The following is a 57,671-nucleotide window of genomic DNA, read 5'->3' as shown; positions in this document are numbered from 1 at the left end:
GCGGTAGGCGCTCAGCGCGACACTTGGAATGCCAAGCGCGCCAGGGGCATTCACGATCATCGGCGGGGGTGGCGCCGCCAACGCGGGCTCGGCGACGTGGAACGCGGTGGGTGAGTGCTCGATGGAGACGACGACCGGCCCGGAAACGTCGGGGAAAGTTGGGGATACGGCGGCCACCGGGCTCACCACCGCACGCACCGCCGGCACGTTGCCGGAAAGTGGGGGAGCGGCCCCGCCCACCGCGCCGGCAAATATCAGAAGAGTGATGATGGCTACGCCGAACGCCGGCGCTTTCTTTACGCGGAGTGCCCGTTGCCGCACCAGTGCGACCGCGCGTGGACCCCAGTGTCCCCCTATGCGCACTCGACCGTCCTTAATAGTGAGGTAGTCGAAAAGTTACGTATCCGTAGCCTCGTGAACTAGATCACCATACATAACTCTTGTGACGGGAGTGGCGCAATGGTCTGGTTTGCTTTCACTCCTATTTCTTAGCCGTGCGCTCCATGCCGTCACCGGCTCGAACCGCCTCGTCGTCAGGGTTTTCGGGCCGCAGGTTGGCCAGCAATTCGCGCAGGTCTTCCAGCTCGTGGCGCAGGTATTCGCGCGTCACCACCTCGCCGATGGCCAGCCGCAGCGCGGCCAGTTCCCGGGCCAGATACTCGGTGTCGGCCTTGGTCTGGGCGGCCCGGCGGCGGTCCTCCTCGAGGGCCACCCGGTCCCGGTTCTCCTGACGGTTCTGGGCCAGCAGGATCAGCGGGGCCGCGTAGGCGGCCTGGGTGGAGAAGGCCAGATTGAGGAGGATAAACGGGTAGGGGTCCCAGCGCAGCGTCGCCGCGAACACGTTTGCCAGGATCCATACCAGCACCACGATCGTCTGGATCAGCAGGTATCGGCCCGTGCCGAAGAACCGCGCGATCGACTCGGTGATCTGACCGACCGCGTCGGGATCGACGTGCAGCCCGAAGCCGCGCGATGTCCGCGGCGTGTACAGCCGCCGCGGGGCCGTGGACTTGCTCACGCCGACCCCCCCAATCCCTCGAGCCGGCCGGCGGCGTCGAACTCCTGTGCGTCGACGCGCCAGTCGTGCGGCAACAAGTGGTCGAGCAGGTCGTCGACGGTCACCGCCCCCAGCAGGTGTTTCTGGTCGTCGATGACCGGTCCGCACATCAGGTTGTACGCGGCGAGGTAGCGCGTCACCGCGGCCAGCGGAGTCTCCGGCGTCAGGGTGAGCAGGTCGCTGTCGACGATGCCGCCGACCAGTTCGGCCGGCGCTTCGCGCAGCAGTCGCTGCAGCGGCACGCAGCCGAGGTACCGCCCGGTGGGTGTGGCCGTCGGAGGGCGCACCACGAACACCATCGACGACAGGGCGGCGGTCAGGTCGGCATCGCGGACACGGGCCAACGCCTCGGCGACCGACGTATCGGGCGTCAGCACCACCGGGTTGGAGGTCATCAGGCCGCCCGCGGTGTCGGGGGAATGCGTGAGCAGCCGCCGCACGGGTTCGGAGTCGTCGGGATCCATCCGCGTCAGCAGCATCTCGGCGTCCGTGGGGTTCAGCACGCCGAGCAGGTCGGCGGCGTCGTCCGGATCCATCTCCTCGAGCACGTCGGCCGACCGTTCGGTGCCCAACTGCGAAAGCACGTCGGCCTGATCCAGCTCCGGCAGCTCCTGCAGAATGTCGGCCAGCCGGTCGTCGTTGAGGGCCTTGAGCACCTCGTACCGCCGTTTGGTCGGCAGGCCGCGGATGGCGTCCGCCACGTCGACAGCCTTGCGTCCCTCGAACTGGCCCAGCAACTGGGCGACCCCCTGATCGGGCATCGCCAGCGCCGACGGGGTCAGGCCCTGCACGTTGTGCCAGTCCACGACGTGCACCGGGCCGCGCCGTCCCAGTCGCCGGGGAACGCGGACGGCAACCCGGCTCACCAACCAGTCCCGGGTGCGGGTTTGTTCGATTCCGAGGTCGGTGACGACCACGTCGAGGCCGGCCAGTTCGGGCAGCGCGGGGTCGTTGACCTTGACCTGGGTGTCGAGTACCTGGCCTATCGCCAGCACCTCGCCCGGGCGCTGCTCGAAGTGGCGCAGGGACACGCTGCCCGTGTTCAACGTCACCGCGTCGGGCTCGATCGCCGCGACCCGCAGGATCGGAATGAAGATGCTGCGTCGGGTCGCCAGGTCGACGACCAGCCCCAGGACGCGCGGCTGCTGGCGCACGATGCTGATGCTGATGACGACATCGCGGACACGCCCGAACGATTCGCCGAACGGCCCCAACACCAACATTCGCGCGAGGCGCGCGACGTACACCCTATTGACCGATGCCATGCCAGAGAGCCTATTCAGCCGCCGACCGGATGGGGGATGCGCCGCGGTCGCGTCGCTAATGGGACCTCATCGCGAACATCACGACGACGAACATCACCGCCAGTGTCGCGATGCCGATGACGATGCCGGCGACCGCCAGGCCGTAGCCGTCCTGCCGGTTCCGCTTGACCTGGTCGAGCGCGATGGTGCCCAGGACGATGCCGGCGATCGAGCCGATACAGCAAAACACCCCCGCCACCGACGAGATCAGCGAGGCGATGGCGAGCCCGTTCGTCCCGGTCGGCACGTCGGGCTGCGGCCCGCCCGGGAACCCGTAGCCACCCGAGTACGGCGGCGGGCCGTAGCCGGCCGGCGGCCCGCCGTAACCCGGCGGTTGGCCGTAGCCGCCGGGAGGGGGCATTGGCGGCGGATAGCCGGGGTACGGGGGCGCGTAGCCAGGTGCCGGGTAGGCCGGGGGCGGATAGTCCGCGACCGGCGGCGGATAGTCGGCGACCGGCGGCCCCCAGGGCGCTTCCCACTGGGGCTGGTTGGGGGTGGGGCCGCTGGTGGCGGGCGGGTGGGCCTGGTCGTTGGGGTCGCCGCCCGGAGCCGTCATGGTGTTCAACCTAGCCTAAGGACGGGCGGCGGGCGTCGCGGTGACGACCGCCCGGCCCGTTTGCTCACGGTCCCGGAAGGTTGCCTAGATAGGGTGAAACCCCCGGGGATGAAACCCGAGATGAGTTCCGGGCCGAGGCGGAGGAGAATGAGTACACATGACTAGCCCCTTTCAGCCTGGCCAGGTTCCCGGCGCGACCCCTTCCGGCGCGGCCCGTCGGGGTGCGCCGGGATTGCCGACGCCGCCCAAGGGCTGGCCGGTCGGGTCCTACCCCACCTACGCCGAGGCTCAGCGCGCCGTCGACTATCTATCCGACCAAGACTTTCCGGTTCAGCAGGTCACCATCGTCGGCGTCGACCTGATGCAGGTGGAACGGGTCACCGGCCGGCTGTCGTGGGCGAAGGTGATCGGCGGGGGAATCCTCAGCGGGGCGTGGCTGGGCCTCTTCATCGGCCTGGTGCTCGGCTTCTTCAGCCCCAGCCCGTGGGCGGCGCTGGTCACCGGTCTGGTCGCCGGGGTGTTCTTCGGCTTGATCACCTCCGCGGTTCCGTACGCAATGGCCCGCGGCACAAGGGATTTCAGCTCGACCATGCAGCTGGTGGCCGGCCGCTACGATGTGCTCTGCGATCCGCAAAACGCGGAGAAGGCGCGGGATCTGTTGGCGCGCCTGGCGATCTGAGGCTTCAACGAGACGCGAGAGGCTGCATAGGTGGTGAGTCGTGGCCGGCGCGTAGCCGGCATCGCGCTTGCCGCCGTCATCATCGGCTGGGCGGTCGCGGGTTGCGGCCCCGCGGGCAACGCGTTGGTGATCAGTTTCTATACCCCGTCCACCGACGAGGCGACGTTCGCGGCCATCGCCCGGGACTGCACCAAACAACTGGGCGGCCGGTTCGCCGTCGAACACATCAGCCTGGGCCGGGCCCCCGGCGAGCAGCGACTGCAGCTGGCGCGGCGCCTGACCAGCCACGACCACACGCTGGACGTGATGGCGCTCGACGTCGTGTGGACCGCCGAGTTCGCCGAGGCGAGCTGGGCGCTGCCGCTGTCCGACGACCCGGCGGGACAGGCCGAATCCGACGCCACCGTCGATACCCTGCCCGGCCCCCTGGCGACGGCGCGCTGGCGGCACCGGCTGTACGGTGCGCCGATCACCACCAATACCGAATTGCTCTGGTATCGAGCCGATTTGGTGGACCAGCCGCCGCGGACGTGGGACGGCATGGTGGCCGAGGCCGCCAGGCTGGGCGCCGCCGGCGGTCCCGGTTGGATCGCCGTGCAGGCCAACGAGGGTGAGGGCCTGGTGGTGTGGTTCAACACGCTGCTGGCCAGTGGCGGCGGCCAGGTGCTCTCCGACGACGGCCGTCATGTCACGCTCACCGACACGCCCGCGCACCGGGCCGCCACCGTCGGCGCGCTGCGGATCCTCAAGGCGGTGGGCACCGCGCCCGGGGCCGATCCCTCGATCACCCGGACCGACGAGGGCACCGCGCGGTTAGCGCTCGAGCAGGGCAAAGCAGCGCTGGAAGTGAATTGGCCCTTCGTGCTGGCGTCCATGCTCGAGAACGCGGTGAAGGGCGGCGTGCCGTTCCTGCCGCTCAACCGGGACCCGCAGCTGGCCGGCAGCATCAACGACGTCGGCACCTTCGTGCCCAGCGCCGAGCAGCGGCGCATCGCGTACGAGGCCAGCCGGAAGGTCTTCGGGTTCGCGCCCTACCCCGGTGTGGCGCCCGGGCGGCCGGCGAGGGTGACGATCGGCGGGTTGAACCTCGCCGTCGCCAGCACCACCCGGCACCGCGCGGAGGCGTTCGAGGCCGTCCGCTGCCTGCGTAGCCTGCAGCATCAGAAGTACGTGTCGATCGAGGGCGGCCTGCCCGCCGTCCGCGCCTCGCTGTATTCCGATCCCCAATTCCAGGCCACCTATCCGATGTACACGGTCATTCGCCGGCAGCTGACCGATGCCGCGGTGCGCCCGGCGACGCCGGCGTACCAGTCGGTGGCCATCCGAATCGCATCGACCCTGAGCCCGATCACCGAAATCGACCCGGAGCGAACGGCAGACGATCTCACCAGGCAGGTACAGAAGGCGATCGACGGGAAGGGGCTGTTGCCGTGACCGCCTCGGTGCTCGACCCGGCCACCGCGCCCGTCGAAACCCGCGCCCGAAAGCGAACCCGGCGACCGGAGCGGCGACTGGCCTTCCTCCTCGTCGCCCCGGCGACGATCGTGATGCTGGGCGTGGCGGCCTATCCGGTCGGCTATGCGGTGTGGCTGAGCCTGCAACGCAACAACCTTGCGACGCCCGACGACACCGCGTTCATCGGGCTGGGCAATTACCTGACGATTCTCGGCGACCGGTACTGGTGGACGGCGCTGGCCGTCACCCTGGTGATCACCGTGGTCTCGGTGTCGATCGAGTTCGTGTTGGGGCTGTCGTTGGCGCTGGTGATGCACCGCGCCACCGTCGGCAAGGGCCTGGTGCGCACCGCCGTCCTCGTCCCGTACGGCATCGTGACGGTGGTCGCCTCCTACAGCTGGTACTACGCCTGGACGCCGGGGACCGGCTATCTGGCCAACCTGCTGCCGCAGGGTAGTGCCCCGCTGACGCAACAGATTCCGTCGCTCGGCATCGTCGTGCTCGCCGAGGTCTGGAAGACCACGCCGTTCATGTCGCTGCTGCTGCTGGCGGGCCTGGCGGTGGTGCCCGAGGACCTGCTGAAGGCCGCGGAGGTCGACGGCGCCGGCGCCTGGCGGCGGCTGACCCGGGTCACATTGCCCATCATCAAACCGGCAGTCGTGGTAGCACTGCTGTTCCGGACCCTGGACGCCTTTCGCATCTTCGACAACATCTACGTGCTGACCAATGGCGCCAACAACACCGGCTCGGTATCGATGCTGGGCTACGACAACCTGTTCAAGGGCTTCAACGTGGGCCTCGGCTCGGCGATCAGCGTGCTGATCTTCCTGTGCGTGGGCATCATCGCGCTGGTCTTCATCAAGGTGTTCGGTGCTTCCCAAAGCGCCACAACGCCGGGAGGTGGCGATGTCCGGTGACCGGGTGGGCGCGCGCCGCGCCACGGTCTGGGCCGTCGTCGACACGCTGGTGGTGGTGTACGCGCTGCTTCCTGTGTTGTGGATCCTCAGCCTCTCGCTGAAGCCGACCTCAGCGGTCAAGGACGGCAAGCTGATTCCGTCGCGGGTGACGTTCGACAACTACCGCGGCATCTTCCGCGGCGACTTCTTCAGCTCCGCGTTGATCAACTCCGTCGGAATCGGGCTGCTTACCACCGTCATCGCCGTCGTGCTGGGGGCCATGGCCGCTTATGCGATCGCGCGGCTCGACTTTCCCGGCAAGCGACTGCTCGTCGGCGCCACCCTGATGATCAGCATGTTCCCCGGGATCTCGCTCGTGACACCGCTGTTCGACATCGAACGCTTCGTCGGACTGTTCGACACCTGGCCGGGGTTGATCCTGCCCTACATCGCCTTCGCGCTGCCGCTCGCCATCTACACGCTGTCGGCGTTCTTCCGGGACATCCCATGGGATTTAGAGAAGGCGGCCAAGATGGACGGGGCGACGGCCGGGCAGGCCTTCCGCAAGGTGATCGTCCCCCTGGCGGCGCCCGGACTGGTGACCGCGGCGATCCTGGTGTTCATCTTCGCCTGGAACGACCTGCTGTTGGCGCTGTCGCTAACCGCGACCAAGGCGGCGATGACCGCCCCAGTCGCGATCGTGAACTTCAGCGGCACGTCGCAATTCGAGGAGCCGACGGGATCGATCGCGGCGGGCGCGATCGTGATCACCGTGCCCATCATCGTCTTCGTTCTCATCTTTCAACGGCGGATCGTCGCCGGCCTGACCTCCGGTGCTGTGAAGGGATAGCCGATGGCCGAGATCGAGTTGGCGCACGTGTGCAAGAGTTACCCCGACGGTGCGACGGCGGTGAAGGACCTCAACATCACCATCGCCGACGGCGAGTTCGTCATCCTGGTGGGGCCGTCGGGCTGCGGAAAGACCACCACGCTGAACATGATCGCCGGACTCGAGGACATCTCGTCGGGCGAGCTGCGCATCGGCGGCGAACGCGTGAACGAGAAGGCGCCGAAGGACCGTGACATCGCGATGGTGTTCCAGTCCTACGCGCTGTACCCCCACATGACCGTGCGGCAGAACATCGCGTTCCCGCTGACCCTGGCGAAGATGAAAAAAGCGGAGATCGCGCGGAAGGTCGAGGAAACGGCGAAAACCCTTGACCTGACCGAACTTCTGGACCGCAAGCCGTCACAGCTGTCGGGTGGCCAGCGGCAGCGGGTGGCGATGGGACGGGCGATCGTGCGTCACCCCAAGGCCTTCCTCATGGACGAGCCGCTGTCCAATCTCGATGCCAAGCTGCGGGTGCAGATGCGTGGCGAGATCGCCCGGCTGCAGAAGCGGCTGGGCACCACCACCGTCTATGTCACCCACGACCAGACCGAGGCCATGACGCTGGGCGACCGGGTGGTGGTGATGCATGCCGGTGTGGTGCAGCAGATCGGTACGCCCGACGAGCTGTACGAGCGTCCGGCGAACCTGTTCGTCGCGGGGTTCATCGGCTCGCCGGCAATGAATTTCTTTCCCGCCACGCTGACGTCCGTCGGGCTGCAGCTGCCCTTCGGCGAGGTGACGCTGGCGCCCGAGGTGCAACACGTCATCGCGCGCCACCCGAAGCCGGAGAGCGTCATCGTCGGGGTGCGGCCCGAACACCTGGCCGATGCCGCACTGATCGATGGGTATCAGCGGATCAGGGCCCTGACCTTCGAGGCGAAGGTCGACCTCGTGGAGTCGCTGGGGGCCGACAAATACGTGTACTTCTCCATGTCCGGCCCGGCCGTGCATTCGGCTCAGCTGGACGAACTGGAGGAGATACACGAAAACCAGTTTGTGGCAAGGGTTCCCGCCGAATCGGCGGCGACCGTCGGGCAGTCGATGGAGTTAGCCTTCGACACCGCCAAGGTCGTGGTCTTCGACGCCGAGACCGGCGCGAACCTCACTATCCCCGAGCCGTCGCCGTAATGGCACCGATCCTGGACGGTGTGCGCGCGCACCTGCGCGCCCATTTCGCGGACCGCGATCCGGCGTCGGCCAGCGTGACCTTCCTGGGCACCGAACCCATCGAGGTGTTGCGGTTCCGTGAGACGGACGGGTTGGTGCACTACGCGTCGCTGGGGTGCTCGCGCCACCCGATGACCGACCCGACGCAGGTGGCCGCCGACCCCGAGCGCGGCCCGCGCGCGGAAGTCGTCCTGCGCCTGCGCGATCCGGGGGCGGCCACCGGCATGGCCCGCAGCCTGGCCGTGCTGGCGGCGACGCCGGCGGTCGAGGGCGTGGTGCTCGTTGCCGACGCGCTGATCGACCTGGGCTCGCCGCTGTGGGCGTGGCCGTCGCGGCGGGTACCGTTCACCGCGGTGCTCCTGGGTCCCAGCGACATCCCGGACCTGCCGCTCCCTGCGCCCCGCGACCCGGTGACCTTCCTGTGGGCGACGCCCATCACCGCGACCGAAGCGGCATGGGTGCGGCTCAAGGGCGCCGAGGCGATGCGCCAGGCGTGGCAGAACGACGGCGTCGACGTGCTGGACCCGAATCGCCCTGCGGCCCAGCCGGGTTGATAGCGCGAGCAGACGCGAAAGCGCCCGACACGCCGGAGTTCTGCGGTCTTTTGTCTCTTTTCGCGAGGAGAAGCGCGCGTGCTCAAAGGCGGCCGCGCGCGGCTTCATCGGGTGGCCGCTGATGCGGGCTATGAGGCCGAGCGGATCACGCCGGATGTCGTCGACGGTCATCGGAATGATTGTCCATCCGCATTCCCGCAACCGGGCAGTCTTAAGGCGGTCATGCAACAGGGCATCGCGACCCAGATGCCATTCCACGCTGTCGTATTCGGCGACCACCATTGCGTCCGTCCATGCGAAGTCGAGGCGCCACAGTCGACCATGTCGATCGAGGATGCTGAACTGGAGCTCCGGGCATCGGCAGTCCGCTGTCGATGAAAAGCAGCCGCGCCTCACTCTCCATTGGCGATTCGGGCTAGCCGGTTACCGCTGCGATGCGGACAACTCCACACCGGTGCATGCTCATCAGACGCAAAAGTCCGCGACACGCCGGACGGAAGGGTGCTTTCGCGTCTGCTCGCGCAGGAAAACGCTAGAGCCAGTCGACCTTTCGGAAGCTGAAGTACAGCACCAGACACGAGGTGGCCATTATGCCGACCACCACCGGGTAGCTCCAATGCCACTTCAGCTCGGGCATGAACTCGAAGTTCATGCCATAGATGCCCGCGATCATGGTCGGCACCGCGACGATGCCGGCCCAGGCCGATATCTTGCGCATGTCGCTGTTCTGCTGCATCCCGACGCGAGCCAGCGCCGCCTGTATCAGCGAGTTGAGCATGTCGTCGTAGCTGTTGATATGGTCCGCGGCCTCGGATTGGTGGTCGGCGACGTCGCGCAGGTAGCGCCGGACTTCCTTGGAAATCAGGTCCTTGTTTTCAATCTGCATTCGATGAAACGCGCCCGACAGTGGGTTGACGCACCGGCGGAGTTCGACGACCTCTCGTTTGAGCAGATAAATCGGTTCGACGTCGAGCTTGCGGCCCGGGGCGAACGCCACCTCCTCGATGCTGTCGATGTCGGCTTCCACCAGAGCGCTCACCTCGAGGTAGTGGTCAACGACGTCATCGGCGATCGCGTGCATCACGGCATACGGGCCCAGGCGCATCTGTTGGGAGTCGGCTTCCATGCGCTTGCGCACCGCGGACAAGCCGCCGTGCTCGCCGTGGCGCACGGTGACCACGAAGTCGGCCCCGACGAAGATCATGATTTCGCCGGTTTCGACGATCTGGCGGGCCGCTACCACCGATTCATGCGGGACATAGTTGACGGTCTTCAGGACCAAGAACAACGTGTCGTCGTAGCGTTCCAGCTTCGGTCGCTGATGCGCGCAAACGGCGTCTTCGACGGCCAATGGGTGCAGACCGAAAATGTCGGCCACTTCCTGCATCTGGTGCGTGTCCGGCTCGCGCAAGCCGACCCAGACGAATGACTCGTGGCCCAGCATTTCGATCTCGCGAACCTTGTTGAGCGCGGCGGCGTAACTTAACTGTCCCGGCAGCCGGAGACCCTCGGCGTAGACCGCGCAGTCGACCAGCGCGTCGTGCCGCACCTCCTGGACGGGAAGCGAATTCGACTTCTGCGTGTCGTTAGGTTCGCGCACGAGCGGTCGCAGCACTTCGGGTAACGCGTCGGGCCCGGGAAACACGTTCACCTCCGATGGCAGCACAGGTCCGCAAAGCGGTGCTCAATGCTACGCGTCCGGGCGAAACGGGACGTGAAATCGCCGGTTGGTGCGCGGCTCCCAGGGAACTCCCAGGTGTTGGACCGGAGGTTTCGGCCCAGTGCCGGTGCGATAGTTTCGTCCCGACGGAACGTCTTAGATCCCGAGTCTCCTTAAGGAGTAAACCGACGTGAGCGCAAGTCCTGTCAAGGTCGCCGTCACCGGCGCCGCCGGCCAGATCGGCTACAGCCTGTTGTTCCGCCTGGCGAGCGGCGCGCTGCTGGGCGCCGACCGCCCGATCGAGCTGCGTCTGCTCGAGATCGAGCCGGCGCTCAAGGCGCTCGAGGGTGTCGTGATGGAGCTCGATGACTGCGCATTCCCCCTGCTGGCGGGCGTCGAGATCGGCGCCGACCCGAACAAGATCTTCGACGGTGTGAACCTCGCCCTGCTGGTCGGTGCCCGCCCGCGCACCAAGGGTATGGAGCGCGGTGACCTGCTGGAGGCCAACGGCGCGATCTTCACCGCGCAGGGCAAGGCCCTCAACTCGGTCGCGGCGCAGGACGTCCGGATCGGCGTGACCGGCAACCCGGCCAACACCAACGCGCTGATCGCGATGAGCAACGCACCCGACATCCCGCGGGAGCGGTTCACCGCGCTGACGCGCCTCGACCACAACCGGGCGATCTCCCAGCTGGCCAAGAAGACGGGCGCCGCGGTCACCGACATCAAGAAGATGACGATCTGGGGCAACCACTCGGCGACCCAGTACCCCGACGTGTTCCACGCCGAGGTGGGCGGGAAGAACGCCGCCGAGGTCATCGGCGACCAGGCGTGGATCGAGAACGACTTCATCCCGACCGTCGCCAAGCGCGGCGCGGCGATCATCGATGCGCGCGGCGCCTCGTCGGCCGCGTCGGCCGCGTCGGCGACCATCGACGCCGCGCGTGACTGGCTGCTGGGCAGCCCGGAGGGCAACTGGGTGTCCATGGCCGTCGTCTCCGACGGCTCGTATGGCGTGCCGGAGGGCCTGATCTCCTCGTTCCCGGTGACCACCAAGGCCGGCGACTGGACGATCGTGCAGGGGCTCGAGATCGACGACTTCTCCCGCGGCAAGATCGACGCGTCGACCGCGGAACTGGCCGATGAGCGCAGCGCGGTGACGGAGCTCGGACTCATCTAGCGGGTTGGGCCTACCGATCGGTAGTCAGTACCCTGATGCGGTGCCAGACATCGCGCAGCCACAGGTCCACATCGGTGACGACGAGATCTTCGAGGCGCACGTAGGTGGCAAGCTCTCGGTGGCGCTGACGGCGCCGCTGGACACCCAGCGCGCCCTTTCGGTTGCCTACACCCCGGGCGTGGCGCAGGTCAGCCGCGCGATCGCCGCCGATCCCACCCTGGCCGCGCGCTACACGTGGGCCAACCGGCTGGTGGCGGTCGTCAGCGATGGCAGCGCCGTGCTCGGTCTCGGCGACATCGGCCCGTCGGCGTCGCTGCCTGTGATGGAAGGCAAATGCGGCCTGTTCAAGCAGTTCGGGGGCCTGGACGCGATCCCGATCGTGCTCGACACCAAGGACCCCGACGAGATCGTCGAGACGCTGGTGCGGCTGCGGCCCACGTTCGGCGCCGTGAACCTCGAGGACATCTCCGCGCCGCGCTGCTTCGAGATCGAGCGGCGGGTCATCGAGGCGCTGGACTGCCCGGTGATGCACGACGACCAGCACGGCACCGCCATCGTCGTGCTGGCCGCCCTGATGGGGGCGAGCAAGCTACTCGGCCGGGACATGACGTCGTTGCGGGTCGCGGTGTCCGGCGCCGGAGCTGCCGGCGTAGCCTGCACGAAACTCCTTCTGGCGATGGGTGTCTCGGAGATCACCGTGCTGGACTCGCGGGGCATTCTGCACACCGGCCGCGACCACATGAACGAGGTCAAGCGCGACCTCGCCCGACGCACCAATCCGGCGGGTCTCACCGGCGGGCTGGCGGAGGCGCTGCGCGGGGCGGACGTCTTCCTCGGGGTGTCGGCGGGTGCGGTGCCGGAGGAACTGGTCGCCACGATGGCGCCCGGGGGGATCGTGTTCGCGCTCTCCAACCCCGACCCGGAGATTGACCCCGAGGTGGCGGCCCGTTACGCGGCGGTGGTGGCCACCGGCCGCAGCGACTACCCGAACCAGATCAACAACGTGCTGGCGTTTCCCGGCGTGTTTCGCGGGGCGCTGGACGTCGGGGCGCGCCGGATCACCGAGAAGATGATGGTCGTCGCGGCCGAGGCGATCTTTTCCGTGGTCAGCGACGACCTTGCGCCCGACCGGATCGTCCCGAGCCCGCTGGACATGCGCGTCGGGGAAGCGGTGGCCAGAGCGGTGGCCCTGGCCGCCGAAGGGTGAGAGCCGGCAGGCCGGCCGCGCTGCTCGTCGCGACCCTGCTCGTCGCGGCCGGCTGCGCGACCCACGCCGGCGGCCGTCCGGAAGTGGTCGTCGGGTCTCGCCCCGATCCCCAGTCAACGTTGCTGGCCGGCATCTACGTGGCGGCGCTGCGGTCGTACGGTTTCGCGGCGCGCCCCGGTACCGCCACCGACCCGATGGCGAAGCTCGACTCGGGTGAGTTCACCGTCGTTCCCGCCTTCACCGGGCGGACGCTCCAGCGCATGCAGCCCGGGGCGTCCGCGCTGTCGGACACCCAGGTCTACCGCGCGATGATCGCGGCGCTGCCCGAGGGCGTCCTGGCAGGCGACTACGCGACCGCCGCCGAAGACAAACCGGTGCTGCTGGTCACGCAGTCCACCGCGACGGCGTGGGGCGGTCAAGAGCTCAGCGAATTGCCCGCGCACTGCGACGGGCTGCTGACCGGGGCCGTTACGGGGTTCGACAGCCCGTCGGCGGTGGGGACGTGCCGGCTCGTTCAGCCGCGCGAGTTCCCTTCTGGCTCATTACTTTTCGAGGCACTGCGGGCCGGTCAGCTGACCGCGGCCTGGTCGACCACCGCGGACCCCGGCATCCCCGCCGACGTGATCGCACTGGCGGACGGCAAACCGGCGCTGATCCGCGCCGAGAACGTGGTGCCGCTGTACCGCCGCAACGCGCTGGCGGACCGGCAGCTGCTGGCCATCAACGAGGTGGCCGGCGTGCTCGACACCGCGGCGCTGGCCGACATGCGCCGCCAGCTGGCCGGCGGCGCCGACCCGCAGGCGGTGGCCGGCGGATGGTTGGCCGAGCACCCGCTGGGGCGCTGAGTGCATTCCTGCGCGAGCAGACGCAAACGCACCCTTTCGCTCGGCGTGTCGCGGACTTTTGCGTCTGGGCATGCAGCGGCGTGAGCCTCGGGACGTTGAGCGCGCAGTCCCGGGCGGGAAAAAGCCCGGTCAGTGCTTCGGGGCCAGCATCCGGCGCAGCACCGGGCTGAAGAGGCGCTGATAGCCCGAGCCGGTCACTCGCACCAGGGCGTCCAAGACCTTGGCGTCCGGGCCGACCAGCACGCGGGCCTTGTTCTTGCGCACCGCGTCAAGGATCACCAGGGCCGCGCGGTGCGGACTGGTCTTGGCCAGCCGCTTGTCGAACACCTGGGCCAGCTCGTCGCGGTCAAGCCCCTCCGCGGCGCCGGCGTTGCGGGCGATCGCCGTCTTGATGCCGCCGGGGTGCACCGTGGTCACCCCGACCGGGTGGCCGGACAAGATCATCTCCTGGCGCAGCGCCTCGGTGAAGCCGCGGACGGCGAACTTCGCCGAGTTGTACGCCGCCTGCCCCGGCACCGAGAACAACCCGAACACGCTCGAGATGTTGATGACGTGGCCGTCGCCGGAGGCGATCAGGTGTGGGAGGAAGGCCTTCGTGCCGTTCACGACGCCCCAGAAGTCGACGTCCATCACCCGTTCGATGTCCTTGAACTGGCTGACCTCGATATCCCCGCTGAAGGCGATGCCGGCGTTGTTGTAGATCTGGTTGACCTTGCCGAAGTGCTCGGCGACGGCGTCGGCGTAGGCGAGGAACGCCTCGCGCTCGGTGACGTCGAGCCGGTCTGCTTTGACGGGCGCGCCGATCGCCTTGAGCTCCCGCTCGGTCGCCGCCAGGCCCTCGACGTCGACGTCGCTGATCGCCACCTTCGCGCCCGAACGCCCCAGCTCGATGGCCAGCGCCTGACCGATGCCCGAACCCGCGCCCGTGACGACGGCAACCTTCCCGGCGAACCCCTCCATGAGCACCCTTCCTGTCCGCGTAACCGAGTCGAGGCTAGCCGGTACCGGTGGTCCCCGGTATCGGTGGGTGGGTCGGCGATCAGCCGAACGCGGTGTCGAGGATCTCCTGCTGCTCGACCGCGTGCACCTTCGACGATCCCGACGACGGCGCGGACATCGCCCGCCGCGAGATGCGCTTGATCCCCGCCAGCTTTCCGGGCAGCAGCTCCGGGAGCTCGAGGCCGAACCGCGGCCAGGCGCCCTGGTTGGCGGGCTCCTCCTGGACCCAGAAGAACTCGCCGGCGTTCGGGTAGCGGTCGAGCGTCTCGCTGAGCCGGCGCTTGGGCACCGGGGCCAGCTGCTCGATGCGCACGATCGCGACGTCTTCCCGGCCTTCCTTGGCCTTGCGGGCGGCGAGCTCGTAATAGATCTTTCCGCTGGTCAGCAGGATCCGCCGGACCTTGCCGCGGTCGCCGACGCCGTCCTCGTAGGTGGGTTCCTCGAGCACCGAGCGGAACTTGAGCTCGGTGAAGTCCCTGACGTCGCTGACCGCGGCCTTGTTGCGCAGCATCGACTTGGGCGTGAACACGATCAGCGGCCGCTGCACACCGTCGAGGGCGTGCCGGCGCAGCAGGTGGAAGTAGTTCGACGGTGTCGAGGGCATGGCGATCGTCATCGACCCCTCCGCCCACAGCTGCAGGAAGCGCTCGATGCGCCCGGAGGTGTGGTCGGGGCCCTGGCCCTCGTGGCCGTGCGGCAGCAGCAGCACCACGTTGGACAGCTGGCCCCACTTGGCCTCACCGGAGCTGATGAACTCGTCGATGATCGACTGCGCGCCGTTGACGAAGTCGCCGAACTGCGCCTCCCACAGGACCAGGGCGTCGGGGTTGCCGACGGTGTAGCCGTACTCGAAGCCGACCGCCGCGTACTCCGACAGCGGCGAGTCGTAGACCAGGAACTTGCCGCCCGTGGGGGTGCCGTCGGGATTGGTCGCGAGCAACTGCAGCGGGGTGAACTCTTCCCCGGTGATGCGGTCGATGATCACCGAGTGCCGCTGCGAGAAGGTGCCGCGCCGGGTGTCCTGCCCCGACAGCCGCACCAGCTTGCCCTCGGCCACCAGCGTGCCCAGCGCCAGCAACTCGCCGAAGGCCCAATCGATCTTGCCCTCGTAGGCCATCTCGCGGCGCCTCTCCAGGACCGGCCGCACGCGGGGGTGCGCGGTGAACCCGTCCGGCAGCGCGAGGAACGCGTCACCGATGCGAGCCAGCAGCGCCTTGTCCACCGCGGTGGACAGGCCGGCGGGGATCATCTGGTCGGCTTCGACCGATTCGCTGGGCGAGACGCCGTGTTTCTCCACCTCGCGGACCTCGTTGAACACGCGCTCGAGCTGACCCTGGTAGTCGCGCAGGGCGTCCTCGGCCTCCTTGAGCGAGATGTCGCCGCGGCCGATCAGGGATTCGGTGTAGCTCTTGCGGACCCCGCGCTTGACGTCGACCACGTCGTACATCGAGGGGTTGGTCATCGACGGGTCGTCGCCCTCGTTGTGTCCGCGCCGCCGGTAACACAGCATGTCGATGATGACGTCCTTGTGGAACCGCTGCCGGAAGTCCACGGCCAGCTTCGCCACCCACACGCAGGCTTCCGGGTCGTCGCCGTTGACGTGGAAGATCGGCGCCCCGACCATCTTCGCGACATCGGTGCAGTATTCGCTGGACCGCGAGTACTCCGGCGCGGTGGTGAAGCCGATCTGGTTGTTGACGATGATGTGGATGGTGCCGCCAACGCGGTAGCCGGGCAGGTGCGCCAGGTTCAGCGTCTCGGCGACGATGCCCTGGCCGGCGAACGCGGCGTCACCGTGCAGCATCATCGGCACCACGGGGAACCGATCGCTGCCGTCCTCCTCCAGCAGGTCCTGCTTGGCGCGGACCAGGCCCTCCAGCACCGGGTCGACGGCCTCGAGGTGCGACGGGTTGGCGGTCAGCGACACCTTGATGTCGTTGTCGCCGAACATCTGGAGGTAGACCCCCGTGGCACCCAGGTGGTACTTGACGTCGCCGGACCCGTGGGCCTGCGAGGGGTTGAGGTTGCCCTCGAACTCGCTGAAGATCTGCTTGTACGGCTTGCCGACGATGTTGGCCAACACGTTGAGCCGGCCGCGGTGCGGCATCCCGATGACCACCTCGTCGAGGGCGTGCTCGGCGCACTGGTCGATGGCTGCGTCCATCATGGGGATCACGCTCTCGGCGCCCTCAAGTGAGAACCGTTTCTGGCCAACGTATTTGGTTTGCAGGAAAGTCTCGAACGCCTCGGCCGCGTTGAGCCGGCTCAAGATGTACTTCTGCTCGGCCACGCTCGGTTTGACGTGCTTGGTCTCGATCCGCTCCTGCAGCCACTGCTGCTGCTCGGGCTCGAGGATGTGGGTGTACTCCACCCCGATGTGCCGGCAGTAGGCGTCGCGCAGCAGACCCAGCACGTCGCGCAGCTTCTTGTACTCGCAGCCGGCGAAGCCGTTGACCTTGAACACCCGGTCGAGGTCCCAGAGGGTGAGGCCGTGGGTCAGCACCTCGAGGTCGGGGTGGCTGCGGAACCGGGTCCCGTCCAGCCGCAGCGGGTCGATGTCGGCCATCAGGTGGCCGCGGTTGCGGTAGGCCGCGATCAGCTCCATGACCCGGGCGTTCTTGTCGACGATCGAGTCGGGGTTATCCGTGCTCCAGCGCACCGGCAGGTACGGGATGCTCAGCTCGCGGAAGATCTCGTCCCAGAAGTCGTCCGAGAGCAGCATCTCGTGGATGGCGCGCAGGAAGTCGCCGGACTCCGCGCCCTGGATGATGCGGTGGTCGTAGGTCGACGTGAGGGTGATCAGTTTGCCGATGCCCAGCTCGGCGATGCGCTCCTCACTCGCGCCCTGGAACTCCGCCGGGTACTCCATCGCGCCGACACCGATGATCGCGCCCTGGCCCGCCATCAGGCGGGGGACGGAGTGGACGGTGCCGATGGTGCCCGGGTTGGTCAGCGAAATCGTCACGCCGCCAAAGTCTTCCGCCGTCAGTTTGCCGTCGCGGGCCCGACGGACGATGTCTTCGTAGGCGGTGACGAACTGGGCGAAGCGCATGGTCTCGCACCGCTTGATCCCGGCCACCACCAGGGCGCGCTTGCCGTCCTTGCCCTGTAAGTCGATCGCCAGGCCCAGGTTGGTGTGTGCCGGTGTGACGGCATTCGGCTTGCCGTCGACCTCGGCGTAGTGCCGGTTCATGTTGGGGAACGCCTTGATGGCCTGCACCAGCGCGTACCCGAGGATGTGGGTGAAGGAGATCTTGCCGCCGCGCGTGCGCTTGAGCTGGTTGTTGATGACGATCCGGTTGTCGATCAGCAGCTTGGCCGGGATGGCGCGCACGCTGGTCGCCGTGGGCACTTCCAGCGACGCGGACATGTTCTTGACGACGGCCGCCGCGGCCCCGCGCAGCACCTGCACCTCGTCGCCTTCGGCCGGCGGGGGAGCGGGGGCCTTTGATGCGGCAGGCGAAGGTGCGGGAGCCGCGGCCTTCGGCGCCGCCGCGCCGTTACCCGAGGGGGCGGCCGGCTTCTTCGGCTCGGCGGTGCCGACAACCGCGCGCTCAGCCGGCGCCGCGGCTTGCGCCTGGGGGCGGGCGGGCCCGTCGGCGTTGCGCGGCGCCGGTTCGGCACTCGGCTCGGGGTTGTAGTCGACCAGGAACTCGTGCCAGCTCGGATCGACCGACGAAGGGTCGTCGCGGAACTTGCGGTACATCTCCTCGACGAGCCATTCGTTTTGCCCGAATGGCGAACTGATATTGCTCACGGCCGCTGTTCGCCTCAATTCCTCTGCTCTGCAAGCCCGTTAACTGCTGAAGTGCGGCGCCTGCGACTTCCTACGGCTCGGCTGATGGGTACCTCACGCGCGCGGCGGCAATCACCGTTCACCGCCCTATAAAGGCTAACCTCTCGCCAGCCTTTCGCCAGGCAGAGGTTCCGTCGGCCGCCACCCGGCTGCTCACCCGCCTGCTAACCCGCCTCCGAGACCGGCGGCACCAGGTGCAAGTTGCGCGGCCACCGCGCGGGCGGGGGGCCGAAGGCATCCCGGGCGTTGCGGGCGATCTTCTTGCCCGCGAGGTAGTTGCCGACCGCGCCGACGATGACGCCGATGCCGACCGGCAGCATCTTGCCGAACATGAGCGCGCTGCGTCGCACGGTGTACCGCTTCACCCACGTCTTGAGCAGGCGCGAGTTCAACAGCGACATCGACGACAGGGGCAGCGCAGACACGCCCTCCGAAATCCACGCGCCGCTGGTGCGGCCCGGACCGATCAGGTCGGCCACGGCGGTCTTGCTGTTGTCACCCACCAACACCGTGAGCACCAGCGCACGGCGCCGCTCCCGGTGATCGGCCGGAATGCCGTACACCACGGCCAACGCCAGCACGAAGAACGCCGTGGCCTCGAGGAACGCGACCGTCTCCGCGGCTGCGGCGGACAGGGCACTGATCGTGCCGATGCCGGGGATCGTCGCCGCCGCACCCACCGCCATGCCGCTGAGCGTCACCATGGTCACGTAGCGCTTCTCCAGCTTGGCGACGATCTCGGCGGGGCTGGTGCCCTGGTGCGCGTCGCGCAGCCGGGTGACGTACGCCTCTGCCGCCGGTCCCTGAATCCGGTAGCTGCGCTCGATGACCTGCGCCAATGCCCGTGCAGAGGCTTTGGGCCGGCCGCCGCCAGCAGGCGCCTGTTCCAGCCCGGTGGTGTTCGATTTTCGGTTGCGTCGGGTCCGCATATGCCTCTCCTGCGAATGGCGTCCTTCCAGGTTAACCCGCATTACATCCTTGGCTGCGCGTCCGTTTGTGGTACCCGGAATAATGCAGCCTGAACGTCGGTGACCGGTTCGGTCGCACGCGTGCGTCCGGCGACCGGACGGCATCACGGGGAGCGAAACGAGGTGGGTGGATGACCACGGCGACGCCCCGGCCGCGGGGAGCCCGGCGCGCGGGTCATGCCGGGTTCGCGACGCGCTGGACCTCCGCGCTGGCGCGCGGGACCGGGAATCCGTGGTACGCGCTGTGGGCGATGATGATCGGTTTCTTCATGATCATGGTCGACTCGACGGTCGTCGCCATCGCCAATCCGACCATCATGGCCGAGCTGCGCATCGGCTACGACGCCGTGGTGTGGGTGACCAGCGCCTACCTGCTCGGATACGCGGTGGTGTTGCTGGTCGCCGGGCGGCTCGGTGACCGCTACGGCCCCAAGAACCTCTACCTCGTCGGCCTGGCCGTGTTCACCGCGGCCTCGGTGTGGTGCGGCCTGTCCGGCAGCGCCGTGATGCTGATCACCGCGCGGGTCGTGCAGGGGGTCGGCGCCGGGCTGCTGACCCCGCAGACCCTCTCGACAATCACGCGGGTCTTCCCGCCGGAGCGCCGCGGCGTCGCCGTCAGCCTGTGGGGCGCGACCGCGGGCGTCGCCAGCCTGGTAGGGCCGCTGGTGGGTGGGGCGCTGGTCGACGGGCTGGGCTGGCAGTGGATCTTCTTCGTCAACGTGCCGGTGGGCATCGTCGGGCTGGGCCTGGCGGTGTGGCTGGTCCCGGTGCTGCCCACCCAGTCGCACCGGTTCGACCTGATCGGGGTCGCGCTGTCCGGGGCCGGGGTGTTCCTCATCGTGTTCGGACTGCAGCAGGGCCAGGAGGAGCACTGGCAGCCGTGGATCTGGGCCATGATCGTGGCCGGCGTCGGCTTCATGACCGCCTTCGTCTACTGGCAGTCCGTCAACGCCCACGAGCCGTTGATTCCGCTCGCGATCTTCCGCGACCGCGATTTCGGGCTGTGCAACGCCGGAGTGGCCATCGTCTCGTTCGCGGCGACGGGAATGATGCTGCCGCTCACCTTCTATGCGCAGGAGGTGTGTGGGTTGTCGCCCACGCGATCGGCGCTGTTGATCGCGCCGATGGCGATCTGTAACGGGGTGCTCGCGCCCTTCGTCGGCCGGATCGTCGACCGCTACCACCCGTTGCCGGTTCTCGGGTTCGGCTTCTCGGCACTGGCGGTCGGGCTGACGTGGTTGTCCTTCGAGATGTCGCCGGACACGCCGATCTGGCGGCTGGTGCTGCCATTTGCCGCGGTGGGCGCCGGGATGGCCTTTGTGTGGCCCCCGCTGACGGCGACCGCGACCCGCAACCTGCCGCCTCAGCTCGCCGGCGCCGGTTCCGCGGTGTACAACTCGGTGCGCCAGCTGGGCGCGGTGCTCGGCAGCGCGGGCATGGCGGCGTTCATGACCTACCGAATCGGCGCCGAGATGCCGCCGAGCCCGCCCGCCGCGGAAGACTCCACCGGCCTGCAACTGCCCGAGTTCCTCCGCGATCCCTTCGCGGCCGCGATGTCCCAGTCGTTGCGGCTGCCCGCCCTCGTCGCGTTGCTCGGGATCATCATCGCGCTCTTCCTGCTGGGCTTCGGCCCGTCGGCGAACGACCGCCACCCGGCGCAGGATGACGATTTCGAGGACTATGACGACGACGAGTACGTCGAGTTCATCTTGCTGCGCGAGCCGGGCATCGAGACGCCGCCGCGTCGGCCGGCCCGGCCGGCGCAGGAGCCGGTCCGCCGCCCCAAGCCGGCGCCGCCCGGAGCACGGCGCCGCGACCCCGTGCCGGCGGGGCGCACCCCGCTTGCGGCGCCGTCGGTCGGTTCCACCCACAACGGCTCGCACGCCGACGCCGGCGTGCGCGTCCGCCCGATCGCCGAACTGTCGGCGCGCGCCTTCGGAGTCGGGTCACCGGGGGATGGGCGGTCGACGAGGCGGCTCAACGGTTCCGCGGGCCGGCACCTCCCCGCCGAGGAGGGCGGGGCGCGAGGCCAGCACTCTCGTCCCGACGACGAACCGACCGGCTACGGGCGGCATTCGTCGGGCCGATAGCTCCGCTCGGTCAGGGCCAGGAAGGCGCCGAGGTCGATCAGACCCCCGGGCGTGGCGGGCAGGTACTCGGTCAGCAGCTGCGAGCGCACGATCACCGCCGCATATTGCGCTCGGCTCACGGCGACGTTGAGTCGGTTCCTGTTGAGCAGGAACGACATTCCCCGCGGCACCAGGTCAGCGGACGAGACGGTCATCGAGACGAAGGCGAGCGGTGCCTGCGCGCCCTGGAACTTGTCGACGGTCCCCACCCGGATGCCGTCGAGCCCGGCCGCGGTCAGCCGTTGACGCACCAGCGCAACTTGGGCGTTGTACGGCGCGAGCACCAGCACGTCGGAGGCGGCGAGCGGCCGAGTGCCCTTTTCGTCGGTCCACTCGCTACCGAGGAGTTTTTTGATCCCGTCGACGATCGCGTCGGCCTCCTCCCCGCTCTCGATCGAATTACCTTGGTGCGCAACGGATAATACGTGCACGCCCGGCCGGAATCCGCCGAGCCGCCGCGCCGCGGTGCACTCGTCGGACCGCAGCCTCCCCCCGTAGGACAGCACGGACACCGCGGCGCAAACCGCCGGATGCATCCGGTACGAGCGGTCCAGAAAGTAGCCACGCTCGGCCGGCAACGTCTGGTGGCCGTCGACCAGCCAGTCCAGCGCAGACGTGTCGACCCGCTCGGGGTGGGTCCCCTGGCTCACCTGTGGCAGTTGTTGCGGGTCGCCGAGCAGCATGAGATTGACGGCCGCCGGCGCCACGGCGATGGTGTTGGCCAGGCAGAACTGACCCGCCTCGTCGATCACCAGCAGGTCCAGACTGCCCGGAGTGATCCGGTTCGCGTTGGCGAAATCCCATGCGGTGCCGCCGATCACACACCCCGGCGTGCCGGCGAGGAAAGCGGCGTAGCCGTTTCCGTCGATCTGCTGCCAGGGCTTGGGGGCGTTGTCGTACGGTTTCTTCGCTACCCGCGCCGGGTCCAGCCCGGACTCGATCACGCAGCTCAGCAGGTTTTCGACCGTGGCGTGCGATTGGGCGACGACGCCGACGCGCCAGCCATGTGCTGTCACCAGTCGATCGATCACCCGGGCGGCGGTGTGCGTCTTGCCGGTGCCCGGTGGCCCGTGCACCGCCAGGTACGACGAATCCAAATCCAATGCCGCGGAGGTGATGTCGGTGACAGCGTCGGTGCGGCGCGGGAGCGGATCGCCGCTGCGCGTGCGCGGGGCGCGGCGCAGCAGAACGTCGAGCACGGCGGTGCTGGGCAGCCGGGGCAACCCGGCGGCCACCGCGGCGGCGGTCGTCTCGATGGACTCGCGCAGCGCCGTGGTCGAAATGGGCGGGCCCGGGGTTAGCGCGAAGGGCAACTGATCAAACCTGTTGTCGTCGTTATCGATTCGCTCGACGATAACGACCTCGGTGGGCACGGCCGGGTCGTCGACCTCGACGACCTGCGCGCGGGCGGCCGCCCGCCGGTCGGGACTGTCGGTCATGGCGGTCGGGGCTGGCGGGTCGTACAGCGCGAACACGTTCGCCATCAGGTCGCCGCGCGCCAGTTGGCCGCGTAACCGAACCCGGCGCTGTGGTTTGCGCGCGCGGGGCGGCAGGTGCCAGTCGACGTCGACCGATGCTTCGGTCACGATGAAGACGTCGGTGTCGTCGTCCCACTCGTCGACGGGGAAGTTGAGCCGGTCGAAGTGCGACCACCAGAACGGTTTGTCCTCGCGCCGGTGATAGCCGCGTGCCGCGGCCAGCAATGCCACCGCCGTCTGCTCGGGCGCGCGGGCGCCGAGGGCGGCGTCGCCGGTGAATTTCGACAGCGTGACCGCCAGTTCGTCGCGGTCTTCGACGGTGTTGCCCTGCGGAACCGGCTGGGCGCCAACGGGAACGACGCCGGACTCATAGGCCCGCAGCATCAGCCAGTTTCGCAGTTCGCGGGTGGACCGGCAGTCGTAGTGGTTGTAGTCCTCGATCTCCTTGAGCACGGACGCGGCCTCGTCGTCACGACCGGCGGCCCGCAGCTCGCAGTACTCGGCGTAGGAGTTGATCGATCCGGTGGCCGTGGTGACGTCACCGCCCCGCAGCTGCGCGCCCATGTACAGCGGCTCGAGCGCCTTGAGGCTGAACGACTCGGCCCCGACGCGAATGCTCTTGCGCACCAGAGGGTAAAGGTCGACCAGCGTTCCGCTGCGCAACAACTCGTCGACCTGGTCCTCGCCGACGCCGTAGCGTCCCGCCAGGCGCAGCAACGCGGTCTTCTCGTACGGCGCGTAGTGGTAGATGTGCATGTGGGGCCGGCGCTTGCGGCGTTTGGCCACCATCGCCAGGAAATCGGTGAGCGCCTTGCGTTCGTCCACCCGGTCGTGCGACCAAAACGGACGGAAGCCGCCGGTGGCGTCCATGACGCCGAACAGGTATTCCAGGCCCCACTCCTGACCGTCCGCGGTCCACAGTGGGTCGCCCTCGAAGTCGAAGAACAGGTCGCCGGGGTCGGGCTCGGGCAGCAGCGCGAGTGGTCGGGGGTCGACGACCTCGAATTGGGGTATTCCCGTAATACGCTGGCGTACTTGCAGTTTCGCTTGCTCGCTCAACTTTCGGAGCGCACCGGGCGTCAACTCGGGCACCGGGGCGGTGTGTTCTGCGAGATCGGCGACGGTGGTGATGCCGGCGTCGACGAGCCGTTCCCGCTGGGTCACCCGCATGCCGGCGACGAGCAGCAGGTCGTCGGCCGCGCGCAGCTGTTCGGTGCACAACTCGCACCGGAAGCATGCCGCTACGTCCTGGTCGTCCCAGCGCACGGCGGCGCCTGTGCCGTAGTGCCGGTCGAGGAGGTTCTGCAACAGTGCGCGCTGAGAGCGGTATACGGGCACTAGGTCGCAGACCCGATACCGCACGGCCGTCCCGTCTCCGAGGCGCAGCTCCGCTTCCGGGGCGATGGGCACGCCGGACGCGGCCAGCGCGTCGGCGTACGCCGCCAGCTGCAGCAAGGCGGTGACCTTGGGAGAGCGGGCCAGCTTGGTGTCCGTCACCCGGTAGCGATCCCCCTCGAGGACCAGAAAGTCGGCGAAGCCGACGAAACGGCCGTCGAACATCGCCGGCTGATACACGACCGGCGCGCGCCGGCCGACGGCGCGCTGGGTCGCCTCGGCCGCCGCCGTCAGCCCGGCGAGCGTGTAGGCGGGGCGGCCGATGACCGTGACACCGTCCCCGTACCTGTCGCGCAGTCCGTCGAGCTCGCGCCGCTCATGCTCATTACCGAGGGCGGCGGTGCGGGCGAACAGCTCGTCTTCGACATGTACGGCCGGGCCCCGGCCCAGCTTGCCGTCGAAATCACGCAACAGCGCGTATTCGCAGCGGGCGGCGGCGGCCAGATCCGACGCGCTGTAGACGGTTTTGTCCCCCGCGACGAACACAGCCCCACTGTAGGGGAGCGGTCGGACAAGGCAGGGATCTCGCCTCGTCGCGGGGTTCTCGAGGACTCGAGGAATTGCCGCCATCGGTCCGTGTCGGCCCGTTTCCTCGATCGTTGTTAACTGTCGCTGTTAGCGGTAATTAACTCACTGTAGTAAATATTGTTCAATTCTGTAGTAACTCGCGGAAACAGCCGGTTCGGCTCCCGCAATTCGCGAGTGATCAAGCAGTTCGCGGAGGGCGGGCCATTGTGACCGCTGGTCATATTTGTCGGAGCATCTGCACAAACACACATGACGTGCTTATACACCGCTTATCGCTTACCGATAATGCGTGTCGGGAAGGAAAGGTCAAGCGCAACTGATGGGGACGATCCCGGGGTTGTCCACGGTGCTCGCGGCTACGGGCCTCAGGGAATAGAAACGAACTTGATAGTTTGCTGTTAACTTTCGGTCTGGTCTATATTTCATGAGCGTGGTTGCGGCGAATCCGCGGCTAAATCTGAATCATCAGCTACTACAAGGGCGCGGATGTGCCACCTGTGCCGCGCAAAATACCGCGCCCTCCAGTGGCTTTGTGTAGGGGTCGCGGGGTCGGCCGGTCGGCATTAGCTCATCTAGCCGATCGTTACGGTTATCCGTAACGTATGGTTACTCATTTACTGCAACGTCAAATTGGACTTACCCAAGTTTGCTGAACGGACACGAAAAGCTTGGCGGCCGGGTGTATGTTCCGATCTGTCATGGAGGCGGGCATCCTCGACGCCAAACTTTTTTCTCGCGCGAGTGATAAGGACTGAAAATGTCGACCTTCGTTTTCGCATCGCCTGACCTTCTCACCTCGGCGGCTGAGAATCTGACCGGTATCGGGTCGGCGCTCAAATCGGCGACGTCGGCGGCCGCGCCGGCGACGACGCAGATTATGGCCGCGGCGCAGGACGAGGTGTCGGGAGCGATTTCGGCGTTGTTCGGCGGCTACGCGCAAGAATTTCAGGCGTTGAGCGCGCAGGCGGCGGCGTTCCACACCCAGTTTCTGCAGGCGCTCACCTCGGGCGCGGGCATGTATGCGGCCACCGAGGCCGCCAACGCCTCGCCGCTGCAGACGCTGGAGGACGACTTCTTTGGTCTGATCAACGCGCCGACGACTAGTTTGTTCGGGCGCCCGCTGATCGCCAACGGCACCAATGGGGCGGCCGGGACCGGTCAGAACGGCGGGGCCGCCGGCATCTTGATCGGCAACGGCGGTGACGGTGGATCCGGGGCCGCGGGGCAGAACGGCGGCAACGGCGGAGCGGCCGCCATCTTGGGCAACGGTGGTGCCGGTGGCGCGGGTGGTGCCGGGGCGAACGGCGGTAACGGCGGCGCGGCCGGCTTGTTCGGTAACGGCGGCGTCGGCGGTGCCGGTGGGGTGGGCACGTGGGCCGGCACCGGCACCGGCATCGGCCTCGGCGGTAACGGCGGTGCCGGTGGTGCTGGCGGCACCGTGGCCGGATTCGGTGGTGCCGGTGGTGCCGGTGGTGCGGGAGCCGAGGGCGTGGCCGGGCATGTGGTCGGAGGCACCGGTGGAAACGGTGGTGTCGGCGGGGCCGATCGGGCGGCCATCGGTTGGGCCGCCGGGTCCGGTGGCGCCGGTGGGACCGGCGGTGCCGGTCTGGACAGCACGACGGTCGGTGCCGCAACGGGTACCACCGCGGGGACCGGTGGGACCGGATCCATGGGTGGACTTGGCGGTAGTGGTGGTGCCGGCGGTACTGCCAACGGGCTCTTGAGTTTTGGGGGCACCGGTGGCGCCGGTGGCCACGGCGGCATGGGTGGTGATGGCGCGACCGGTGGTTCCGGTGCGAACCTGATCGGCGGTACCGGTGGTGACGGCGGTACCGGGGGTGGCGCGGGTCAGGCAGGGGCCGGAGGGGTTTCGCTGCTCGGCTTCAACGGCTCCTCCGGAGCGGTCGGCGTCGGCGGCACCGGTGGTACTGGCGGTGCCGGGGGTGCCGGCAGCGGCACCAACTCCACCACTGGTTTCGCGCAGGCCGGTGGTACCGGTGGCACGGGCGGCTCGGGTGGTGACAACTCCGGTGACGGCGCATTCGGCGCCGGCGGCACCGGCGGCGCGGGTGGTAGCGGCGAACACATCGGTACCGGTGCGACCGCCGGCGCAGGCGGCGCCGGTGGCGCCGGCGGCGCGGCCTCGAGCACCGCGGCCGGCCACGGTGGTGGTGGTGGCGGCGGCGGCGGCGGGGCCCTTGTTGCGGGCACCACCGGTGGCAGCGCCACCGGCACCGCCACCGGTGGTAGCGGTGGGACCGGTGGCGCCGGGAGCTCTACCGCCGCCGGCGGGGCCGGTGGCGTCGGAGGTGCGGCCAACCTCACCGCCGATGGGGCGGGCAGCGCGGTCATTGGCGCGAGTTCCGCAACGGGCGGGACCGGCGGGGCCGGTGGCACCAACCTCGGTAGCGGTGGTGCTGGAGGCTACGCCACCGTTGCTGCGACCGACGGCGGTCATGTGACCGGCGGCACGGCGACTGGTGGGACCGGCGGCGCGGGTACGACCGGCGGCACCGGTGGGGCCGGCGGTTATGGCTCGGTAACTGCCGCTGGTGCGACCAATACGGCGTCGGGTACGGCGACCGGCGGGGTCGGTGGCGCCGGCAGTAGCGGCGGGACCGGTGGGCTTGGTGGGAATGCGGAGATCCTTGGCGGGTACTTCCCCGGCAATACCGGGCAGACGGCCAGCGGCACCGCGATTGGTGGGGCCGGCGGGGCCGGTTCGTGGGTGGCACCGGTGGTGACGGCGGCCACGGGGTTGTGGAAGCCCTTGGTAACAACAGCACCGCGAACGGCAGTGCCACGGGTGGTGCTGGTGGGGCGGGCAACAGTAGCGGTCACGGTGGTGACGGTGGCTGGGCCGAGATCGACGGCGGGTTCGGCAACCTTGGTCCCACGACCGGACATGCGTCGGGCACGGCGACCGGTGGTGCCGGTGGTGCGGGCTTTGACACGCACACCGGTGGTGACGGCGGTGAGGCGGCGATCATCGCCCAGAACCCGACCGCACCCGGTGACGTTCCGACTGCGAGCGGCACGGCCATCGGTGGGGCCGGCGGTAACAGCGGCACCGGTGCTCTTGGCGGTGACGGTGGTAGCAACGCCTCGCAGACCAGCACCCCGGCCGGCAACGCGGGCATGGCCTGGGTGCAGGCTCAGGGCAACGCGACTGTGTCGGGCAACGCGGTCGGCGGTGCGGCCGGAGCCGGCGGCAACGGCGGCGCTGGCGGTGCCGGCGGTGCGGGTGCGGCCGGTGGCTTCGGCCATGTGTCGGGGCAGGACACCAGTTCGGTGGTGAACGGTAGCGCCACCGGTGGTGCCGGTGGGGCCGGTGGCGCCGGGACGGGCACCAGCGCCGGCGGGGCCGGTGGCGTCGGTGCTGACGGCACCGTTTCTGCCGCCGGTGCGGGCAGCACGGCTTCCGGTAGTGCTACCGGTGGTAGCGGCGGCAGTGGCGGTACCAACGGCGCTACTGGTGGGGCCGGTGGCACCGGTTCGATCGCCGCCACCGGCGGCGCTGCCGCCGCAGGCACTCAGACCGGTGCGACTGGTGGTGCCGGCGGGGCGGGCTCCGATGGCGGGCATGCCGGTGCCGGCGGTGTGGGCAGCATCACCGCCGACGGTGCGGGCAGCGCCGCGACCGGAACGGCCACTGGTGGGGCAGGCGGGACCGCCACCGGCACCGGCAGTACCGGTGGCGCTGGGAATTACGGCACCGTTGAGGCGACTGCGGGTGGTCACGTGACCGGTGGTACGGCGACTGGTGGGGCTGGTGGTGCGGGTACCTCCGGCGGCCACGGCACGCTCGGCGGTTACGGCTATGTGGGTGCTCATGGTGCGACCAATACGGCGTCGGGTACGGCGACCGGCGGGGTCGGTGGCGCCGGCAGTAGCGGCGGACCGGTGGGCTTGGTGGGAATGCGGAGATCCTTGGCGGGTACTTCCCCGGCAATACCGGGCAGACGGCCAGCGGCACCGCGATTGGTGGGGCCGGCGGGGCCGGTTCGGGTGTGGGTGGCACCGGTGGTGACGGCGGCCACGGGTTGTGGAAGCCCTGGTAACAACAGCACCGCGAACGGCAGTGCCACGGGTGGTGCTGGTGGGGCGGGCAACAGTAGCGGTCACGGTGGTGACGGTGGCTGGGCCGAGATCGACGGCGGGTTCGGCAACCTTGGTCCCACGACCGGACATGCGTCGGGCACGGCGACCGGTGGTGCCGGTGGTGCGGGCTTTGACACGCACACCGGTGGTGACGGCGGTGAGGCGGCGATCATCGCCCAGAACCCGACCGCACCCGGTGACGTTCCGACTGCGAGCGGCACGGCCATCGGTGGGGCCGGCGGTAACAGCGGCACCGGTGCTCTTGGCGGTGACGGTGGTAGCAACGCCTCGCAGACCAGCACCCCGGCCGGCAACGCGGGCATGGCCTGGGTGCAGGCCCTCGGCGACGCGACTGTGTCGGGCAACGCGGTCGGCGGTGCGGCCGGAGCCGGCGGCAACGGCGGCGCTGGCGGTGCCGGCGGTGCGGGTGCGGCCGGTGGCTTCGGCCATGTGTCGGGGCAGGACACCAGTTCGGTGGTGAACGGTAGCGCCACCGGTGGTGCCGGTGGGGCCGGTGGCGCCGGGACGGGCACCAGCGCCGGCGGGGCCGGTGGCGTCGGTGCTGACGGCACCGTTTCTGCCGCCGGTGCGGGCAGCACGGCTTCCGGTAGTGCTACCGGTGGTAGCGGCGGCAGTGGCGGTACCAACGGCGCTACTGGTGGGGCCGGTGGCACCGGTTCGATCGCCGCCACCGGCGGCGCTACCGCCGCAGGCACTCAGACCGGTGCGACTGGTGGTGCCGGCGGGGCGGGCTCCGATGGCGGGCATGCCGGTGCCGGCGGTGTGGGCAGCATCACCGCCGACGGTGCGGGCAGCGCCGCGACCGGAACGGCCACTGGTGGGGCAGGCGGGACCGCCACCGGCACCGGCAGTACCGGTGGCGCTGGGAATTACGGCACCGTTGAGGCGACTGCGGGTGGTCACGTGACCGGTGGTACGGCGACTGGTGGGGCTGGTGGTGCGGGTACCTCCGGCGGCCACGGCACGCTCGGCGGTTACGGCTATGTGGGTGCTCATGGTGCGACCAATACGGCGTCGGGTACGGCGACCGGCGGGGTCGGTGGCGCCGGCAGTAGCGGCGGGACCGGTGGGCTTGGTGGGAATGCGGAGATCCTTGGCGGGTACTTCCCCGGCAATACCGGGCAGACGGCCAGCGGCACCGCGATTGGTGGGGCCGGCGGGGCCGGTTCGGGTGTGGGTGGCACCGGTGGTGACGGCGGCCACGGGGTTGTGGAAGCCCTTGGTAACAACAGCACCGCGAACGGCAGTGCCACGGGTGGTGCTGGTGGGGCGGGCAACAGTAGCGGTCACGGTGGTGACGGTGGCTGGGCCGAGATCGACGGCGGGTTCGGCAACCTTGGTCCCACGACCGGACATGCGTCGGGCACGGCGACCGGTGGTGCCGGTGGTGCGGGCTTTGACACGCACACCGGTGGTGACGGCGGTGAGGCGGCGATCATCGCCCAGAACCCGACCGCACCCGGTGACGTTCCGACTGCGAGCGGCACGGCCATCGGTGGGGCCGGCGGTAACAGCGGCACCGGTGCTTTCGGCGGTGACGGTGGTAGCAACGCCTCGCAGACCAGCACCCCGGCCGGCAACGCGGGCATGGCCTGGGTGCAGGCCCTCGGCGACGCGACTGTGTCGGGCAACGCGGTCGGCGGTGCGGCCGGAGCCGGCGGCAACGGCACCGTCGCCGGTGCGGCCGGCGGCGCGGGTGCGGCCGGTGGCTTCGGCCACGTCGACGCGTTGTCTGGCACCGCCACCGCTAACGGTACGGGCGGTTACGGCGGCGCCGGCGGCAACGGTGGCGGCGCGTCGGGCGCCTTCGGCGGCGCCGGCGGTCATGGTGGCGACGGCACCAACGCCGGCAACGTCTCCGGCACCGGTGGCCACGGCGGTTCTGGCGGTGCCGGCAGCACCACCGGCACCGGCCACGGCGGCCACGGTGGCACCGGCGGCAACGGCACCGGCGGCACCGGCGGCAACGGCATCAACGGCAACCCCGGTACTGGCAACACGAACGGAAGCGACGGAGGCAACGGGGCCAACGTCCCGTGATAGTCCGCCAATGATTGAAATGACAACCGCGGCCCGGTCGAAAGAGCAGGCCGCGGTTGTCATTTGCAGCACCCACCGACCAAGGCTGCGCCACCGACGCCGGATACCGTGCCCGAGTCCGACCGTGCGAGACGTGCCAAACGACCTAACCAGCCTCCACATCAGCGTGGGCCGGAGCCGCCGTCGAGCTGGCGAACCTTAGACGACGTGCAGCCCGACGGGGATCCTCTCCGGATCCCGCCAAAAGGCGTCGCGGACAAAACGATTGAACAGATCTGGCGGCAGCAACGTCTCGCGCGGTTGGGCCTCGACGGTAGCGCGCACGGTGTGCAGCCCGGGCGTACCGGCCCGTTCGTCGAACTCCGTGACGTCGTAATCGACATGGACGAAATCGTGCTCGAATACCGGCTGGCCGATAAACCGGTAGATGGCCTGCATCGACTTGGCCGGGTCGGTGGTCAAGGTTTCGTATTGCAGCACCAGCAGCCGATCCCGTTGCGCGCCATAGCATGCCTGTTTCAGAGCGTCGTAGGGACCGCCCACCATGCCGTCGGACGCCACCACTTGTTGGGCGCGGCTGTAGACCGTGCCACCGGCGCTGTAATTGAAAATCGACGACGGGCTGAAGACGTTGCGCTGGATCAACCGCTCGATGCTGTCCACCACCCATGGCAGTTCACGTACGCACGCAATGACTTTCGCATTGGGAAACAGACGTGCAATAGCGGGCATCCACCCACACCAGCCGCGGTTGGTGTCGAAGACCACCTCGGCGGTGCAGTCGGCATAGAAGTCGTTGAACAATCCGCGCAGGATGCGCTCCCGCTTGTTGTCGTCGATGAACACGGAGAACTCGTTGCGCCCGCTCATTTCGCCCAGCAGGGCGCCGAACAGGCCAGCCAGTGGACCCGACATCCCCGCCTCGAACCGAGGGTTTTGTCGCAGCAACGCGGCGAGCAATGTCGAGCCGGAACGCGGCAGACCCGAGATGAAGTGGATGGCTACCATGGCACCCTCGACCTACCGTCCGCGCCGTGAAAATCCTGCCGAAATTAGCCCTTTGATGTCGTCATGTTAACCGATCGCAAAAGGGCATATCGGATGAACGCGGCTTCCCGAGCCTAATCGCCGGAGCGACTGCGTTGTCGGTGCGCCGGAACCGACTGGTGCAGGACTGCGATCAGCCACACATCGGCCTTCTTTGAAGGTGCGCCGGGGGATTAGGCCGCGGGAGCCGGCGCCGCCGACTCGGCACCAACGAACACAGCCAATGCCGAGGTGGCTGCGACCCGATAGCCGGGACGCTCTGCTCAGTCTGTACTCTCCATGGAATTGGCCGCGTACGCCGCCGACGACCCAACCCACCCGCAAAGCGGTACCTTCGGCTGGATGATCGTGACGGGAGCCCTCCTCGCGGAGGCGGCCTCGGTAGTCGACAACAAACTGAACGTGACGGGCGGCGTGGTGTCCCGGTTCGTCATCGGCCCCGACCGCGTGGCCCGTTTGTGCTCGTCGTACTGACCTAGGCCGAAACGGGTGATTCCGACCGGCGGATCGAGATCGAGATTCGGCCTCCAACGGACGACGAACCGTCTCACGAGGTGCACGAGGTGCCCGAAGCGGCCGTCGCGGCGGAGATCGGGTTCGCGTTCTTCGACGTCAACGTCCGTCTGCCCGCCAGCGGCGGCTGGGTGATTGTCGTGGCCGGTGACTCAGGCGCGATCTCGCTCCCGCTCATGGTGAGCGGCTGAGCGGTCAGGGCCTCACCGACCGGGCGTGTTGCCGATCAGCTCGACCGCGTTGCCGTTCCAGTGGAAACGCACATCGGTGTTCAGGCCGTTGATGCCGCTGGGGTATGTCAGCGCCACGGTGTCGCCGGTAGTCTGCGACGCGTCAATCCCGTTGAAGCCATAAGTATCCGGCGCTCCCTGCGGAATGAACTGGCCGAGGTGGAAGAGCACCGCCCGCGTGCTCGGATTGAGCGCGTTGGTATTGGCCTTGATGATCACGGCCGACAGCTGCGCGCACTCGTTGTAGTTTCCCGCCAGCGGCTCGGGATTCCAGGGCTGCTGGCTGCGCGGATCGCGGGGCAGTTCGGAGACCACCTTGGCGATGGTCGGCGAGGCGAGGTTGACCGCGCAGGGGTCGGCAGGCGCCGTGCTGGGCGCGCCCGCTCCTGACGTCGGGATCGGTGCCGCGGGGGCGGTGATCGACGCCGTCGGCGTGGTCGTCGTCGCCTGCGGTGTCTTTGCGATGGTGGAATCTCCGGACCCGCACGCGCTCAGCGCCGCGCAGATCGAAACGACACCGGCCAGACCCGTCAGCGCACGGCTCGGTAGCAACCCCACATCGACGCACCGTACCGTCATCGGCCCCGCGGTCCCAGCAAGGTCGACCGCGCGCCGCGCACCGCTGCACTCGGCTCGGCTGAGTTTGCGAGCACCACTACACTCCATGGTGCGATGACCCCTCCCGACAGCTCACCCGAAGCTGCCTCCCCGACGTTCGCCGACCTGCACATTCATCCCGCGGTCATGCGGGCGGTCGGCGACGTCGGCTATGAGTCGCCCACGGCCATCCAGGCCGCAACCATCCCCGCACTGATGGCGGGCTCGGACGTGGTGGGGCTGGCGCAGACCGGGACCGGCAAGACGGCGGCCTTCGCGATCCCGATCCTGTCCAAGATCGACGTCACGAGCAAGGCAACCCAGGCCCTGGTGCTGGCGCCCACCCGCGAGCTTGCCCTGCAGGTGGCCGAGGCCTTCAGCCGGTACGGGGCACACCTGCCCGAAATCCAGGTGTTGCCGATCTACGGCGGGTCCTCCTATACGGTGCAGCTGGCCGGACTGCGGCGCGGCGCGCAGGTGGTGGTCGGCACGCCCGGCCGGGTCATCGACCACCTGGAGCGCGGGACACTGGACCTGTCGCACGTGGACTACCTGGTGCTCGACGAAGCCGACGAGATGCTGACCATGGGGTTCGCCGAAGACGTCGAACGCATCCTGTCCGAGACTCCGGAATACAAGCAGGTCGCGCTGTTCTCGGCGACCATGCCGCCCGCGATCCGCAAGCTCACCACCAAGTACCTGCACGATCCGTTCGAGGTCACTTTCAAGGCCAAATCCGCCACCGCCGAGAACATTTCGCAGCGCTACATCCAGGTCGCCGGTCCCCGCAAGATGGACGCGCTGACCCGCGTCCTCGAGGTCGAGCCCTTCGAGGCGATGATCGTGTTCGTCCGCACCAAACAGGCGACCGAAGAGGTTGCCGAAAAGCTCAGGGCCCGCGGTTTTTCCGCGGCCGCCATCAACGGCGACATCCCGCAGGCGCAGCGCGAGCGGACCATCGCCGCGCTCAAGGAGGGTGGCGCCAAGGGCATCGACATCTTGGTCGCCACCGACGTGGCCGCGCGCGGACTGGACGTCGACCGGATCTCGCACGTCCTCAACTACGACATCCCCCATGACACCGAGTCCTACGTCCATCGGATCGGGCGCACCGGGAGGGCGGGACGTTCGGGCACCGCGCTGTTGTTCGTCTCTCCGCGCGAACGCCACCTGCTCAAGGCGATCGAAAAAGCGACGAGGCAGACGCTCACCGAAGCCGAATTGCCGAGCGTCGAGGACGTCAACGCCCAGCGCGTCGCGAAATTCGCCGACTCCATCACCGACGCGCTCAGCGCCCCGGGCATCGAGCTGTTCCGGAAGTTGGTCCAGGACTACGAGCGCGAACACGACGTCCCGATGGCCGACATCGCCGCGGCGCTGGCGGTCCAGTCCCGTGACGGAGAGGCGTTTCTGATGGCGCCCGAACCGCCACCCGAGCGGCGCGAACGTCGTGAGCGTCCCGACAGGCCGGAACGCCCCCGCGAGCCCCGAACGTTCGGCACGTACCGCATCGCGGTGGGCAAGCGACACAAGGTCGGTCCGGGCGCGATCGTGGGCGCCATCGCCAACGAAGGCGGTCTGCACCGCAGCGACTTCGGCCACATCGCCATTGGCCCGGACTTCTCGCTGGTGGAGCTGCCGGCCAAATTGCCCCGCGCGACGCTGAAAAAGCTTGAACAGACCCGCATCTCGGGGGTGCTGATCAACTTGCAGCCGGAGAGGTCGTCCGACAGGCGTCGCAATGCGCAATCTGGGGGCGGTAAGCCAGGCAAAAGACACGCCGGATGACCCTGTCCGAAGAGCAGGACGCCCAGGGCGGGCTCGAGCAGACCTCCCACGTCGACCGGGTCGCCGCACTGACCGGAATCCGTGCGGTCGCCGCCCTCCTCGTCGTCGGCACCCACGCGGCCTACACCACCGGCAAGTACACCCACGGCTATTGGGGGCTGGTCGGCGCCAGGATGGAGATCGGCGTCCCGATCTTCTTCGTGCTCTCCGGGTTCCTGCTATTTCGCCCGTGGGTGAAGTCGGCCGCCACCGGCGGGCCGCCGCCGTCGTTGAGCCGCTACGCGTGGCACCGGTTTCGGCGCATCATGCCCGCATACGTCATCACCGTGCTGTTCGCCTACGTGCTGTATCACTTCCGTCAGGCGGGCCCTAACCCCGGCCACACCTGGCTGGGCCTGGTCCGCAACCTCACGCTGACGCAGATCTATTGCAACGGCTATCTGGGAAAGTATCTGCATCAGGGGCTGACCCAGATGTGGAGCCTGGCCGTCGAGGCGGCCTTTTACGTGGTGCTGCCCCTGCTGGCCTACCTGCTGCTGGTGCTGATCTGTCGGCGCCGGTGGCAGCCGCGGCTGATGCTGGCCTCCCTGGCCGCGATGACGCTGATCAGCCCGGGGTGGTTGGTCCTGGTGCACGCCGATCACATGTTCCCCGACGGCGCGCGGCTGTGGCTGCCCACCTATCTGGCCTGGTTCCTCGGCGGCATGATGCTGGCGGTGCTGCAGAGGATGGGGGTCCGTGGCTACGCCTTTGTCGCCATACCGCTGGCGGTCATCTGTTACTTCATCGTCTCGACGCCGATTGCCGGTGCGCCCACGACCTCGCCGGCCGCGCTCAGCGAGGCCTTGTACAAGACGTGTTTCTATGCCGTGATCGCCTCACTCGCGGTGGCGCCGCTGGCCCTCGGTGACCGGGGGTGGTACTATCAGCTGCTGGCCACCCGGCCGATGGTGTGGCTGGGCGAAATCTCCTACGAGATCTTCCTGGTCCACCTGATCACGATGGAATTCGCGATGGTCTACGTGGTGCGGGCGCACGTCTACACCGGCTCGATGCTGTACCTGTTCGTGGCGACGATGGTGCTGACGATCCCCGTCGCCTGGGTGTTGCACCGCTTCACCCGCGTGCGGGAATAAACCGCTCGAGCTCGGCACGTCGGACGCCGGCTCAGCGGCGCGCCGCAACCGGGGTCACGACCGGGGCGACGAACTCCTCGATCATCGCCCGTTCGTCGGCCTCGTCGCGGCCGGGAAACATCAACAGCGACGCGATGATCCGGACCACCCAACGGGCGCGGCGTTCCACGATGGCCGCCTCGTCGGGACCCAGCGAATCCAGAAAGGCAGCGGCCAGCGCGGCGATCACCTCGGACTGTCCGGCCATCTCGCCGCCGATGGGTGGGCGCGTGGTGTCGAACCAGGAGGCCAACGCCGGCGTCTGGCGAACGATCCGCAGGGTGGTGGTGATGCTGACGATCAACCGTTCGCGAGGATCGCGGACGCCGGAGACCCGCTTTTTGATCTCGTCGCTGAGTCGGTAGGTCTCGCGGTGCACGTAGGCGGTCCGCAACGCCTCACGACCGTCGAAGTACCGGTACAGCGTCGCGCGAGAACAGCCCGCCGCCTTCGCGATTTCGTTCATCCCGATCGAGGCCTGGTCCCGCTCGGTGTAGAGCCGCTCGGCCGCGTCGAGTATCCGGTCGACGGCCGCCTCGGTGCGGTGCGCGGCCAGCCAGTCGGTCGCCATCAGGCGTTCACCCGGATCGGGACCGACAGCGGCCGCCGCACATAGCTGCCACCCGACCAGACGATCGCCGACTCGTCGACTTCGAAGTCCGGACAGCGGGCCAGCAGTTCGGTCAGGGCGATCCGGGACTGCATCCGGGCCGCCGCGGCGCCCAGGCAGTGGTGTGCGCCATGGCTGAACGTCATGATGTTGCGCGGGCACCGGGTCACGTCGAGTTCGCCCGCGTCGGAACCATATTGGCGTTCGTCACGGTTGGCCGACCCGTACAGCAGGAGCACCTTCCGCCCGGCCGGGATGGTTGTGTCGTGCAGCGTCACGTCCCGCGTGGTGGTGCGCGCCAGCCCCTGCACAGGTGCGGTGAGGCGCAACAATTCCTCGACCGCGTCGGGGATGAGGCCCGGGGCGGCGACCAGGCGTTGCCGCTGGTCGGGTCGCCCGTGCAGCAAGGGCATCGAGCCGCCGAGCATTCCGGTGGTGGTGTCGTTACCGCCGGTGACCATCGTGAAGGTGAACGCCAGCACCGACAGGGTGCCGGCGATGTCGCCGTCGGCGCCGACGCCGGCGGACACCAGGTGCGAGATGGTGTCGTCGTCGGGTCCCGTCCGGCGCCGCTCGATCAGCGCGGTGAAATAGGCCATCATCGAGCCGACCGCGTCGCCGACGGTTTCCAGGGCCCCGGCGACGCCGCCGTCGGCGGTGTTGGCAGCGACGATCACGTCCGTCCAGCCGTCGAACTGTGCCCGATCCTCCTCGGGCACACCGAGATAATGGGCGACCACCATCGAGGGCAGGGGTTTGAACAGTTCGGTGACGATGTCCCCGCCGCCGTCGGCGCGCAGCCTCTCGATACGCTCGACGACGAATTCGCGGACCTTCGGCTCGACCGCCTCGACCTGCCGCGGAGTGAAGCCGCGTGACACCAGCTTGCGAAACTCGGTGTGCGCCGGTGGATCCTGCATCACGAAGGGCGGGTTGTCCTGCAGCCCAATCATCTCCAGGTCGCCGTAGTTGACGGTCAAGCCCTGCGCCGAGGAGAACGTCTCGTGGTCGCGGGCCGCCGACCACACGTCGGCGTGGCGAGACAGCACGTAGTAGTCATGGTCCGGCCTGCCGCGCGGCACCACATGATGCACCGGATCGTGATCGCGCAGCGCGCGGTACATCGGCCACGGGTCCGGCCAGGTGTCGGCCGTGGCGAGCTCGAACCGGACTGGGGCATCGTGAGACATAACTACCGACATGTCTCATTCGTACGACGGTGCGGTCGATATGTCAACTATCGGCCCTTGAGCCGAGCGCCCGGTGAGCCGGGCGCCCGCTGGCGAACGCCCGGCCAGCTGGGCGCTCGAGCGCGAACTAGATGAGCCGGGCGCCCGGTGGCGAACGCCCGGCCAGCTGGGCGCTCGAGCGCCGAACAAGCCGGGCCGTCAAAGCGAGAACTAGATCGCCGCGCCCGGGTTGAGAATGCCCAGCGGGTCGAGCGCCTGCTTGATGCGCTGATTCAGCGCCATCACGTCCGGGCCCAGATAGCCGGCAAGCCAGGGCCGCTTCAACCGGCCGACGCCGTGCTCGCCGGTGATCGTGCCGCCCAGGCCGACGGCCAGGTCCATGATCTCGCCGAAGGCGACGTGTGCGCGTTCGGTCATCGCGGCGTCGGCGGGGTCGTAGACGATGAGCGGGTGGGTGTTGCCGTCGCCCGCATGGGCGATCACCGAGATCATCAGGTCGCGCTCGGCGGCGATGCGCGCGATGCCGGTGACCAGTTGCCCCAGCGCCGGCAGCGGCACCCCGACATCCTCGAGCAGCAGCGATCCCTTGGCCTCGACCGCCGGGATGCAGAACCGGCGGGCGGCGATGAAGGCCTCGCCCTCGTCCGGGTCGCTAGTCGAGAAAACCTCCGTCGCGCCGTTTTCCGCGAACACCTCCGCGATGATCGTGGCGTCCTCGCTCCCGGCCCGTCCCCGCTCGTCGGACCCGGCCACCAGCATGGCGGCCGCCTCGCGGTCCAGGTCCATCCGCAGGCTGTCCTCCACGGCGTTGATCGCCACCGAGTCCATGAATTCGAGCATGGAGGGGCGCAGCCGCGCGGTGATCCCGAGCACCGCGTCGACGGCCGCCCGCACCGAGGAGAAGCCGGCCACCACGATGCTCGACGGGTTCTGGGCGGGCACCAGCCGCAGCGTGACCTCGGTGATGACGCCCAGCGTGCCCTCGCTACCGACGAAGAGCTTCGTCAGGGACAGCCCCGCGACGTCCTTCAACCGCGGGCCGCCGAGCCGGACGGCGGTGCCGTCGGCCAGTACCACCTGCATGCCCAGCACGTAGTCGGTGGTCACGCCGTACTTCACGCAGCACAGCCCGCCGGCGTTGGTGGCGATGTTGCCGCCGATGCTGCAGATCTCGTAGGACGACGGGTCGGGCGGATACCACAACCCGTATACGGCGACGGCCTTCTTCACCTCGGCGTTGAACAGGCCGGGCTGGCACACCGCGGTGCGGGTGACGGGGTCCACGGCGATGTCGCGCATCTTCTCCGTCGACAGCACGATGCCGGCGTCCAGCGCGGTCGCGCCGCCCGACAGCCCGCTGCCCGCTCCCCGGGTCACCACGGGCACCCTGTTGGTGGTGGCCCATCGCATGACCGTTTGCACCTCTTCGGTGCGCCGCGGCCGCACGACGGCCAGCGGCTTGCCCGCCGACGGGTCGAACGCGCGGTCCTGGCGGTAGCCCTCGGTCACGGTCGGATCGGTGACGACCATCCCGTCGGGCAGGCCGGCGATCAGGTCCGCCAGCGCATCGGAACTCACCCGGCGATCCTACGTTCGGACCGCCGGCTCCGGGTCCAGCTCCCGCAGCGACGGCAGCCGGGTGGCGATGAGGCCGACCACCACGATCGGCAGCGCCAGCGCCAGGAACGTCGCCTTCAGCCCCGCGGCGTCGGTCAGCGGGCCGGCCACCAGCAGTCCGAGCGGGCCCGCGGCGAAGGTCAGCCCCGTCATCACCCCGACGACGCGGCCGCGCAGGTGCTGCGGGGCCCGGGTCTGCATCACGTAGTTGTAGATCGGCTGGATCGGCCCGTACACCACGCCGGTGACCGCGCAGAGCACCAGGATCACCGGCAGCGGGGGCAGGAAGGCGACGCCCGCCGTCGCCGCGCCGAAGGTGAGGGTAGCGGTCAGCACGGCGGTGCGCCGCCGCAGTTTCCTCGACAGCACGGCGTAGCCGAGGGCGCCCACGACGCCACCGACCCCGAGCGCCATCAGGGCCCAACCCAGCTGTGCGGGTTGATGCCGGTCACTGAAGTACTTGGGAAACAACACGCTTTCCATCGGCAGGTACAGCGCGGTGACCACCAGGTCGATCAGGCCGAGCGCCCGCAGCACCCGCAGATTCCAGACGAACCGCATCCCCTCCACGACGCCGGACACCAGGCCGTCGGGCCGGGCGGTGTGGTGCGGCCGCCCGACGCCCTCGAGGCGGAGTGCCGCGATGGCGAGGAGGGACAGCCCGAAAAAGCTGGCCGTGACCCACATCGTGTTGATCCCACCCACCGCGGCGATCATCAAGCCCCCAATCCCCGGGCCGACGATGTAGGCGAGGTTGAGGATCGCCTCGTAGCTGCTGTTGGTGCGGTCCAGCGACCAGCCGGCACGGGCCGCCGCCTCGGGCAGCATCGACTGGCGGGCCGTCACCCCGGCCGGGTCGAAAGCGGCCGCCAGCAACGCCAGGACCGCCAGCACCGCCAAGTTCAGCGCGCCGCGGCCGGCCCACCAGGCGATCAGCGGTACGGCCGCCACCGCCGTGCCCGACAGCGCGTCGGAAACGACCGATACCCGGCGGCGCCCGAAGAAGTCGACCGCGGTGCCGGCGACCAGCGTCGAGAGCACCAGAGGGAGGGTCATGGCAGCCGCGACGATCGACGCGTCCCCCGCGCTGCCCTGGTGCTGCAGCGCCAGCCACGGAAACGCCACCACCGAAATGCCGGTGCCCGCCGTCGCCATCAGCGAGGCGAACAGAATCAAAAACGCAGGGCCGCCGGTTTTCATGGGCTATCGCGGCTGAATCTAGCGCCAGAGCGCCGACGCCAGCCACCGATTTAACTCCCGTCGGTCGGTCAGTGCTTCGATGTTCATGTGCTCGCCCACCCGCGTACCGGCCAGGAGTTCGATTCCCCTGTACCCCCCGGCACCGGTTGGCCGGGCGACCCGGCGACGCCGCAGACCCCGGTGGCGGCGGACGCCGGTCAGGTGGTCGCCCTGAGCGCTCGCGCCGATTCGATGACCGAGCTCGACGCGATGGTCACCGTGTGCCGGGCCTGTCCGCGGCTGGTCAGCTGGCGCGAGGACGTCGCGGTGGCAAAGCGCCGGGCGTTCGCCGACCAGCCGTACTGGGGGAGGCCGGTGCCGAGCTTCGGATCCGAGCGGCCCCGGCTGTTGATCGTCGGGCTGGCGCCCGCCGCGCACGGCGCCAACCGGACCGGACGGATGTTCACCGGAGACCGCTCCGGCGACCAGCTGTACGCGGCGCTGCATCGGGCCGGCCTGGTGAACCAGCCGACCAGCGTCGACGCTGCGGATGGTTTGCGGGCCAAGGGGTTTCGCATCGTGGCGCCGGTGCGGTGCGCGCCCCCGGCCAACGCCCCGACGCCGGCGGAGCGGGACACCTGCTGGCCCTGGCTGAACGCCGAGTGGCGATTGGTCGCCGAACATGTCAGGGTCATCGTGGCGCTGGGGGGATTCGCCTGGCAGGTGGCACTGCGGCTGCCTGCCGCCTCCGGGATGCCCAAGCCCCGGTTCGGTCACGCCGCGGTCGCCGAACTCGGCTCGGGCGTGCGATTGCTGGGCTGCTACCACCCGAGCCAGCAAAATATGTTCACCGGTAGGTTGACTCCGGGAATGCTCGACGACATCTTCGCCCAAGCAAAGAAGTTGGCAGGGATCAATTGACTGACGTTCTGGTTTCCGGCGCCAGCGTGGCCGGCACGACGGTCGCCTACTGGCTTGCCCGGCACGGTTGTTCGGTCACCGTGGTGGAACGCCACCCCGGGCTGCGGCCCGGGGGCCAGGCGATCGACGTTCGGGGCCCCGCGCTGACGGTGCTGGAACGCATGCAGCTGCGGGCCGCCGCCGACCACGTGCGCACGCGAATCCGGGGCGCGTCCGTCGTCGACGCCGACGGCAACGAGCTGTCCCAAGACACCGAATCCACGCCGACCGGCGGGCTCATCGCCAACCCCGACATCGAGCTGCTGCGTGACGATCTCGTCGAATTGCTGTACGACTCAACCAAACTCAATGTCGAATTCCTCTTCGACGACAGCATCGTCGCTTTGGAGGACGACGGCACGTCCGTCGCGGTCACCTTCCAGCACACCGACCCGCGCCGCTTCGACCTGGTCATCGGCGCTGACGGCCTGCACTCCACCGTGCGCCGGCTGGTCTTCGGCCCCGAGGAGCAGTTCATCGACCGGCTGGGCACCTTCGCGGCGATCTTCACCGTCCCCAACTTCCTCGATCTGGACTACTGGCAGACCTGGCACTACGGGGACTCCACCATGGCTGGCGTCTACAGCGCCCGCAACAACAAAGAGGCCCGGGCCATGATCGGGTTCATGGACCCGGACCTGCGGATCGACTACCGGGACGCCGAGGCCCAGCTCGTCGAGCTGGAAAAGCGGATGGCCGACGACGGCTGGGTGCGGCCACAGCTGCTGGAGTACATGCGCACCGCGCCGGACTTCTACTTCGACGAGATGTCGCAGATCAAGATGGATCGCTGGTCGCGGGGGCGGGTCGCGCTGGTCGGTGACGCCGCGTATTGCTGTTCGCCGCTGTCGGGCCAGGGCACCAGCGTCGCGCTGCTGGGCGCCTACGTCCTGGCCGGCGAGCTCAAGGCGGCCACTCGAGACGGCGAGGTCGACTACGAGCTCGGCTTCGCGAACTACCACAAGGAGTTCAGCGACTACGTCAAGCGCAACCAATGGCTGGTCGTCGACAACATCCCGGGCGGTGCCCCGATCCCGCAGGACGTGTTCGATCGCATCGTCAACTCGATCACCCTGAAGGACTACTGACCGCTCTTTGCTGAGCAGACGCAAAAGCTTGCGACACGCCGAGCGCGCGGACGATTTGCGTCTGCTCGCCCAGGATGGGGAACGTTCGCACCGCCCATGGCGTTGACGCCATCGTGCATCTTTCAGTACTCGATCTCGTCCCGGTGCGCAGCGACCAGACGACCGGTGACGCGCTGGCGGCCACGGTGCAGCTGGCGCAGGCGGCGGACCGGCTGGGCTTCACCCGCTATTGGGTCGCCGAGCACCACAACATGCCGTCGGTGGGCGCGACCAGCCCGCCGGTCTTGATCGCCTACCTCGCCGCGCAAACCACGCACGTGAGGCTGGGATCGGGTGGCGTGATGCTGCCCAACCACGCGCCGCTGGCCGTGGCCGAGCAATTCGCGCTGCTGGAAGCGGCCGCCCCGGGGCGCATCGACCTGGGCATCGGCCGGGCGCCCGGGTCCGACCCGGTCACCTCGTACGCCCTGCGCGGCGGCCGTGACGACCGCGACATCGAGAATTTTCCCGACTACCTCGACGACGTGGCCGCGCTGATGAGCGCGCGTGGCGTGGTGGTGCCGCTGCGGTCGGGGGAGTACCGGCTCAAGGCCACCCCAGCCGCGGCAGGCGAGCCGCGGCTGTGGCTGCTGGGCTCGTCGATGTACTCCGCGCACTTGGCCGCCGCCAAGGGTCTGCCTTACGTGTTCGCGCATCACTTTTCGGGGCAGGGGACCGAGGAGGCGCTCGAGGTCTACCGTTCCCGCTTCAAGCCCAGCGCCCTGACCCCCGAGCCGCTGACGTTCCTGACGGTCAACGCCGCGGTGGCCGAAACACGAGACGAGGCAATGGCTTTGATGCTGCCCAACCTGCAGGTGATGGCGCGGCTGCGCACCGGGCAGCCGCTGGGGCCGGTTCCGCTGGTCGAGGAGGCCGAAGTGGCCCAGCTCAGCCCGGAACAGCAACGCATCGTGGAAAGCGGGCTGCGGCGCGCGGTCGTCGGCACGGCGGGGGAGGCCGCCGGGCAGCTGCGCGCGCTCGCCGAACGGTTCGACGTCGACGAGGTGATGGTGCATCCGGTCGCGTCGGCGTACCAAGGCACCGACCCCGCCACTGCGCCGGCGCGCGTCAACACTCTGGAACTGCTGGCCAAAGAGCTGTTCTAGTCGGCGGCCGCGGCCCACGAACGCGGCGGGCCGCCGTCCCCGCCGGATCAGGCGGTCAGGGCCTCAGTCCGCTCGGTTCGCGTCGACCCGGGCCAAGGCCTCGCGCAGGATCCGCCCGGTGGCTTCCCGGTCGGGATCCCGGCGCAGCAGCAGCCCCTTGGCCACCGAAAGCTTGTCGCCGTTGCGCCGCGGCAACACGTGCAGGTGGATGTGGAAGACCGTCTGGAAGGCGGCGCGACCGTCGTTGATCGCCACGTTCGTTGCATCGGCCAATTCCGTCGCGCGGGCGGCCCGGGCGATCCGCTGGCCGACGCCCATCATCCCGGCCAGCGTCTCCGGCGGGGTGTCGGTGAGGTCGACGGTGTGGCGTTTGGGCAGCACCAGGGTGTGGCCCCGGGTGAACGGGCGGATGTCGAGAATGGCGAGGTAGTCGTTGTCTTCGTGGATCCGGATGGCGGGGGCCTCCCCGGCGACGATCGCGCAGAACACGCAGGACATGTCGCCCACGGTACTGGTCGAGCCGGCCGGGGTGCCCCGGGACCGGCCCCGGTGAGCGGGATACGCTGCCGCAGTGGACGCTCGCGACGTGGCCTTCGCCGGCGCGGCCGCACAGGCCCAGATGCTTGCCGATGGTGAACTGACCTCACCGGACCTGCTCGAGATCTACCTCGAACGAATCGCACGGCTGGACGACCAACTGCGCTGCTATCGCGTGGTGTTGGCCGACGGCGCGCGCTACGAGGCCGCCGTCGCCCAGGACCGCCTCGACGCCGGCGAGCGGCTGCCGCTGCTCGGCGTGCCGATCGCGATCAAGGACGACACCGACGTCGCCGGCGAGGTGACGACCTGCGGTAGCGGTGGCCACGGCCCCGCCGTGACCGCCGACTCGGAGGTGGTCCGCCGGCTGCGCGCCGCGGGCGCGGTCATCATCGGCAAGACGAATGTGCCGGAGCTGATGATGATGCCGTACACCGAGTCGCTGACCTTCGGGGCCACCCGTAACCCGTGGGACCTGCGGCGGACCCCCGGCGGCAGCAGCGGGGGCAGTGCCGCGGCCGTGGCGGCGGGGCTGGCGCCCCTCGCGCTGGGTTCCGACGGCGGCGGCTCGATTCGCATCCCCGCGACGTGGTGCGGACTGTTCGGCCTCAAGCCCCAACGCGACCGGGTGTCCCTGGAGCCGCACGACAACGCGTGGTACGGGCTGAGCGTCAACGGCCCGCTGGCGCGATCGGTGCAGGACGCCGCCCTGTTCCTGGACGCGACATCGACGGTGCCCGGGCCCGAAGGCGAGTTCACCGACGCGGCGGCGCGTGACCCCGGCACGTTGCGAATCGCCCTGAGCGCCAAGTCGCCGACTCCGCTGCCCGTGCGGGTCGGCAAGGCGGAGCTGACGGCGCTCGAGCAGGCCGGCGCGCTGTTTCGCGATCTCGGCCATGAGGTGGTCGTGGCCGATCCCGACTATCCGGCCACGGTGATCCCGGCGAACTACCTGCCCCGATATTTGCGGGGCATCAGCGACGAGGCGGACGCGCAGGCCCATCCCGAGCGTCTCGAACCCCGCACCCGCAACATCGCGCGCCTCGGTTCCTACTTCTCGGACCGGCGAATGGAAGCCATCGTGGCCGCGGAACCGGCGCTGAACGCGCGCATCCAGTCGATCTTCGACGACGTCGACGTCGTCGTCACGCCGGGCACGGCGGCCGGGCCTTCGCGCATCGGTGCCTACCACCGCCGGGGCGCGGTGTCGACGCTGCTGCTGGTGGCGCAGCGCGTGCCCTACCAGCAGATTTGGAACCTGACCGGCCAGCCGGTTGCGTCCGTGCCCTGGGACCTCGACGGTGCCGGTCTGCCGATGTCGGTGCAGCTCGTCGGTCGCGCTTACGACGAGGCGACTCTGTTGTCGCTGTCGGCGCAGATCGAAACGGCGCGGCCGTGGGCGCACCGCCGGCCCCCGTTCTCCTGAGCCGGCGACGCACCGCGGTGCACCCGCACAACGGTCGAACCCGTTGATCTGGTCGGCGTTGTACCTTCACGTCGTGGAGGAAGAGGGGCAGAACCAACAAATCGGCGATCTGCTCGACGGGCTCGAGGGCGCCGCCCGCGCCGAGCGGGCGGAGCTCGTGGAATGGCTGTTCGAGCAGGGCGTCACCGCCGACGAGATCCGTGCGACCAGCCCGCCGCTCCTGCTGGCCACCCGGCACCTGGTCGGCGACGACGGCACCTATGTGTCGACCCGGGAGATCAGCGAGACCCACGGCGTCGACCTGGAACTCCTGCAACGGCTGCAGCGTGCCATCGGGCTCGTCTCGGTGGACGATCCGGACGCGGTCGTCCACATGCGCGCGGACGGCGAAGCCGCCGCCTATGCCCAACTGTTCGTGGACCTTGGCCTCGACCCCGACACGGTGGTCCTCGTGGTCCGGGTGCTGGCCGAAGGCCTGTCGCGCGCCGCGGAGGTGATGCGCTACTCCGCGCTCTCGGCGATCATGCGCCCGGGCGCCACCGAGGTCGAAATCGCCAAGGCCTCAAAGGCATTGGTGAGCCAGCTCGCCCCGCTGCTGGGCCCCATGATTCAGGACATGCTGTTCATGCAGCTTCGGCACATGATGGAGACCGAGGCCGTCAACGCCGCCGAGCGGGCCGCCGGCCAACCGCTGCCCGGGGCGCGCGAGGTCACCGTCGGCTTCGCCGACCTCGTCGGGTTCACCCGGATAGGTGAGGCGGTATCGGCCGAAGAGCTGGGGCACCTGGCCAACCGGCTGGCCGACCTCGCCCGCGACGTGACCGCCCCGCCGGTGCGGTTCATCAAGACGATCGGCGACGCCGTGATGTTCGTCTGCCCGGATCCGGTTCCCCTGCTCGACGTCGTCTTGAAGCTCGTCGACGGCGTGGATACCGACAACGACTTCCCCCGGTTGCGGGCCGGGATGGCTTCCGGGATGGCCGTGAGCCGCGCCGGCGACTGGTTCGGCAGCCCCGTCAATGTCGCGAGCCGCGTCACCGGGGTGGCCCGCCCGGGCACGGTGCTGGTCGCGGATTCGGTGTGGGGAGCCATCGAGGATGGCGGGGATTTTGTGGGGTCCTTCGCGGGGGCGCGCCGCCTCAAGGGCATCAAGAACGAAGTCAAGCTGTTCCGTGTGCGCCGGGGAAATGGCGCTCGGGATCGCGGCTGACGCGAGGCGTCGGTCGGGACAACACGAGCGTCAGCGCGGGACGGCCCGTTGCACCCTGATTTCCTGGGCGGCCCGGCGTGCCGCCTCCGCACGCAAGCGTGCCGTGCGCGCCACTTCCCGGTTTTGCTGTGCCTGCGTCAGCGCGCGACTCAGCTCCAGAGGGGGCACCGTCGCAGCGAGAGCGATGCGTCGGGCGCGGACGCGGTGGGCCTTTTGCCGGCACGCGTTGCAGCAATAGCGCGCATCCGCGCGACCGTAGAACGCGGTGCCGCACCCATGGCACCGCAGCCGGAGTGCGGCCACACCGGCATGTTAGGGCAGTCCGCAGGTTTGCGCATCACGATCGTGCAGGATTCACCCTCAATGGTTCGCCAAAAGCGGAGCGTCGGGTGGGCGGACGACGCGGCGTAGACGTAGGCAGGCCCGGGCGACTCTGGGGGCGTACGTCTCCGTCATGCGCGTGTCGTACGTGGCCGGATTCCTATCCCATTCTCCGGCGCTTCGAATCGGTCGCTTCCGGGCCTGCTTCACTAGCAAAAATACAACGTTGAGCTGGCCACATCAATGGTTCCGCGGACGAAGGCGGTCCCGACGCGCGGTCGGCAGGTTCACCCTCGGCGAACGCCCATTCCGTTACCAATGCAACGGTGTAATCATGTAATCATGAAATCACATCACACCCACGGCAGGCGGTATGGCCGTCCCGGCGGTTGGCAGCAAGCCCAGCAACCCGACGCGAGCGGCGCCGCGGAGTGGTTCGCCGGACGCCTCCCAGAATCGTGGTTCGAGGGCGACCCGACTGTCGTCGTCGACCGTGAAGAGATCACGGTCGTCGGCAAGCTGGCGGAACAGGAAGGTGCCGGACAGGCGGAAAGCGGGGACCGCGCCAAGGGCCGGGTCGCCCGGTTCCGGGAAGAAACCCGGTCGGAGCGGATGCGCATCGCCGACGAAGCGGAGGATCGTTACGGGCGCAAGGTTTCCTGGGGCGTCGAGGTGGGTTCCGAATCGGGCGCGGAGCGAATCCTGTTCACCCACATCGCCGTACCGGTCATGACACGCCTGAAGCAGCCGGAACGGCAGGTGCTCGACACGTTGGTCGACGCGGGTGTCGCGCGGTCGCGGGCCGACGCGCTCGCGTGGGCGGTCAAGCTGGTCGGTGAGCACACCGAGGACTGGCTGGCCAAGCTGCGAGAGGCGATGTCCGCGGTGGACGACCTGCGTGCGCAGGGGCCCGACCTTCCGTCATAGGGCGGGGCGTTGCGCGACTTGACCTCTGGTCGCGTGACTATTCCTTGTCGATCTTGCCGACGATCTTGTCGGCGATCTGGATGCCCTGATCGGTGATGTGGTACCCGCACGCTTTGAGGTCGACGATCACGTTGTTCGCGACGCTCGCAACGCGCTGGCACGCCCACCCTTCGGCGCCCTCCTGGGTCTCCGTCATGCTGATCTTCGGCGGGGCGCCCTCGAGTTGCCCGAGTGTCCACCGATAGCTCTTACCGTTGCTATTGGTCACGCTCACGCTCTTACCCGCGCAGCCCTTCCACTTGTCCACCGACGTCTGCAGGAAAGCCTTTGCCTTGTCGGCGGTCGGAAACCCGACCACCGCCTGGTCCACCCAGTGGTCGTTGTTGTCGCCCGGTTCCCGGGACACCACGTCGTTCACCCCCGTATAACCGCTGCCGGCGTACACCGTGCTCTGGCTCGCATAAAGGGCGGCGCGGCAGTCCGGCGCTGAGAGCGTCGCCGAGGATGTGTCCATGGACGTGATGGGGCTCCCGGGCTCGATACTCGAACCACCCATGATCGAGTTGATCTCGGAAGGGTCCAGCAGCAGTGCGGCGAGGCGATCCGTCGGGACGGGGTCCGGTGGCGGCACCGGCTTGGGTCGGAAGATGAACCACGCGCCCACGCCACCGATGACGAGCACCAGCACGGCGGCGATGGCGGCGACGAGGGGCCAGGGGTTGCGTTTGCGTTGGGGAGGTTGGTTCCAGGGGGCGGGGGGCTGCTGAGGGGGAGGGGTGTTCCAGTTGGGGGCGGGGCTGGGGTAGCTGGGGGTGGCGTAGTACTGCGGGGTGGGCGTGTAGGCCAGTGGGGTCGGGGGTTGGGCGGTGGCCGCTGGGGCGCGGTGCGGTGGTGGGGGCGGGTGGAGGGGGTGGGGGGTGGGGTTGCGGGAAGGGTGGTTCTGGTGGTCGGAAGGATGGAGGGCGTGGCGTAGCGATCTTCGGGCTTTTTGGCCATGCCGCGGGCGATGACGGCGTCGAAGGCTTTCGGGATGCCGGCGCGTTGGGTGCTGGGTTGGGGGATGGGGTCCATCAGGTGGGCGGTGACCAGCACGCTGGCCGAGTCGGCGCGATAGGGCGGCGCGCCGGTCAGGCATTCGTGCAGCACGCAGGCCAGGGCGTAGATGTCGGCGCGGTAAGTGACCTCGTCGTTGGAAAACCGTTCCGGGGCCATGTATTTCCAGGTCCCCACGGCGGTGCCCAGCTGGGTGAGCTTTTCATCGGTGGTGGCGCTGGCGATGCCGAAGTCGACCAGGTAGGCGAAGTCGTCGCGGGTGATAAGGATGTTTTGGGGTTTGACGTCGCGGTGCATGACCCCCGCCGCGTGCGCGGCGTCCAGCGCCGAGGCGACCTGGGTGATGATGGCCACCGCGCGCGGTGGGGGCAGGGCTCCGTAGCGCTTGAGCACGCTGTCGAGGTCGGTGCCCTCGATCAGGCGCATCTCCAGGAACATCTGCCCGTCGATTTCGCCGTAGTCGTGGATGGGCACCACGTGAGGTTCCTGCAAACGCCCGGCGATGCGGGCTTCGCGTTTCATCCTTTCCCGAAACACCGGGTCGTTGCTGAACTCGGCGGTCATCAACTTCACCGCCACCGTCCACTCCTTGACGGTGTGCTCGGCCTCGTAGACCTCGCCCATCCCGCCCCGGCCCAACAGCCGTTTAAGGTGATAGGGCCCCAACACCGAACCCACCCGCGAGGCCTGCCCGTCACTCATCTGAGAACCTCCAAACCAACCAGGCCCGCCGACCATACCAACAATTTCGCGGCCCGATCGGTCGGTTGCAAGCCACGGTCCAGCAATCATGCCGCCGGCCGCCTGGTCCGGACGTGGTGCGGCTCGCCGGCGGCCAGCGGCACGCGGACCGGCCGGCGCGTGACGCCGCCGACCGAATCACCTCCCGGCCTTGCGTTGCGGGTCGAGCCGCCTCAGCGCGATCGCGAGCAGGATCACCAGCACCACGGCCTGCGCGGCGCATGCGCCCGCGGCGATCAGCCAGCTGCTGATCGTGTAGTCCCACAGCGGATCCTGATCCCCGGCCGCGGTCCGGCGCAGGTCGTTGAGGTCGACGGTGGACGCCGCCATGGCATAGGCCCACCGCGACGGCGACAGCCACGCCAGCTGCTCGAGCGGGGGCCTGCCCTTCACGCCGAGCATCACGCCGCACAGCACGAGCTCCGCCATCACCACCAGCACCGCCAGCGCTTCCCCCGGTCGGCTTTGCCGATCAGTGTGGAGATCGGCAGGCCGATGATCATCGAAACCACGGTGACGGCGACCGCGACCTCCACCCGCGGCCAGGGCAGCACCACCGATTGGTCGGGAGGCGGTAGGCCCACGACGCCCAGCAGGCCGAGGTGACCGCCAGATACCGCCGGCACAGGGTGAGGAACTGGGTGAACGCGCTCCGCTGCGCGACCGGCCTGGTGGCCGGCCCGGACGGCTGCGGGGGCCGCTGGGCCGGACGGGAACCGGTTAGCGCGTCGTGCAGGGGAGATGCGACGAACCGGCCCGTCCAGTCGGTCGTGGTGTCGTGCTCGAGGAAGTTGAACAGGTCCGCGAAGTCGTCGCAGTTGAAGTAGCTCAGCGCCTGCCGGGGCGGACCGAAGTAGGCCAGGCGACCGCCCGGTGCCAGGATCAGCAACCGGTCGCAAAGGTTGAGCTGGGCGGTGTTGTGGGTGACAACCACGACCGAGCGGCCGTCGTCGGCCAGGCTGCGCAGGGTCTGCATGACCGACTTCGCGTAGCCGGGGTCGAGGCCCGAGGTGGGCTTGTCGAGGAACAGCGGCGACGGTTTGGTCAGCAGTTCCAGCGCAACGCTCGTGCGCTTGCGCTGACCGCCGGACAGGCTGTCGATGCGTTGATCGGCGTGGGCGGTCAGTCCGAGCTCGGCGTCATGACTGCCCTAAGAGTGCGACGTCCACCACTTGTATAGCTGATCGAGGTTGGGTCCTTGGGGTTTTGCGCCGACGAGGGCGAACACCATGGTTTGCTGATTGCTCCACATCACCTGCGGCTCGTCCCCCTTGTAGGTGCCGCACGCGAGCTGCCCGAGGACGGTGTTCGGGTCTTTGGTGTGCCACCAGGTACCCGGTGAAGCCTTGCCGCCCGGGCATGGGACCAGGGTGTCGCTCTTGCTGAAGCCGGTGAAGGCGTCCTGCAACCCCGGCAGGTCCGAGAACAGCCCGTACGCCGAGACCGACGGGCCGTCGGGATCGGTGTTCGGCCCGCACACGACCGAGACGACCGATCCCGGCATCGGTTGGCCCTGCGGCTTGCAGGAGCCGGGCGGGTAGCCGGGTGGCAACAGCCCCAGCAGCCGGTCCACGGTACCGGGGGAGGGGTTCGACGGAGACGTGAATGTCGTTGTGGTCGTTGCGGTTCGGCTCGTCGTTGTGTGTGCGGTGGTCGTCGAGCTTTGCGCCGTTGCGGCGTTGTCGTCGTCGTTGGTGGCGAGCGCGACGCCGATGGCGACGAGGATCAGGACCGCGACGATCGCTGCCGCGACGGCGACGATCACCCAGGGGTTGCGCCTGGGCGGGGCGTGGCCCCACGGCGGCGGCCCGGTGATCGGCCCAGGCACGATCGGCGGCGCACCGGCCCAACGCGTTTGGTAGTACGGGCCGTTGGGCTGATTGGGTCCGCGCATCGGCCCGCTGTCGGCGGGGTGGGCATAGCCGCCGGGCGGGGCCGCCGGGATGCCCCCGGAGTTGAGCGGGTTCACCGGCGCCCGCTGGGGTGCGTCCCGCTGGCCGGGCAGCGTCGATTCCGCGCTGCGGCGCAAGATGTTCACCGTCTGCTCGCGATCGGGGCTGGTAAGCGCGTCCGCAGCGGCGCGCGCCAGCTCACCGGCGCTCGCGTAGCGATCCTGCGGATGTTTGGCCATGCCGCGGGCGATCACGCTGTCGAAGGCCTTCGGGATGCCGGCGCGGTGGAAGCTCGCCCGGGGTACGGGTTCGTTCAGGTGGGCGCTGACCAGCACCCCGGCGCTGTCGGATTGGTATGGCGGGGAGCCGGTCAGGCATTCGTACAAGACGCAAGCCAGCGAGTAGATATCGGCGCGATGATCCACCTTGTCGTTGGAAAAGCGTTCGGGCGCCATGTATTTCCAGGTGCCGATCGCCGTCCCGACCTGGGTGAGTTTCTCGTCGGTGTTGGCGCTGGCGATGCCGAAGTCGACCAGGTAGGCGAAGTCGTCGCGGGTCACCAGGACGTTGGATGGCTTGACGTCGCGGTGGGTCACCCCGGCGGCGTGGGCGGCGTCCAGGGCCGACGCGACCTGGGTGATGATGGCGACCGCTCGGGGCGGGGTGAGCGGCCCGTGGCGCTTGAGCAGACCGTCGAGGTCGGTGCCCTCGATCAGGCGCATCTCCAGGAACATCTGGCCGTCGATCTCGCCGTAGTCGTGGATGGGCACCACGTGCGGTTCCTGCAGCCTGCCGGTGATCCGCGCCTCGCGCTTCATCCGCTCGCGAAACACCGGGTCACGGCTGACGGACTCCGACATCAGCTTGAGGGCGACGGTCCAGCCCTTGACGGTGTGCTCCGCTTCATAGACCTCGCCCATCGCGCCGCGGCCAAGGGTCCGTTTGAGTTCGTACGGACCGAACTTCGACCCCGCCCGCGAGCTCGGCGCCCCGCTCATCCCTGATCCTCCCGCCAACCTTGACCCCGCCGACCCTACCAACAACCGACGCCCGCGACGCGGGGCCAGCAAACGCATTGCCACCTAGGCGCGCGTGGCGAACGGCCGGCGACCAAGAATCATTGCATCACCGGATCTTTCGGCGTGCCCGCCCGTGGGCCGCCGAGCGGCCCGCCTGACCCGTTGCACAGCAACGGAATTCATCCGTCGCTGCCGTCTCCGGTCATCTCGAACGTGAACTCGTGATCGCAGATCCGAATGTGGTCGCCGTCGTGCAGCGTGGCGGCAGAGCGGATCCGCTGGTGTTGGACGTGCACGCCGTTCGACGACCGGAGGTCGTTGATAATGTAGTTGGTGCCGGTGTCGACGATAACGGCATGATTGCGGCTGACGTTGGGGCTGTCGAGCATGATGTCGTTGTCGCTGAGCCGCCCGATCCGGGTCGCCGCCGCCAGCAATGGGTGGCTGCGCCCCGAGGGCTCCCGCAAATATGCGACCGCCTTCTGCCCCGATACCAGGGTGCGCTGGTCGAGTACGGTGATGGTTCCCGCCGCGGTGGTCTTCGCCGATCTCTTGACGTCCAGCGGCTCCTGGCGCAGTATCCGGTCGTTGAGGCCGCGCAGGGTCGGTCCGGGGTCGATGCCGAGGTCTTCGGCGAGCGTCGCCTTGACGCGGCGGAACGCGGCCAGCGCGTCGGATTGGCGCTCGGTGAGGTAGTAGGCCGTGATCAACTGGTTCCACAGCGGCTCGCGGTAGGGGTGTTCCGCGGTCAGGGCTTCCAGCTCCGCGATCACGGACGACGCACGGCCGCAGGCGATTTCGGCCTCCGCCAGGGCCGTGTGAACAAGGATCTTCTCCTCCACCAACGAGATGGCGTAGGTTTCGACGAACTGGAAGTCGCGCAGGTCCTCGAGCACCGGTCCGCGCCACTGCGCCAATGCGGCCGACAGGTGCACGCTGGCCTGCGGGAATCGGCCGGACGCCGCCGCATGCACCCCGGCGGTCTTCTCGGTGATGAACCGGCCGAGATCGCAGGCGTCGTCGGGGACGCTCAGGCGGTAGCCCGGGGGCGCGGCCGCCAACACCCCCTTCGGGTCGATTCCCTGGACGCTCAGGAGCTTCCGCAGATTGGACACGTAGGAATGGATGCTCGCCCGTGCGCCCGACGGGGGCCAGCCCTCCCAGAGCGCGGTGATCAACCGGTCGACACTGACGGCACTGTTGCGGTTCATCAGCAGCAGCGCCAGCACCGCCCGCTGTTTGGGGGTGCCCAATGGCACCGTGGCGCCGTCCACGCTCATCTCCAGCGGCCCGAGCAGGCCGAGTTCGAGACGTGTGTCCACCATCGCGCTTACCAACCCCTCGGATCCTCCGGGCCGCCGTCGATCATCGATGATGTCATTGTGATACGAATCGAGTGGATTCGGTAAGAACCCGCGGATCGCCGCGCATCGCCGGGTTGGCGCGGCGGCGTTGTGCTGGCGGCCCTCCCGTGCCGCGCGGCACACCTGGAAGGTGCTGTCCGCCAAGGCCCTTGCCTGGATCACGCGAATTCTTTTGTTGCTCAAAACGATGTGGGCTGTCAATGACCGACCGTGTCGGTGGAGACGACGACCAGCTCGTTGCTGGTGTCCCACGCCTTGACGAAGAGGGCCATGGGGATCTGCTCGTCGCGGCCCTTGGGGCTTCCGCTGTCGTTGATGTGCACGACGTTGTTCGCGGTGTCGACACCGGTCACCACCACGGCGTGGTCGGACACCGGGTTGCCGTTGTCGTCTTCGGTCTCGATCGGCTGGCCCCAGATCATCTCGGCGTTGACGCTGACCATCACCGCATGGCCAGTGCCCAACAGGTGCTCGACGCCCTCGATGCCGGCGGGGATCCCGGACTTGGCCGCGTGGTCTTTGTCGCTGATCACCGCGTCGATCTTGTACTGCTCGAGCAGGGTGGGCACGTCGCCGAACACGGTGCCCTGCCCCGAGTTCGGGTCCTTGGTGTTGGAGGGCTTGATGTAGATCGAGCCGGGGTGGATGGCGCTCGGCGTGGACTGGGCCTCCTTGATGATCGCCCCCTCCGAGGGTTCCCTGCCGGTCAGTTGGCCGACCAGGTCCGCGCTCGACATGATGACGCAGTCGTCGTACTTCTGGTGGCGCCACCACTGGGCGGCGGCCGCTGGGTCGCCATACATGGTGCCCGAGGCCGCGCCGGCCGGGGTGGCCGACCCCAGGGCGATGACACCGGCGGCCGCCGCGACAGTAACCGCCCTGGCGATGGCGGCGCTCTTGCAGGTCTTCATGGCGTTGTCCTTCTCTCGCTGCCGACCGGCGGTCCGGCGGTTGAGAAAACGTTCTGATCTTGGCCTTTTCGTTATCTCCACGAATTCTTGGAGTGACCCGGCGCCGCTAGGGCGCACGCGGCCGAAAAGACCAACAGGTGCCGACGAAGGCGCAGGCGGTCCGTTGCACGCCCAGGTGTCGACGTAGCCCCCGCCCAGCTTGGTCAGGGCCACCCACTCGGTGTCAACTGAACAGGTGTCGAAGCTAGGCGCGGGTCATCGCGTAGTAGGCGCCCCGCCGGGACAGCAGTTCGGCGTGGTTGCCCTGTTCCACAATGCGGCCCGCCTCCACCACGAGGATGCGGTCGGCATCGCGGATCGTCGAAAGTCTGTGTGCAATAACGAAACTCGTCCGATCTCGACGCAGCTCGGTCATGGCCCGCTGGATCAGAACCTCGGTGCGGGTGTCCACCGAGCTCGTCGCCTCATCCAGGATCAGCAATTGCGGACGGGCCAGGAACGCGCGCGCGATGGTGATGAGTTGCTTCTCGCCGGCGCTGATGTTGCCGCCGTCGCCGCTGATCCGGGTCTGGTAGCCGGCGGGCAGCGTATGCACGAACCGGTCGACGTAGGCGGCGGTGGCGGCCTCCGCCACCTCGTCGGCCGTGGCGTCCGGCCGCCCGTAGGCGATGTTCTCCTCGATCGTCCCCTCGAAGAGCCAGGTGTCCTGCAGGACCATGCCGATTCGCGACCGCAGCGACTCCCGGCTCACCGTGGTGATGTCGACGCCGTCGACGAGGATCCGGCCCGAGTCGACGTCGTAGAAACGCATCAGCAGGTTCACCAGCGTGGTCTTGCCCGCCCCGGTCGGCCCGACGATCGCCACCGTGCTGCCCGGTTCGGCCACCATCGACAGGTCGTGGATCACCGGCACGCCCGCACGGTAGGCGAAGCTCACATGCTCGAACTCGACACGGCCGCGCTGCCCGTTGGTTCCTGGGACGGGCGTCGATCCGCGGTACCCCGCCGCTGGCGGTTCGGGGGCCGCGTCTGGCGGCTCCTCGGGCTCGTCGAGCAGGCCGAACACCCGCTCTGCGCTGGCCACTCCGGATTGCAGCATGTTGTACATCCCGGCGACCTGGCTGAGCGGGGCGTTGAACTGCCGCACGTACTGAATGAACGCCTGGATGTTGCCGAGCGTGATGCGCCCCGTGGCTACCTGGACGCCGCCGACCACGGCCACCGCGACGTAGCCGAGGTTGCCGACGAACGTCGTCGCCGGGCCCACCAGCCCCGAGACGAACTGGGCGCCGAAACTGGCCCGGTAAACGTCGTCGTTGTAGCGGTGGAATTGCTCGCGGGCCGCCGCGCCGTGGCCGAACGTCTTGACCACCGTGAATCCGCTGTAGGTCTCCTCGATGTGGGCGTTGAGGCGCCCGATGCTGGTCCACTGCGCCACGAAGAGGCGTTGCGAGCGCCGCGCGATCGCCCGGGTCACAAGTAACGACAAGGGCACCGTCGCAACGGCGATGAGGGTCAGCACCGGCGCGATGGACAGCATCATCGCAAGCACCGTCAGAAAGGTCAGGATTGCCGTCAGCAGCTGGCTGATGGTCATCGACAGGGACGATTGGACATTGTCGATGTCATTGGTGACCCGGCTGAGCAGTTCACCGCGTTGCCGACCGTCGAAGTACGACAGGGGCAGCCGGTGAACCTTGTCCTCGACGTCGGAGCGCAGCGCCACCATGGTGCGCTGGACTGTGACGTTGAGCAGCCTGGCCTGTCCCCACATCAGCAGTGCGGCGAGCGCATACAGCGCCAGCGCCAGCGCCAGCGTTCTCGCCACGGCACCGAAGTCCACGCCCCGGCCCGGAATCACGCTCATGCCCGACAGCAGGTCGGCGAACGCGTTGTCCCCGTGGGCCCGCGCCGCCGCGACGGCCTGCGCCTTGGTGATCCCGGCCGGCAGCCGTCGGCCGACGACGCCGTTGAACAACAAATCGGTGGCGTGGCCCAGGATTCTCGGCACGACGACGCCGATCACGGTGCCGGCGATGCCCAGGGAAAGCACCGCCACCGTCAGTCCTCGCTGCGGCGCAAGCCGTTTGAGTAGCCGGGTGGCCGATCCCCAGAAGTCGCGCGAGCGGGCCGCCGGGGCCGCCGCCGGCGCCCCGCGGACCGGCTTCCGGGGCGCGGCACTCACGGCGTGCCCCCGACGCGACCAGAGCGCGCCGCGTCGACC

At 68.8% G+C, this 57,671-nt stretch carries 40 protein-coding genes and 4 pseudogenes (2 of these 44 only partly in view); 20 read left to right on the top strand and 24 right to left on the bottom strand.

Annotation, left to right across the window (positions count from 1 at the left end; genetic code table 11):
• The 4 genes from G6N56_RS10205 to G6N56_RS10190 form a co-directional block, all read right to left on the bottom strand.
• Positions 1–363, bottom strand: partial view of a lytic transglycosylase domain-containing protein gene (locus G6N56_RS10205; protein ID WP_085258172.1) — the 5' end (the start) only. The gene continues 894 nt to the left of window position 1, outside the view; the window shows 363 of its 1,257 coding nt (coding positions 1–363); it begins with the start codon at positions 361–363; the stop codon falls past the left edge of the window.
• Between the two features lie 118 nt (positions 364–481).
• Positions 482–1,018, bottom strand: coding sequence for a DUF1003 domain-containing protein (locus G6N56_RS10200; RefSeq protein WP_085258171.1), 537 nt, complete (start codon positions 1,016–1,018; stop codon positions 482–484).
• Positions 1,015–2,322 (bottom strand): magnesium transporter MgtE N-terminal domain-containing protein, encoded by a 1,308-nt coding sequence (locus G6N56_RS10195; RefSeq protein WP_085258170.1) that lies wholly within the window; start codon positions 2,320–2,322, stop codon positions 1,015–1,017. The genes G6N56_RS10200 and G6N56_RS10195 overlap by 4 nt, the downstream gene beginning before the upstream one ends.
• A gap of 55 nt (positions 2,323–2,377) precedes the next feature.
• Positions 2,378–2,917: a DUF4190 domain-containing protein gene (locus G6N56_RS10190; protein ID WP_163645105.1), complete on the bottom strand. Its 540-nt coding sequence runs from the start codon at positions 2,915–2,917 to the stop codon at positions 2,378–2,380.
• 157 nt (positions 2,918–3,074) lie between these two features.
• Between G6N56_RS10190 and G6N56_RS10185 the strand changes: the two genes are divergently transcribed.
• From G6N56_RS10185 to G6N56_RS10160, 6 genes are all read left to right on the top strand, one after another.
• Positions 3,075–3,596, top strand: coding sequence for a YflT domain-containing protein (locus tag G6N56_RS10185; RefSeq protein WP_085254522.1), 522 nt, complete (start codon positions 3,075–3,077; stop codon positions 3,594–3,596).
• A gap of 78 nt (positions 3,597–3,674) precedes the next feature.
• Positions 3,675–5,030: an extracellular solute-binding protein gene (locus G6N56_RS10180; RefSeq protein ID WP_232069327.1), complete on the top strand. Its 1,356-nt coding sequence runs from the start codon at positions 3,675–3,677 to the stop codon at positions 5,028–5,030.
• A gap of 8 nt (positions 5,031–5,038) precedes the next feature.
• The gene (locus G6N56_RS10175; protein ID WP_232069326.1) at positions 5,039–5,968 is read left to right on the top strand and encodes a carbohydrate ABC transporter permease; all 930 of its coding nucleotides are present in this window, start codon (positions 5,039–5,041) and stop codon (positions 5,966–5,968) included.
• Between the two features lie 4 nt (positions 5,969–5,972).
• Positions 5,973–6,797: a carbohydrate ABC transporter permease gene (locus G6N56_RS10170; protein ID WP_142280481.1), complete on the top strand. Its 825-nt coding sequence runs from the start codon at positions 5,973–5,975 to the stop codon at positions 6,795–6,797.
• Between the two features lie 3 nt (positions 6,798–6,800).
• On the top strand, positions 6,801–7,967 hold the full coding sequence (locus G6N56_RS10165; protein WP_085254524.1) for an ABC transporter ATP-binding protein: 1,167 nt from the start codon (positions 6,801–6,803) through the stop codon (positions 7,965–7,967).
• On the top strand, positions 7,967–8,560 hold the full coding sequence (locus G6N56_RS10160) for a suppressor of fused domain protein (RefSeq protein ID WP_085254525.1): 594 nt from the start codon (positions 7,967–7,969) through the stop codon (positions 8,558–8,560). The genes G6N56_RS10165 and G6N56_RS10160 overlap by 1 nt, the downstream gene beginning before the upstream one ends.
• A 111-nt stretch (positions 8,561–8,671) precedes the next feature.
• Here G6N56_RS10160 and G6N56_RS29010 read toward each other — a convergent pair.
• Positions 8,672–8,972, bottom strand: a pseudogene (locus tag G6N56_RS29010) (hypothetical protein); the annotation flags it as partial.
• 120 nt (positions 8,973–9,092) lie between these two features.
• Positions 9,093–10,205, bottom strand: a complete 1,113-nt coding sequence (corA, locus tag G6N56_RS10150) for a magnesium/cobalt transporter CorA (RefSeq protein ID WP_085254535.1) — start codon at positions 10,203–10,205, stop codon at positions 9,093–9,095.
• 205 nt (positions 10,206–10,410) lie between these two features.
• Between corA and G6N56_RS10145 the strand changes: the two genes are divergently transcribed.
• Genes G6N56_RS10145 through G6N56_RS10135 form a run of 3 tightly spaced genes read left to right on the top strand, consistent with a single transcriptional unit; the run spans position 10,411 to position 13,452 of the window.
• Positions 10,411–11,400, top strand: a complete 990-nt coding sequence (locus tag G6N56_RS10145; protein WP_085254526.1) for a malate dehydrogenase — start codon at positions 10,411–10,413, stop codon at positions 11,398–11,400.
• Between the two features lie 40 nt (positions 11,401–11,440).
• The gene (locus G6N56_RS10140; RefSeq protein ID WP_232069264.1) at positions 11,441–12,607 is read left to right on the top strand and encodes an NAD(P)-dependent malic enzyme; all 1,167 of its coding nucleotides are present in this window, start codon (positions 11,441–11,443) and stop codon (positions 12,605–12,607) included.
• The gene (locus G6N56_RS10135) at positions 12,604–13,452 is read left to right on the top strand and encodes a glycine betaine ABC transporter substrate-binding protein (protein WP_085254527.1); all 849 of its coding nucleotides are present in this window, start codon (positions 12,604–12,606) and stop codon (positions 13,450–13,452) included. Before G6N56_RS10140 ends, G6N56_RS10135 begins: the two co-directional genes overlap by 4 nt.
• Positions 13,453–13,581: 129 nt before the next feature.
• On the opposite strand, the gene G6N56_RS10130 is transcribed toward G6N56_RS10135, so the two are convergent.
• The 3 genes from G6N56_RS10130 to G6N56_RS10120 form a co-directional block, all read right to left on the bottom strand.
• Positions 13,582–14,412, bottom strand: coding sequence for an SDR family NAD(P)-dependent oxidoreductase (locus tag G6N56_RS10130; RefSeq protein ID WP_085254528.1), 831 nt, complete (start codon positions 14,410–14,412; stop codon positions 13,582–13,584).
• Positions 14,413–14,491: 79 nt separating this feature from the next.
• Complete coding sequence (locus G6N56_RS10125; protein ID WP_085254529.1) at positions 14,492–18,208, bottom strand: multifunctional oxoglutarate decarboxylase/oxoglutarate dehydrogenase thiamine pyrophosphate-binding subunit/dihydrolipoyllysine-residue succinyltransferase subunit; 3,717 nt, start codon at positions 18,206–18,208, stop codon at positions 14,492–14,494.
• A gap of 203 nt (positions 18,209–18,411) precedes the next feature.
• Positions 18,412–19,176 carry a hypothetical protein gene (locus G6N56_RS10120; protein ID WP_085254530.1) on the bottom strand — a complete coding sequence of 255 codons (765 nt, stop codon included), beginning with the start codon at positions 19,174–19,176 and terminating at the stop codon, positions 18,412–18,414.
• Between the two features lie 170 nt (positions 19,177–19,346).
• Here G6N56_RS10120 and G6N56_RS10115 point away from each other — a divergent pair, with 170 nt between their 5' ends.
• Positions 19,347–21,305, top strand: a complete 1,959-nt coding sequence (locus tag G6N56_RS10115; protein WP_085254531.1) for an MFS transporter — start codon at positions 19,347–19,349, stop codon at positions 21,303–21,305.
• Here G6N56_RS10115 and G6N56_RS10110 read toward each other — a convergent pair.
• The gene (locus G6N56_RS10110) at positions 21,278–24,703 is read right to left on the bottom strand and encodes a TM0106 family RecB-like putative nuclease (RefSeq protein ID WP_163645104.1); all 3,426 of its coding nucleotides are present in this window, start codon (positions 24,701–24,703) and stop codon (positions 21,278–21,280) included. The genes G6N56_RS10115 and G6N56_RS10110 overlap by 28 nt on opposite strands.
• Before the next feature lie 799 nt (positions 24,704–25,502).
• Here G6N56_RS10110 and G6N56_RS29450 point away from each other — a divergent pair.
• Positions 25,503–28,043, top strand: coding sequence for a PE family protein (locus G6N56_RS29450; RefSeq protein WP_163645103.1), 2,541 nt, complete (start codon positions 25,503–25,505; stop codon positions 28,041–28,043).
• Positions 28,044–31,105: 3,062 nt separating this feature from the next.
• Here the strand turns inward: G6N56_RS29450 and G6N56_RS10095 are convergent.
• Positions 31,106–31,915, bottom strand: a complete 810-nt coding sequence (locus tag G6N56_RS10095; RefSeq protein ID WP_085254122.1) for a sulfotransferase family protein — start codon at positions 31,913–31,915, stop codon at positions 31,106–31,108.
• A 384-nt stretch (positions 31,916–32,299) separates the two neighbouring features.
• Between G6N56_RS10095 and G6N56_RS10090 the strand changes: the two are divergent.
• Positions 32,300–32,658: pseudogene (locus G6N56_RS10090) on the top strand (hypothetical protein).
• A gap of 12 nt (positions 32,659–32,670) precedes the next feature.
• On the opposite strand, the gene G6N56_RS10085 reads toward G6N56_RS10090, so the two are convergent.
• Positions 32,671–33,276 (bottom strand): LppP/LprE family lipoprotein, encoded by a 606-nt coding sequence (locus tag G6N56_RS10085; protein ID WP_085254121.1) that lies wholly within the window; start codon positions 33,274–33,276, stop codon positions 32,671–32,673.
• Between the two features lie 93 nt (positions 33,277–33,369).
• On the opposite strand from G6N56_RS10085, the gene G6N56_RS10080 reads away from it, so the two are divergent.
• Together G6N56_RS10080 and G6N56_RS10075 are read left to right on the top strand one after the other, a co-directional pair.
• Positions 33,370–35,082, top strand: coding sequence for a DEAD/DEAH box helicase (locus G6N56_RS10080; protein ID WP_085254120.1), 1,713 nt, complete (start codon positions 33,370–33,372; stop codon positions 35,080–35,082).
• Positions 35,079–36,218, top strand: a complete 1,140-nt coding sequence (locus G6N56_RS10075) for an acyltransferase family protein (RefSeq protein ID WP_085254119.1) — start codon at positions 35,079–35,081, stop codon at positions 36,216–36,218. The genes G6N56_RS10080 and G6N56_RS10075 overlap by 4 nt, the downstream gene beginning before the upstream one ends.
• Positions 36,219–36,249: 31 nt before the next feature.
• On the opposite strand, the gene G6N56_RS10070 is transcribed toward G6N56_RS10075, so the two are convergent.
• The 4 genes from G6N56_RS10070 to G6N56_RS10055 form a co-directional block, all read right to left on the bottom strand.
• Positions 36,250–36,831 carry a TetR/AcrR family transcriptional regulator gene (locus G6N56_RS10070; RefSeq protein WP_142280443.1) on the bottom strand — a complete coding sequence of 194 codons (582 nt, stop codon included), beginning with the start codon at positions 36,829–36,831 and terminating at the stop codon, positions 36,250–36,252.
• Positions 36,828–38,069, bottom strand: a complete 1,242-nt coding sequence (locus tag G6N56_RS10065; RefSeq protein ID WP_163645102.1) for a cytochrome P450 — start codon at positions 38,067–38,069, stop codon at positions 36,828–36,830. The genes G6N56_RS10070 and G6N56_RS10065 overlap by 4 nt, the downstream gene beginning before the upstream one ends.
• A 198-nt stretch (positions 38,070–38,267) precedes the next feature.
• Entirely contained in the window at positions 38,268–39,635 is a 1,368-nt protein-coding gene (locus G6N56_RS10060) for an FAD-binding oxidoreductase (protein WP_085254116.1), read from the bottom strand.
• 9 nt (positions 39,636–39,644) lie between these two features.
• The gene (locus tag G6N56_RS10055) at positions 39,645–40,874 is read right to left on the bottom strand and encodes a multidrug efflux MFS transporter Tap (protein ID WP_085254115.1); all 1,230 of its coding nucleotides are present in this window, start codon (positions 40,872–40,874) and stop codon (positions 39,645–39,647) included.
• Positions 40,875–40,961: 87 nt separating this feature from the next.
• On the opposite strand from G6N56_RS10055, the gene G6N56_RS10050 reads away from it, so the two are divergent.
• From G6N56_RS10050 to G6N56_RS10040, 3 genes are all read left to right on the top strand, one after another.
• Positions 40,962–41,774, top strand: coding sequence for a uracil-DNA glycosylase (locus tag G6N56_RS10050; RefSeq protein WP_085254114.1), 813 nt, complete (start codon positions 40,962–40,964; stop codon positions 41,772–41,774).
• Positions 41,771–42,901 carry an FAD-binding protein gene (locus G6N56_RS10045; RefSeq protein ID WP_085254113.1) on the top strand — a complete coding sequence of 377 codons (1,131 nt, stop codon included), beginning with the start codon at positions 41,771–41,773 and terminating at the stop codon, positions 42,899–42,901. Before G6N56_RS10050 ends, G6N56_RS10045 begins: the two co-directional genes overlap by 4 nt.
• A gap of 113 nt (positions 42,902–43,014) precedes the next feature.
• Positions 43,015–44,046 carry an LLM class flavin-dependent oxidoreductase gene (locus G6N56_RS10040; protein ID WP_085254125.1) on the top strand — a complete coding sequence of 344 codons (1,032 nt, stop codon included), beginning with the start codon at positions 43,015–43,017 and terminating at the stop codon, positions 44,044–44,046.
• A 63-nt stretch (positions 44,047–44,109) separates the two neighbouring features.
• Here the strand turns inward: G6N56_RS10040 and G6N56_RS10035 are convergent, their stop codons facing one another.
• A complete protein-coding gene (locus tag G6N56_RS10035) occupies positions 44,110–44,544 on the bottom strand; it encodes an HIT family protein (protein ID WP_085254112.1) in 435 nt (144 codons plus the stop codon).
• A gap of 73 nt (positions 44,545–44,617) precedes the next feature.
• Here G6N56_RS10035 and G6N56_RS10030 point away from each other — a divergent pair, with 73 nt between their 5' ends.
• The 3 genes from G6N56_RS10030 (at position 44,618) to G6N56_RS10020 (ending at position 48,467) form a co-directional block, all read left to right on the top strand.
• Complete coding sequence (locus tag G6N56_RS10030; protein ID WP_085254111.1) at positions 44,618–46,009, top strand: amidase; 1,392 nt, start codon at positions 44,618–44,620, stop codon at positions 46,007–46,009.
• Positions 46,010–46,082: 73 nt separating this feature from the next.
• Positions 46,083–47,219, top strand: a complete 1,137-nt coding sequence (locus tag G6N56_RS10025) for an adenylate/guanylate cyclase domain-containing protein (RefSeq protein WP_163645101.1) — start codon at positions 46,083–46,085, stop codon at positions 47,217–47,219.
• Positions 47,220–47,882: 663 nt separating this feature from the next.
• Entirely contained in the window at positions 47,883–48,467 is a 585-nt protein-coding gene (locus G6N56_RS10020; protein WP_085254110.1) for an ATP-binding transcription factor AbmR, read from the top strand.
• Positions 48,468–48,504: 37 nt separating this feature from the next.
• Here the strand turns inward: G6N56_RS10020 and G6N56_RS10015 are convergent.
• The 7 genes and pseudogenes from G6N56_RS10015 to G6N56_RS09980 form a co-directional block, all read right to left on the bottom strand.
• A pseudogene (locus G6N56_RS10015) lies at positions 48,505–50,222 on the bottom strand (serine/threonine-protein kinase PknH/PknJ).
• Between the two features lie 177 nt (positions 50,223–50,399).
• Positions 50,400–51,396, bottom strand: a pseudogene (locus G6N56_RS28985) (ABC transporter ATP-binding protein); the annotation flags it as partial.
• Between the two features lie 15 nt (positions 51,397–51,411).
• Entirely contained in the window at positions 51,412–53,151 is a 1,740-nt protein-coding gene (locus G6N56_RS10000; RefSeq protein WP_085255520.1) for a serine/threonine-protein kinase, read from the bottom strand.
• Positions 53,152–53,351: 200 nt separating this feature from the next.
• On the bottom strand, positions 53,352–54,497 hold the full coding sequence (locus G6N56_RS09995; protein WP_085255534.1) for a BTAD domain-containing putative transcriptional regulator: 1,146 nt from the start codon (positions 54,495–54,497) through the stop codon (positions 53,352–53,354).
• Between the two features lie 236 nt (positions 54,498–54,733).
• Positions 54,734–55,447: a C39 family peptidase gene (locus G6N56_RS09990; RefSeq protein WP_085255519.1), complete on the bottom strand. Its 714-nt coding sequence runs from the start codon at positions 55,445–55,447 to the stop codon at positions 54,734–54,736.
• Positions 55,448–55,691: 244 nt separating this feature from the next.
• A complete protein-coding gene (locus G6N56_RS09985; RefSeq protein ID WP_085255518.1) occupies positions 55,692–57,632 on the bottom strand; it encodes an ABC transporter ATP-binding protein in 1,941 nt (646 codons plus the stop codon).
• Positions 57,629–57,671, bottom strand: partial view of an ABC transporter ATP-binding protein gene (locus G6N56_RS09980; RefSeq protein WP_085255533.1) — the 3' end only. 1,724 nt of this gene lie beyond the right edge of the window; the window shows 43 of its 1,767 coding nt (coding positions 1,725–1,767); its start codon lies off the right edge, out of view; it ends in the stop codon at positions 57,629–57,631. Before G6N56_RS09980 ends, G6N56_RS09985 begins: the two co-directional genes overlap by 4 nt.

It is taken from the genome of Mycobacterium saskatchewanense (assembly GCF_010729105.1).
Lineage (GTDB): Bacteria > Actinomycetota > Actinomycetes > Mycobacteriales > Mycobacteriaceae > Mycobacterium > Mycobacterium saskatchewanense.
Note: the sequence above shows the minus strand (reverse complement) of the source record. Positions and strands in the feature narration are given on the sequence as shown.

What these genes read in the sequence shown, in the direction of transcription:
- G6N56_RS10195 (WP_085258170.1), bottom strand. Translation starts at nt 2,322, where the DNA reads ATGGCATCGGTCAATAGGGTGTACGTCGCGCGCCTCGCGCGAATGTTG.
- G6N56_RS10190 (WP_163645105.1), bottom strand. Translation starts at nt 2,917, where the DNA reads ATGACGGCTCCGGGCGGCGACCCCAACGACCAGGCCCACCCGCCCGCC.
- G6N56_RS10185 (WP_085254522.1), top strand. Translation starts at nt 3,075, where the DNA reads ATGACTAGCCCCTTTCAGCCTGGCCAGGTTCCCGGCGCGACCCCTTCC.
- G6N56_RS10165 (WP_085254524.1), top strand. Translation starts at nt 6,801, where the DNA reads ATGGCCGAGATCGAGTTGGCGCACGTGTGCAAGAGTTACCCCGACGGT.
- G6N56_RS10160 (WP_085254525.1), top strand. Translation starts at nt 7,967, where the DNA reads ATGGCACCGATCCTGGACGGTGTGCGCGCGCACCTGCGCGCCCATTTC.
- G6N56_RS10130 (WP_085254528.1), bottom strand. Translation starts at nt 14,412, where the DNA reads ATGGAGGGGTTCGCCGGGAAGGTTGCCGTCGTCACGGGCGCGGGTTCG.
- G6N56_RS10120 (WP_085254530.1), bottom strand. Translation starts at nt 19,176, where the DNA reads ATGCGGACCCGACGCAACCGAAAATCGAACACCACCGGGCTGGAACAG.
- G6N56_RS10115 (WP_085254531.1), top strand. Translation starts at nt 19,347, where the DNA reads ATGACCACGGCGACGCCCCGGCCGCGGGGAGCCCGGCGCGCGGGTCAT.
- G6N56_RS29450 (WP_163645103.1), top strand. Translation starts at nt 25,503, where the DNA reads ATGTCGACCTTCGTTTTCGCATCGCCTGACCTTCTCACCTCGGCGGCT.
- G6N56_RS10095 (WP_085254122.1), bottom strand. Translation starts at nt 31,915, where the DNA reads ATGGTAGCCATCCACTTCATCTCGGGTCTGCCGCGTTCCGGCTCGACA.
- G6N56_RS10085 (WP_085254121.1), bottom strand. Translation starts at nt 33,276, where the DNA reads ATGACGGTACGGTGCGTCGATGTGGGGTTGCTACCGAGCCGTGCGCTG.
- G6N56_RS10080 (WP_085254120.1), top strand. Translation starts at nt 33,370, where the DNA reads ATGACCCCTCCCGACAGCTCACCCGAAGCTGCCTCCCCGACGTTCGCC.
- G6N56_RS10075 (WP_085254119.1), top strand. Translation starts at nt 35,079, where the DNA reads ATGACCCTGTCCGAAGAGCAGGACGCCCAGGGCGGGCTCGAGCAGACC.
- G6N56_RS10065 (WP_163645102.1), bottom strand. Translation starts at nt 38,069, where the DNA reads ATGTCGGTAGTTATGTCTCACGATGCCCCAGTCCGGTTCGAGCTCGCC.
- G6N56_RS10055 (WP_085254115.1), bottom strand. Translation starts at nt 40,874, where the DNA reads ATGAAAACCGGCGGCCCTGCGTTTTTGATTCTGTTCGCCTCGCTGATG.
- G6N56_RS10035 (WP_085254112.1), bottom strand. Translation starts at nt 44,544, where the DNA reads ATGTCCTGCGTGTTCTGCGCGATCGTCGCCGGGGAGGCCCCCGCCATC.
- G6N56_RS10020 (WP_085254110.1), top strand. Translation starts at nt 47,883, where the DNA reads ATGAAATCACATCACACCCACGGCAGGCGGTATGGCCGTCCCGGCGGT.
- G6N56_RS10000 (WP_085255520.1), bottom strand. Translation starts at nt 53,151, where the DNA reads ATGAGCGGGGCGCCGAGCTCGCGGGCGGGGTCGAAGTTCGGTCCGTAC.
- G6N56_RS09995 (WP_085255534.1), bottom strand. Translation starts at nt 54,497, where the DNA reads ATGGTGGACACACGTCTCGAACTCGGCCTGCTCGGGCCGCTGGAGATG.
- G6N56_RS09990 (WP_085255519.1), bottom strand. Translation starts at nt 55,447, where the DNA reads ATGAAGACCTGCAAGAGCGCCGCCATCGCCAGGGCGGTTACTGTCGCG.